Raw genomic sequence first — 57,671 nt, forward strand, 5'->3', positions numbered from 1 at the left:
CTGTCCAAAAATCATATCCCATTTTCTTACCTTCCTTTGTAACAAGCTTTACAGCGTTATGAACAGACCATTGCCTATAAATATGAATTTGATGAAATAGAAAGTGAGCGACTCCCCTTACCATTTTAACTTGTTCTAAAAAGGGTTTCACAATGCTTGTATCAGCTAAACGATCTAAATCCACATCCTGTGTCAAAAAGCTAATTTCCACAACATTATAGAGGCGATTTCTCTGATCAGCCCACGAAATAGGAAAATAAGGGTGACAGGTACCAAAAAGAAAACCTATATTCCCCTTTTTACTTGGACCTCTAGTCTGATCAGATTGTATTCCATATTGCTCACACCATTCAAAAAGTTCCCCCCAACCCTCAAATCTTGTGTAGTGATTTTTATTAGAATAAATAACTGACTTCCCAGTTGTCTTTTTCAACCAGTCTAGTTGTCTAGAAAATTCATCTTTACTCCAGATTCCGTTATCAGATTCCATAGCATTAAAATGAAAAGCAATTTCATGGGCATCTTTCTCAATTTCTTCATAAATTTTATTGGAATAGCCAGGTTCCATCATGCACCAAGTTGATTTAATGTTACATTCTTTCAAGACCCTAAGTGTTATCTCTGCAGAATCATCTAAATTAATATCGCTATCATGTGATATCATTGCAACCTGATTAACTCCTTCAGGCCAATAGTCTATAAGAGGTAAGGTCTTGCCTTTATCAATTGATGCTTTTATCAAATGTGATATCAATATTTCCTTCCAAAGGTCAGCATAAGGATACTTAAAATATTTTTCACCAGTTTCTGTAATAGCTCGATCATATTCCCAATCTAATTCAAAACCATCATCCGCTTTTAGCAAATTGTCATCCAAGTTCGCTGAGCCATCTAATGCTGGATTTCCATCTTCTATTACTGGTTTGGTTCCTTGCTGGAATCCTACAATAGCTCCAATTATATCGATTGACCACCGATGTACCTCTCCGTTTCCTAAAATGAACTTTTGAAAAGCAACCCCTGCTTTTTTACCATGGGGGAAACTGTCACGAAGTGTGCCCATTTCTTCAACAAGTTTTTCACTTTTTAAAAGGGGCTTCCAAGTAACCGCCTTCAAAAAACGAATGGGAATGTCTTCAAAGCCTACTATTTGTTCAGCGTATCCTGGACGAATTGTTTTAGTTTGATATCCAAATTTAGAGGCCATTTTTTCTAATCCACAATAAGAAATTAAAGTGCCTCCTTGATTCACAAATTCTATTAACTTATCATTAACGTGTTGTTCTGTTGGATCAAGGGCAATAACTAAAATGTCAAAGTCAGAAATTTCTTCTATATCCTCGATCCATGCATATGGGATCCCAGTGTAATCCAAGACTTGTCTTATGTAGATGCCAAATGCATTTTCTTTTCTGGTCCATCTTTTCACTGCCTCACCTTGATCAAAGTAAACTGCTACCTTCGCCAGTTTCATAAAAAAGCTCCTTTATAACATTTAGAGTTCTACTTTTTTTTCAGTTTTACGACTTTCATTTGCAGCTTCAATAAACCTTATAATCTCAACTGTTTCTTCTAGATCTATTACTGAAATACCTGTCTTAAACATCTTCATCACCTGTTCTAGTAAACTTGCATAATGTGGTTTAGTCCCTTTTTGGCCATCTGCAAATAAAGTTGTATTTGGCTGATGTATTAAAGTTCCAAACTGGTTGTTTCCTTTTCGGTTTCCCCTTACTGTACCTATTCTGCCATCAGCCCATTCTCCAACAACAAGATCATAATCATTATTCGTTGTAGCCTGTACACTTTTACAACCCTTTCCAAGTGCCGTATACAGCATTTCGACTGCATGGATTCCATACCAGAATAATCCTGGCTGCGATTCCTCTATTTTCATAGGTCCATAGGAATCTGCCCCAATTATGCTATTGCTTGAATTCACAATATTTTGGAGTTCTTCAGCATACCTTAAGGATGAAGAACTCATGAGAGGTATATCATTTTTATTGGCAATTTCCCATATTTGTTTCGCTTTTTCATAGTTAACTGTAAATGGTTTATCGATAAAAACAGGCTTTTTGAAGGAGGCAATTTGATTGAATTGTTCTAAATGAACACGGCCATCTACCGAAGTTATAATAATTGCATCAGCTGATTCTCCGACTTCCTCAATTGATGCTGACATTTTAATACCAAATTCCTCACTTAGTTTATTTGTAATACCCTCCACTCTCGAATAACTCAGTTTAAAGTCTTGAGAACCTCCTGGATAAGCAATTACCACTTCTCCTCCATAGACATGGTTAGGATGATTTTGGTCGTTTAACAATTCAGAGAATGCTATACAATGTGATGTGTCTAATCCTACCATCCCAATTTTTAGATTATTCATAACTTCCTCCTATCATTTAATATTCGGAATATTCATTCTCATTATAAAACTATCACATAATTAAAGACAAGTCTTAAAAAAGTCTTTTATTAAAACCCTATTTTCGTTATAATTGAAAACAAATTAAATAGGATGCATAAGGAGGAAACTTGTTGGAAAAAGAATATACAACATCTGACTTTGAAAACGGAATTGCAATAGGAGTAATTGGACCAAACATCCTTGTTAAAAGGACTGAAGATGCACTAAAAGGATTTCCTTCGTTTACACCTTATTATCACGTTTGTGAAAATGATGGAGCCATCACATCCATACCGAACGAGTTGATGAATAAAGTGGAAGTTCTTCTTTTCCTTGAATACCAAATGTTCCGAAAGGCAAAAGAGCAAATAGAATTTCTTATCCCAATCCATTATGTCCCTTTGATGGGAACTGGATTATACCGCTCCCTTTTCCGTATTAAGACTTTATATGGATTACGAACACTAACGGTAGATTCTGTACCAGATCAATATGTGAGACAGATTCTTAATGAATTGGAAGAAAGGAATACTGATCATGTATTTTATGAAGGCTCAGATCTTGATTCCATAGATGAAATAGTAGAGTTTCATTCTAGATATTTCGATAACCGACCTGGCTCATCTGCTATGACGGGAATTCAAGCCGTATCTGAAAAGCTTGACGCATTAGGGATTCCGAATGAATGGGTAACACCTACTCACCAAGACTTGATTGTTTCACTTGAACGTGCATTGTTGGCTACTAAAACGAGGCGAAATAAGGAATCACAGATCGTGGTAGGCATAATTAATATCGACGATTTTCGAAAGGTTGCCGATAATATACCATCTGAACATGAAGTTCAAAAGTTAAAACTTGATCTTCATAGATTGCTGTTAGATTATGTAAAACTGCTTGATGGTCACTTGATCAGTTTAGGAGGTGGTGAATATCTATTCTTCACAACAAGAGGCATATTTGAACGAGAGACTCGGGGGTATAAATTTCTTCCAATTTTAGATGATGCACATAAATCACTTGGTGTCTCTTTAAGTGTAGGTATCGGATTTGGAAGAACAGCGACTGATGCAGGGAATCACGCTCGATTAGCTTTACGTCAATCTAAGGAGTTCGGCGGTAAAACTTGTTTTATCGTCAGAGAAGACAGAAGTGTAATCGGTCCAGTTGAAATGACAAATCCCATGATTTACGACCTTTCCATTACAGACAGTAAGCTCCTTGAGGAATCTCAAAAAGCTGGAATGTCTGCTGCTTACATGAGTAAGCTTATGGCTCAAGTTGTTCGATATAAAAAAACGAACTATACGGCACAGGAACTCGCCTCTATACTTGGAATTACCATACGAAGTGCACATCGAATTTTAGTCCAATGGATTGATGCAGGGCTAGTGGATGTTGTCGGAGAAGAAAAAATTACATCACGTGGAAGACCAAGGCAAATATATAAACTTTCATTCGTAGCGGAACAACTTGATAAGATTAAGGAAAAAGTGGAATAGAAAAATTCTATTCCACTTTGTATTTCTCTAACTTTTGATGATCAATTAAACAGCCGATCCCATGTAAATCCTTGTTTAAGAATACTTTACCATCTTTAATAGTTGGACCTTCTCCAACAGGATCATCCTCTAAGAACATTGGACCGTTTAAATCAACAGGAGTATTAATCTCCAGATAATTGAAAATGTGCGCACTAGCAGTAAGACCTAGAGTTGACTCTGTTAACCCACCACCAAGTAAGTCCAAATTCGCTTCTTTAGCGATTTCGCCACACATTTTTACTCCTGTAAGACCACCCATTTTCGTAAGCTTCACCACGGCTGTATCACACGCTTCAAGCCTAATCGCCTGGATAAGATCACCAGCAGTCCAGATACTTTCGTCCAGAGCGATCGGTATACTCGTTTTTCTCCTTAGCTCTGCGTGCCCCAATAGATCGTTTGCTTTTAGAGGCTGTTCAAAAACATCTACCCCAAGTTTTTCAAGGCCTTTGGAAACAGTTATAGCTTTTGAAAGTGTATACCCCTGATTTGCATCGACACGGAAGAATAGCTTTGGGGCTATCGCTTTTACTGCTTCAACAAGTTCCAGGTCTTTTTTAAAATCAAATCCAATTTTCAAATCTATCCCTTGATAATTATTTTCTAAAGCATACCTTGCCTTTTGGACTGCTTCCTCAATATTCCTTGTACTTATTAAATACGACAGGTTTATCGAATCCTTAGGTTTTGTAAACCATAGTTCTTCAATCGACTTTCTCATTTGTTTTCCAATTAAATCATGAAGAGCTGTGTCGATAGCAGCTTTGGCAATAGGTTGTCCGATCGTTAATCCATTTTTGATTTCACTATTCATTAATTTGTGTATATTCTTTATATCTTCTGCGTTTTGTCCGAGCAAAACCTGTTTAAAATAATGGTTTATCGTAGTCACAACTGATTCGATTGTTTCGTAGCTCCAGCGGTTACTTGGACGCGATTCTCCCCAACCCTCGGTCCCATCCTCCGCTGTAATCTTTATATATACATGAGGGGCGCCTTTCTGACGATCTCCAACAGACCCTCCTGAGATAGTAAAGTTTTGCTTCATTGGTAGATTCAAAGGAAATACATCAATTTTAACGATTTTCATTTAATTCCCCTCTCCATGACATAGACTTGATAGGTAACTTATATAGCATTAATTTATTATACTTGCAGTTCAGGATTGTACCGTAACAGATTTCCAATAAGCACCATTCCGTAAGTTGCCCCAAATGTATCTTGTTTCCGGTTCAATAGCTGGACTGATATATCCCTGACCTCCTTATTAAACTGGCTAAGAGTTACCCACTCAGAAATTAGCACAGAATAATTTTTGCTCCCGCTCCCATTTACAAACATGCTAACTCTTGGATCGGAATAATCCCCTTGCCAGATAAGTTCTTTGAATGTTGTAGTAAAATTCATCATATCTTCTTCGGTAAACACCTTTTTAATCAGATATAAGTCTACCGCAAAACCTAGTTCAATATTAGCGTGGCTGATATCCTCACTTTTGTATCTAAAGTATCCAAAATCCCATCGTTTTCCTGAGTTATCCCAATAATTCCAAACATATGCACTTCCATTATCCGTTTCTTTTTTGTGTAAACTATTTTTGAAGAAGTTTCCCATTCTTTCAACCTTATTAAGATAGGTCTCCTTGTTAGTCACTCGATAAAGATTTACAAGGGTTCTCCCAGCTGCGGCATATTGATTATGAGGTAGTGTAATTCCTTTAGATGGTTCAAAAAACGGAAAATATTCATTAATTTGAGTCATTCTAGCTGTATCATCGAAAGGAAATTTGTATACTCCGAGTTTCTTTCCCTCTTTCTCCCATTCAACCCAATATTGTTCCCATTTTGGAACGAAATTTTTTTCTAGCACTTTTAGATAATCTTTGGCTTTTTTTTGGTACCTTTTACTTGGATTCTTATCATGATATATGAGGTCTATAAACTCAGAAATAGCAGTTAATGCCATCCCTTCATGAACGATAAATTCACCAAACTGCTGTAAAGAGACCTCATCATAATATGTTGCTGCATTCGGATCATCAGTATTTGCATTAGTTAGGTAAACACGAATTTGAATCCCTGCAGTGTCAGGTGTCTTAAAACCAACAGAGTGAGACTCCCAATCAGTGCTCGAAAATGAAAATTCCTTGATAGCTTCACCAGTATCCTGACGTACAATCATAATTTTCCCAATATTATCAGGATGTTTGTTTTTCGCTTTAAATTTGAAATGATATTGTTTTCCAGCTGTATAGTTAGGGATGATTGTATAGGCACCAACAAAGTCCTCTCCTTCAGAATTTTGTACTAGAGTACTATATTTGCCCTCGGCTTTTTCTGCATCCGTTCTATAAACCGATCCTTTACTACCATACCAGGGATATGGATACCAACCGTCAGTTATGTAAGCACCATGACTGTCTTTATAATAAATGCTATCCTTTTCCATATTCCCATTCATAATTAGATCAATGCTATAAGCTGAAGTCCACCAACTCTCAAACCCATCACCCTGAAAATCCTCTAATTGAGCAAACATTCCATCAACATCTTCTATAAACTTATCTAAATAATCTTTATTTTTTGTTGCCCTATAAACACCAAGATACCCTTTCAACACATAAGATTCATCCCATCCATATATATTTGACGGGGTATATCCCAGACCTGGAATAGGACCAACATATCCCTTTCCACCATTAGCTTCACTTTGAGCAGCATCATAATCATTAAACCGTTTTATCCAATCAGTATCAGTTCCCTTACCGACAGGGCAATTTTTCATCCATTTCCCTCCAAAAAGCATTCTTTATAGAATAGTATAAAAATTTAAACAACAAAAGACAATGTCTTTAATAAGACAAATAACTAATGATTAATAACTAAGCCTCTAGAATCAAGACATCTTTCCTATATATTAAAATTCCATTAATAGACAATTTAAAGACTTGTCTTTTCTAAATCTAGTTAGTTATGATGATTTTAAGTGGAGATATATTTGAATTTTCAGAACAATAAGGGAGGGGGAGTCCTTTATAACTTTTGCAGTAAAATTTAAAAGGAGGATTTGATTTGAATAAGCTAAGTATAATAGTTTTAATTTGCACATTAACTCTCGGTATTTTTGCCAGTGTGCCTTCTCAACAAGTAAACGCATCACCCTATCCAGAGCAGCCTGGAAAAGTACTTGCTGACTATGCCGGGGAAATTCGGGAAGAAACACCAAGAGCTGACGGTATCCATCATATTGATACTCCAGCAATGATTGAAAGATTAAAAGAACTAAATGTTAACACTTACTATTACCTTATCTGGCATGAGAAGACTGACTGGGATGACTTAAGATATGAATTTCTACCTGCTGCTGAAGCAGCAAACATCAATGTAGTGGTCTATCTCGTTCCTCCATCGGAGTCAAAAGGAGAAAGAAAATCTTACCCGTATACTACTGATTATATTACATGGTCTGAAGCAATCGCCAATCTTTCTCTCGACTATCCAAATCTTATTGGTTGGGCCATTGATGATTTCAGTCATAACCTCACTACATATACTCCAGAATATATGGCCCAAATGAAAGAAACTTCTGAAGCGATTAACCCTGACTTGTTTTTCACACCGCAGATGTATACCGAAGCTTTAACTGAGTCATTCCTTGAAACACGCGGGGCATATATAGATGGTGTGATTCTAGCCTTTAGGGATGGCGAATACCGGAATACTCAGGTTCATGAAACTGCACAACAACAAATAGATGATGCATATGCAAAATTAAATAAATACGACCTTCCCCTTTATTGGATGATATATGCGTCCCAGCTTTCAAGAACCCCTGCAAACCCTTCAGCTAATTATGTGAGAGAAGTGGTACAAATCGCACTAGAAAATATGGAACAAGGAAAGATTAGCGGGGTCATCACTTATGTATTAAAAAAGAATTTTGAACCCCAACCAACTGATGATAAGGCATATAATGATAAAGGCTATTTAAACTTCTTTATCGGCTTAGGTGCTCCTAGTTCAGCCGGTGACTATACTGAAGCTACCCAAACAGTTAGGGTAGACAGAAAATCAGAAGATTATTCATTGACCTTTCAAACAATGGACCACGGACCAAATGTTTTTGGATATCATAAAAAACAACTTCTAATTGATGGAGTGGTAGTTTGGGAGCAAGACACGTCTGAAATTGTCTCGGACTTACTCTGGGAACCGGTACATGTCAACCTTACTCCATACCTGTCCGGAAAATCAAAAGTTGATATAACTTTCCGCTTTTATGAGAATAAAGGAGTTAGTAACTTCTGGACATATACTGGTTTCGATGCATTGGAACCTGTAGGTTTTACAGTTGAGAACGGTAACTTTGCAGACAATACGAATTGGGAATTTTCATCAAACACCCGTTCCGTTATCGGTGAAATACTGCAATATGATGAACAGCGAAGCTTAATGGCTTATCATCACACCAAAGTTTCTTACACCACCTATAAATTATATATTTCGATTTACACAGCTGACATTGAACAAGGAATAAAAAACAGTTTACTTGCAAAAGCAGATAAAATTATGGATAATCATTTTGCCGAACAAAACGAAAAAGCAACACAAGGACTAAATAGCTTACAATCGCAGATCAATTCATTAAGGGGAGAGGAAATTCCGGAACAACTTGCAGAAAAATGGACGGTTATGATTCAAGATCTACAACAGTTATATTCAATGAATTAGCTTTAAAAAAATCGCCACCGTTAATTGGAGGCCACTGAAAAACTGTATTGGTTTCCAGCTTTAGAAATAGTTAAATTAAAGAAAACTTGGCTAGCGCCAAACCTTAGCGCAGGTGATCACCGTAGTCCCTAAAGGGATGACCTAAAGGCCCTTGCTTTATACTATAGAAAGTATTTTTATACTTTCTTAACGTGCAAAAAAGACACTCCATCCTGGGTTTTTTACAGGGTGGAATGTTTTTTTTCGATGAAATGAATTCAAAGGTAGACTTTAACTCATGTATATCAACATTCTTTAACATCCACGGTGAGGATGGCAAAAGCCCCTTACATAAACATAATTCAATAATAAATATTAATTAAGGTAGATAATGAATTAGTTATATTTAGGAAGCATATCTCCGTGTACCTCAATTAATTCATTACACAATGAAACGATATCGTCAATTGATAGTTCCGCTGAAGTATGAGGATCTAATAACGCCGCTTGGTAGATATGCTCTTTCTTTTGTGTTATTGCTGCTTCTATGGTCATTAATTGTGTATTAATATTTGTACGGTTTAATGCAGCTAATTGTTCTGGTAACTCACCGACAAAACATGGAGATACACCACTTCGATCAACTAGACAAGGAACTTCAACGCATGATTTTTCCGGTAAATTACTGATTAATCTCCCTGTATTTAGGACATTTCCGCCTATTTTAATTGGTTTATCGGTCTCCATTGCTTCAATTATATATGAAGCATATTCCTCGGTCCTAGTATGTGTTAGCTGTACATTGTTAACAACCTCTTCCCTCATCTTATCCCAGCGATTAACTTTTTCTTCACATCTTCTCAAATACTCATCAAGTGGGATATTAAACTTTTCAATTAGTTCTGGATATTGATTTTTAATGAAATATGGATGATATTCTGCATTATGTTCTGAAGATTCTGTAACGTAATAGCCAAAACGATTCATTAATTCATATCTAACCATATCGGTATGCTTTGTCTTTTGTTTAACTTTTGCTCTTCTTTTAATTTCTGGATACAGGTCCTCGCCATTTCTACTTACTTCTAACAACCATGCCATATGATTTATACCGGCAATTTTTGTTTGTATTTTATCTTTTTCTATGCCTAAAGAATCAAGGAGCATTGGTACACAGACCTGTACGCTGTGACAAAGCCCCACGGTTTTTATTCCTCCATGACGAAGCATGGTTCCAGTTAGAACTGCCATAGGATTTGTATAATTTAATAACCATGCATCTGGACATACTTGTTGAATATCTTTTGCAATACCTAGCATTACAGGTATCGTTCTAAGGCTCCGGAAAATACCTCCAATACCGACAGTATCTCCAATAGTTTGCTGTAAACCGTATTTTTTAGGGATCTCAAAATCAATGACTGTACTTGGTTTGTATCCCCCAACTTGTATCGCATTAACAACATATTTTGCGTCTAGTAAAGCTTCTTTGCGGTCATTATATGCTTTAATAGACACAGATTTCCCAAGTTTTGTTTTTAGATTCTCAAGCATAGTTTTGGATTCATTTAACCGTTCATTATTAATATCGTATAATGCAAACTCAAAATCTTTTAAACTCGGTGTTAACATACAGTCACCTAGAATATTTTTTGCAAAAACCGAACTTCCTGCACCGATAAACGTAATTTTAGACATAATTAATCCTCCATATCTTTTAAATCCTTTTAGTGGTAACCTTTTAAAGATTTGCATTAACATAGAGATGATTTTATGAGAAAAAAATTATAATTAACCTCCCTTTATTTTCATAAGCATGATTTTTCCAACTTACTTTATCAAGTAATGATTTTTAGAACTTAACGCATTATTAATCCTACTGTATGACTAATAACTAAAATACCAACCTTACTTAAAATTGTCAAAATATTTTTAATAAAGTGAATGAAGGCATTCATCTTATGCATGGAAAGTTTTCCTATTTCTTACCTGATCGGATTGTCCTATTTTTTCAGGGAAAATTAATTAAATATTGCGAATACTTTCCAGCTATATTACAATATTCCTGAAGGTTCAAAATGCCTATTATGATGACTGTTTACCTAAAAGTAAGCACCTATCGTAATAACTGCTTTTTTCCTTAGGAGGAGTAGCATGTTTAGCGAGACTACTATTTACATAATTGGAGATGCGAAAACGGCTAACAATAATCCTATTACACAGAAATTCAATGCTTTTTTTATTGGCTTAGTAGTAGATAAAGAAAGTCGATTGATTGTGGATGCCGATTGTTCCTCAACCATTCCACTAACAGCTAGTTTTGTAAAATCAATTTTAATTGGTAAATCGATTGAAGATATTGAAGGTGTTTCCAATGAAATTCAAAATCGTTACTTCGGATCCTCACAACGGGCTTTAATCGTGGCGTTCAAAAACGCACGTATCAAGTATCAACAGATATGTGAGCAATAGTTGCTTCATCTGGTTCCCCAGGTGAAATCCAGCTAATCGGACTTCTTAAAGTCCTGTTAGCTGTTTTTTTTATTTATTGTTACTTTTATTTTAATAATGAAGGGAGATGAAAGGTAATGATTAAGGATGGAATAATGTACGTCAGTGTTTTATTGGCAATTACCGCTATAATCGCCATTGCAGAAAAGAAAAGTCAGTCGAAGTTCTTTAAATATGTGCCTGGTATCGTCTTAATTTATCTGGTTGGTGCACTTCTTCAAACGTTTGGGGCATTTGCAGATTCAGAATCGAACGATGCAGCATATGGGACCGTAAGAGGGTTACTTTTACCAGCGATGTTAATGCTCATGCTGTTGCATTGTGACCTACGTAAAATTGTTCGACTTGGTCCAAAAATGCTTGGGGCGTTCTTTGCTGCTTCGTTTAGTATTATTGCTGGATTTACAATTACATACATCTTGTTGCAAGGGTTCTACGCAACAGGCACATGGAAAGCATTTGCTGCTTTAAGTGCAAGCTGGACAGGCGGTTCGGCAAACATGGTCATCCTTCAAGATATCATAAATGTTCCTGAAAATATTTTCGGATACGCATTAATTATGGATACGGTGAACTATTCGTTTTGGGTGATGTTTATGTTCTGGCTCGTACCATTCGCAGAAGTATTTAATCGATGGACTAAGACAGATACAACCTATATCGATCAAGCGTCAGTGGAAATATCTGCCACTACAGAGGAAAATGAACAACCCGGAATCGGTTTTGTTGAAATGCTTGGACTACTCGCTTTGGCCATCTTCGTCTCGGCAATCGGAACGAAACTTGGGGACAGCTTACCGGAAATTGGGACAGCGATAAATAGTACAACCTGGACAATTATTTTTGCATCTTTAGTCGGTATCGTTCTGGCCATGACAAAAGTTGCGAACGTTCCTGGTTCAATGGAGATCTCGAAAGTGATGTTGTACATCGTCATTGCATTAATCGCTTCACATGCTGACTTTTCTCAGCTCTTCCAAGCACCCGTTTACATCATTTCAGGGTTCATGATTTTGTTCTTCCATGGAATCTTCATGCTCCTCATTGCCAAGATCTTCAAGCTTGATCTCTTTACATTAGGGGTTGCATCACTTGCCAATATTGGCGGAGTCGCATCCGCACCAATCTTAGCAGGAGCCTTTCACCGTTCATTAATTCCAATTGGTATTTTGATGGCTGTCCTTGGCAGCTTGCTTGGTACCTACTTCGGAATTCTAACAGCAAACATTTTATCAGCACTATGATCGGAAATTCGCGACATCCTCAAAAAAATATTTGAAAGGAGATTTCTATGAAACTCATGAAAAAATGGCTTGTTGGATTACTTTCTGTTGGTTTAGTTACTTCGTTATCAGTGAACCCTACGAATGCCGAGAGTCCTAAAGGTAATGAACTGGAAACTGCTTATATCGATGTGGCCGCTTCTACACTTTGGGTCGAACCCAATATATTACGTCCTGTAGATGAGCCATCCGCGACCAACCCAGTAGATTTACGAGAATGGACAAGCAGTATGACTTATGAGGAAAAGCTTTGGCTCGTCGGGAACTTAGAAAGCCAGGCGTTACTAGGTTCCAAGGTTACCATTTTAGAGGAACAAGGGGAATGGGTGAAGGTTGCGGCACATGAACAACCGACTCCACGTAATGAGGTAGGCTACCCTGGTTGGATACCAAAAGATCAATTAACAGACGGAACAGCGTTTTCAATGATAAAGGAACGTTTTCCATTTGCTCTTGTTACATCACCGACTACTTGGTTATACGACGATATGAGAAAATCATCTGAATTTATGGAGATTAGTATGAATACGCGCCTTCCTGTATTAAAAGAAATCGGTAACATGCTCTTGGTTGTGACACCAAGTGACGGGATTAAATGGCTGCCGACAGAAGATGCAAACGTCTATGAATCAAAGGAAGATGTTCCAAATCCGACAGCAGATGATATACTCGATACCGCTGAAAAGTTCCTAGGACTACCTTATTTATGGGCTGGCATGTCGGGCTTTGGATTCGATTGTTCCGGGTTTACACATACGGTTTATAAAACAAACGGGATCACGATTCCACGAGATTCCTCGGTCCAAGCGAAGCATGGAACTCCGGTTGATCGTGAAGATCTTCAAAAAGGAGATTTAATATTCTTTGCATATGATGAAGGAAAAGGACGTGTCCATCACGTTGGTATGTATATTGGAAATGGAAAAATGATTCATTCTCCTAACACTAGCTCGACTGTAAGAGTTGATGATTATGATGCGCCAGGCTATGGTGAAGAATACGCGGGTGCTAGACGTTATCTAGACTCGAACGAATAATCTGAATTTAATCGTAAATCGTAGGATTTGTAGCAATTAACTAGACTATACAGAGATGCTGATTTGAGGGATTCAGATCTTAAGGGAGAGTACATATTAGTCGTGACTAATATGTACTCTCCCTTATTTATTGATAAGAACAAACCCTCATCTTATCAGAATTGTCACTACCGCCTTCTTCCGGTTCTCGATGATTCCGATCGGGACTTGTAATTTCTTCTGTCTTTCGTTGTTTCCGAACCAGTATTACGTCTTTTCCTCGGTTCACGATTTGCAGTTGGCGGAGCTTTCACTTCCACAGCTTTTCGCGTTATTTTGGTATCGATACCTTGTTCAATCAACGCAATGGCACTCTGATCCTTCTGTGCAATAAAAGTGACTGCCACGCCCTCTTCCCCTGCTCTACCTGTTCGACCGATTCGATGAATGTAGCTCTCAACATCTTGAGGTACATCGTAGTTAAAAATATGGGTTACTCCTTCGACGTCCAATCCCCTAGCAGCAACATCCGTCGCGATTAACAAATGAACCTTTGCCTCCCGGAAACGTTGCATTACATCTTCACGCTTTGTTTGTGATAGTCCACCATGCAATTCATCGGTTAGATAGCCTTGTTCCTGCAAATTTTCATTTAATTTACTAACCCGTCGCTTCGTTCTGCAAAAAATGATTGCTAGAAATGGCTGCATTTCTTTGATCGTCTTGCAAAGAGCCTGTTGCTTTTGTCGATCTGTCGTTTCGACAACGAACTGCTGGATTTCACGAACGACCTTTACCTCAGCTTCGACTTGAATGGGATATGGATTGATCATATAGCGGTTTGCCAGTTCTCTAATCTCACTTGACATCGTTGCCGAAAACAGCGCCGTTTGTCGTGAAGATGGTGTTTGGTCAATAATCTCCCCCACCTCTCTTATAAAACCGATGTGCAACATTTGATCCGCTTCATCAAGAACAAGCATTGATACATGGGATAGGTCGATTGTCCCTCTATGAATGTGATCAAGCAGTCTCCCTGGAGTCCCGATCACGATACTAATCTTCCCACTTAATCTGCTTATTTGTTGATCGACATCCTGTCCGCCGTATACCGCAAGCACATTGTCATCATCCGACATTCTAGATAGCTCGGCTGTAATTTGAATCGCTAGCTCTCGCGTTGGCGTAATTATTAGCGTTTGGATATGTTCACTTTCATGGTCTATTTTTTTTAGGATCGGAAGTAAGAAAGCAAGGGTTTTCCCTGATCCTGTCTGCGCCTGTGCAATGATATCTTTTCCTTCTAACAGCAAGGGGATCGACTCTTGCTGTATCTTTGTTGGAGTTTTAATACCTTGTTTATGTAATTTTCCGATATGTTCCGGATTGAAACCTAACGATATAAAATCATTCAATACATTCACCTCTTCTCTATTATAGCCTAGACCTCATCTATCCATAAACAAGCTGTAATATTTAAAGGCGATCCAATTAAGGATCGCCTTTCATTTTACAAGTAAAGAAAGTATAAAAGTTTGCGGCATGGATGTAATGTCCAGCTTCAGCGCCCAACCACTTGGATCACTTCAGGCCTCCTGCGGCGGCAACACACTGAAGTACTTCATGTATATTCCCACGCAGGGCCAAACTCGTTTGGGCCGAGCCTCCTCGTCGGTCTTCCAGTGACCTTCGTGGCTAAGCAGGGCGCTTGCGCTTTTCTTATAATAATACTCTTTATTCGTTCGTTCCTCGCTTAAACGGCCACCAGTTCGCTTGCCCGAAGTTTTTGACCATAACTGGAATAAACAGCGGCAAAATGATAAACGCGTATAAGAGTAAACCGGTTAAAATACAGGAAGCGATTTGTAACAGTGATAACATTCCTGATGGCATCATTGCCGCGAATGTCCCACCTAATATGACAACGGCTGAAATAATAACCGTACCCATCCGTTTCATCGCCATCAACATCGCGTCTGCTACAGATAAATCCTTATATTCATTAAATCGATCCATTAAGAAAATGCTGTAATCGACCCCTAATGCCACAAGGATAACAAATGCAAAGAACGGTACTGCCCAGCTTATCCCTGTATAGCCAAGAATATTTACGAATAAGAACTCATTCATTGACATTGCAGTAAAGTAGGTTAAGATCAGTGAACCAATAATATAGATTGGCATGATGATTGATCGGAATAAGAAGATGAGTATAATCGAAATACCAACGAGCATGAGGACTACAGTTCGAGAATAATCCTGGTTGGACATTGTTTTCAAATCCTCGTTTGTACTCGTAATTCCGCCAATAGCTACTTCTGCGTTTTCGAGTTTCGTATCTTTGGTAACTCTCTCGACCGCTTCTTTAATGTTGTCTACTTGGGCCATTACCTGATTCGAATATGGACTCGCTTCGAAAATAACATCCATTGTCATTACTTTACGATTCTCAGACATGTAAGCATCAATCGCCTGGTCAAACTCTTTACTTTCTAGAACTTCTTTCGGTAAATAAAATCCATCCATGTCATTGGAATCGGAAAGCCCCGACAAATAATTCTGCGCAGAACCAAGGCCTTCAGATACTTGATCCAATCCATTTGCACTTTGGTTAAGTCCTCCAGTCAATTGGTTTAATTGACCACCCAATTGAGAGAAACCATTAAGAAGCTGCTCCTGACCATTATTTATTTCAGCAACCCCACTTGTTAGCTTCGGCATTGAATCAACAATTTGTCCTTGCCCATCCGCTAATTTCTCTAGACCAGCCTGTTGTTTCTCTATTCCTTGAATTAGTTTTTCAAGGCCAGTAACCAAATCTTGTTGGCCAGCTAATGCCTTATCAAAATTCGTATTCGCTTTACCAATACCTTCAGTTACCTTTGATAAGCCACCATTTAGCTTGTTTAACCCTTCTGATAGAGCTGTTGACTGCTTCTCAAGAGCACTAACTGTTCCCTTGATTTTTTTATATTGTGGATCCTCTTGTAAACCTTCATGATTTTCTTCTAATGAGGCAAAATCTCCTTGTAATTGACCAAAGGCTCCGGATAATGCAGTTAACCCATTCTCCACCTTTTTATATTCAGAGTTAAGTGTGTTTAAGGTTGCTCCAGCCTTTTCATATCCGGATAAAAGTTGTTTATAACCTGCTAGTAATTCCTCTGCCCCGGCCTTTGCATCTTCTAAACCTTTTTGTACTTTAGCTGAACCGGCAGATCCTTGACGAATTCCATCTTCAATTTTAGCGAGGTTCGATTGGATTTCAGTTAAACCAGATTGAATTTCATCCGTTCCTGATATTAACCCATCAATTCCATCAACTGCACCGTTTAATTTTGGTTCAGACTGTGCTAATTCATCTCCAGCTTGATGTAAGCCATCGCTTATTTCATTAAGCCCTTGTTTCCCTTCACCAAGACCCTCTTCTAAATTTTCTGCTTGATTTGCTACAAAGAATTCCTTGATTGGTTCTCCGGTTGGTCTTGTAACAGAACGCACAGAATCAACCAACGATACTTTTTCAAGCTCTTGACTAATTTCCTCAGCAAGCTCTATATATTCAGCTGAGTCCATTCGTTCATCATTTTTTAAAACAATTTGTGTTGGCATTGATTCCCCAGGTCCGAAGCTATCTGCAATGGCGTCAAATGCTTCAATCGAAGGAACCTCTCCGCTAATTTCTTCTAATGAGTTAAAAGATAGCTTCCCATCATAGGTTGCGAGAAACGGCACACATATAGCAGCGACAACCAATAATGCAAGAAATGGCCGTGCAAGCGAAAATTTTCCTGCAATACTCCAGAGCTTACTATCCCCGTGCCCAGCATTATTTTTTGAAGGCCAGAATATTTTCCGCCCCAGTATTGCCATGAAAAACGGAACAATTGTAAACAATGCAATTAGAAGCATCGCAACCCCAATGGCTACTGCCACTGCCGATTGGTAAAGTTGGAATTGTGAAAATCCGATTGCTGCGAATCCAATCATAACTGCGATACCGCTGAAAAATACAGTCCGTCCTGCGTTACGGTACGTCTCCACAATCGCTTCTATCAAAGTCTCTTTTTGCGATAATTCTTCTTTAAATCGACTTAGAAGTAAAATACAATAGTCCGTTCCAATCCCGAATAATACAGCGACTAAAAATATTTGTGTATAGTTGGAAATTGGAAAATCAAATTGGTCCACCAACATCGCTACAATCGACTGTGATGCTAAATACGTAAAGCCGACTGTTAAAAGTGGAATGATTGGTGCAACAACCGAACGGAACACAAGAAGCAAAACCACCAAAATAAAAACGACGGTAATCCCTTCTGTCTTTTTCAGACCTTCTTGTGAGCTTTTGGTAAGATCCGCGTTGATCATCCAGTCACTCGTATAATAGTGTTCGACATCTGCATCTTTAATTGTTTGATAGAGTGCTTCGCTAACCTCTTTATCCTCACGATCATTCCAACTTAAACTAATCGATGCAAGGATCGCCTTTCCATCATCTGAAACGAGCTGTTCCTTTAAATTCTTCTCGTTAAAATGTGTCAATATTTCAGTAATACCTAGCTTTTCTTTGTTTTCCTCAAGTGTACGGATTGCCTTTTCAGCTTCTTTAATTTCAGTATCCGTTAGCTTTTTATCATTATGAAAGACAAGTGCAACCTGAGTTACGTCCTTATTACCTTCCTGTTCCTGGACATCCTCCATAATCTCGGATGCGAGTGCCGATGAATATTCATTCGGAACATCTACCTGCCCTTTTTCACGAACCAGATCAGCCATATTTGGAGCTGCTACAAACAAACCAATTACAATAGCAACCCAAGCGATAATGACAAACCATTTCCCCTTAATTATTGCCTTCACTTTCAACCCTCCAGCTTATTTTCTTTCTATTCATACAACATGTGATTTTCATTCATTATTTTTCTGAACATCCAGGAGTACGTCATTCAGCTTTTCATAAGTGTCAATAAACTGTTTGATCTCTTGTTCGTCAAACTTTGTAATGAACGATTCGACTAACTTATGAACGCGCTGCTCTGTTTCTGAGAATAACGTTTGCCCTTTTTCAGTCAGGGTTAAATAAACGACCCGACGATCATTTTCGTCCCTTGTCCGTTTAATCAATCCTTTTTCGAAAAGACGATTAATAATCGCTGTGATTGCGCTTTTTTTGACATCAAAAACTTCTGCAAGTTCTGATGATGTACATGTATCGACTTGATTAATATATCTCAATGTATAGTGCTGATCACTCGTAAGATCACTGCCAATCTGCTTTCTGATCAATGATTCAGCTTGCTTTGTCACAGAAAATGACACTGCAATATATCGGTCTACTAATTCCTTTATGTTCTTTTTGGACAATTGATCTATTCACCTCACACATATTATAGTTCTACTGATTAATTGTTCAACTGTTGAACAATTATCAGCAAAACCAATGATAAAGGAGTTATATCCGAATGTCAATGATGGAGTTTTTCTCGACAGATTTAGACCATGTGTGACAACGACATACTCCTTTTAATCACGACAAAAGAGAGATAAGCTTGAACTCATCTCTCCGCGTAATTTTTACTATTCAATTTCGGTGTTATTTAAGTCGTCACAAGCGCATCATAAATCTTCTTAAGTCCAGGGTTGTTATGTTCAACTTCTAACGATGCTCTCGTTGAAATCGGCGCATCCGGACGAGTTACATATGGAAGGACACGGAAATCAGCCTGTAATTTTTCTGGAGTTACGGTGCACTTAACATACCCGCGTTGATTGTTAAAGAACTTAATATGAGGATTTTCCTCAAGTATTTTATCCGTATTTTTCCTCACATCTGATCCATCCCGACCTGAAGTGATTGATGTAGCAACAAGTTCAACACCGAGCGTCTTCGAGTTCGGGTCATTAAAATCTGATTTTATATCGTTTGCCCAGTTAGAATGAACATCTCCTGTAAGTACGACAAGATTGGGAATATCCTGTTCACTGACAAAGTTCAAAACACGTTCACGTGCTGCAGGATAACCGTCCCATGCATCCATACTTACACGTTTTTCACCAGGATCAAAATCATAATCACGTTGTGCGAAAAACACTTGCTGGCCCAATACGTTCCATCTTGCTTGTGAATTTTTCAAACTGGCAAAAAGCCACCGCTCTTGTTCGTCTCCAAGTAATGTTCGGTTTGGATTGTTCGATTCCTCATTCGGAGCGTCCCAACCATCATTGTTTGCTTGGTCATCACGGTATTGTCGAGTGTCTAAAATGTTGAAGTTAACCAAGTTTCCATACTCAAATTTCCGATACAATTGTATAGATGATCCATTCGGCATCGAGGAACGTCGTAAGGGCATATGCTCATAATAAGCTTGGAATGCATCAGCACGACGTTTAATGAACGGTTCGACCGGCTGACCATTTTGAGGGATTTCGCCCGCCCAGTTGTTCTCAACTTCATGATCATCCAAAACGACAACCCAAGGGAATTTAGCATGTGCTTCTCTTAAATCCCCATCACTTCGATATTGCGCATAGCGATTCCGATAATCATCAAGTGTTGTGATTTCAGGGCCAATGTGACTGCGCACACTTCCTTCTGTTTCGCCATCTTCATAAATATAGTCACCAAGATGAAGGACTAAATCCAAATCCTCTCCGGCCATTCGCTTATATGCTGTGTAGTATCCTGATTCATAATGCTGGCAGGAAGCGACGGCAAAGCTCATTTTTGAAACATCTGCCCCAAACGCTGGTAACGTTTTTGTCCGACCAATGGGACTCATTTCGTTGCCAACTTTGAACCGATAAAAATACCTCTCATTTGGTTGTAATCCGTTTACCTCAACATGAACGGAGTGACCAAGTGCCGCACGAGCAAACTCAACACCGTGCTGAACGACATCGCGGAATCCTTCATCTCGAGCAACTTCCCATCTCACCGGTACATCATGATTCTTCTTCATACCCCCACCATTCAAAGGATCAGGCGCTAATCGAGTCCATAGAACGACCCCATCAGGAAGTGGGTCCCCAGAGGCAATTCCAAGCGTAAATGGATATTCCTTGAACTTCGGAGCCGCGTCAACAGGATTTGCATTTAGTGAACTTGCTATTGTGGCACCCAGTGATAGCATCGCAAACTTGCTAGTAGCAGCAAGAAATTTCTTCCGATTCATTTTACTTGAATAATGCTTTTCCAAGTCAAAGAGTTCTCCCATTTCCTTCGAAAAATGATCTTTTTTCATTGTTCATTCTCCTTTACTTTTCATGATTTTTAAGATACTTGGTTTCCTGTCAGAAAATCTTATATAATGAAAGCTTTTGTAAAACGATGTCTTCAGTATAAAAGTACAGTATTAAAGAAAAGTAATGCTCATATTAAGGATTGTAAAAATGTAGTCCCAGAATAAGATGGATCGGATCAATTTTCTTAATAAAAATTCATAAGTTGAACGTAATTCAGGAGAAAAAACAAAATTATTTGTAAGAGAGTTGTTATTTTGGAGGATTTACTAAGACTTCAGAGCCACTATAATTGTCAACTCATTATTAACTGCAACAATTGAAACACTGAACCCGATATTTCGGTCACGAACTGAAATATATCGGTCAGGGATTCTGTTATTTCGGTCACGAACTGAAATATATCGGTTAGGGATTCTGTTATTTCGGTCACGTATAGTAATAAAGTCCTCCTTACCAGCCACATAATAAGTATTTTTCAAATGTTTTCGAATAGAAAAAGGCGAACCCGACACCTGCTTGTATCGGATCCACCCTTATTCATGCTTGTATCATTAACCTAAATGCCTTTACCCTCTTGTAAGATGACCGTGTCTGCTTTTCTTTGTCTTTTCGATTTTCTAAAATAAAGTAATTCATAGATACACGGAATAACGATAAGGGTTAGTAAGGTAGAAACTGCTAATCCACCAATAACGACGATTGCTAAGCTTTGTGAAACGAGGCTTCCTGTCTCTGCCTCTTTAAATAAGAGTGGAAGCATCGCACAGATTGTTGCGATTGCAGTCATGAGGATCGGACGTAATCTTGTCGCCGACGCTTCGATAATCGCATCCCGGATGATCATTTTCTGTTCATTTTGCTTTACTCGATCTAAAAGGACAATCGCATTTGTCACAACGATACCAATTAGCATCAAGGCGCCTAATAGTGCTGTAACATCAACTGAAATCCCACTAATCACAAGTCCCAACACTGCGCCGATTGCTGCAAACGGTAAGGAGAACAGAATCGCGATAGGTGCCTTGATTGACTTAAACGTGATTACCATGATCAGGAACACAATCCCTATCGAAACCAGCATTGTAAGGAATAAGTCGGAGAAATCATCGGCCTGTTGAGCACTTGCTCCACCGACAAATACCTCTACTCCTTCAGGCAATTCTATTCCTTCATTATCCTTCTTGTCTCCGAATATTTTAATGTTCACTTTACCAGCAACCTCTGACAATTTGGCAGGATTAACGGTTGCTGTTACTCGAAGATAAGGCTCTCCATCCTTATGGAATTGGTTCGTTGAACGGTCTTCACTCTGTAGGGTAGCCACGTCAGAAACCGGGGCCATTCCTGATTCAGTCATGATCGAAATCTTCTTAAGATCGTCCGGTGTCTTTGGATTTAGGACCGGTTCAAGAAATACTGGAGTTTGAGTTCCATTCAGTGTCATTTCTCCAATAGGTGTCTGGTTGAGCATGACACGAAGCTGCTGAGCGATTTGTTCGGAGTTTCCTTTAGTCGGATCAACCACTAAGGAATAAACTGTTTTCTTTTCATCGAGATTCGTGGAAACTTCTTCAACCCCGTCTATCCCTTTGATTTCTTCCTTAATATTGTTCGCGGACTGTTCAAGCTCCGTCAGATCATCCCCAACAACGTCTACAGTGATATTCGTCTTTCCTGAACCCATCATGAACGAGGAAGCTGTCGACTTTAACTTAGCACCACTATAATTGTCCTCTAGTTCCTCAATTTTGTCTAAAAGGGCATCTATATTATCCTTGTCTTTCAATAGGATGCTGAAAGAGGCTTCCGTCGGTGAAGCGACCACCCCATATTGTGCTGCTTCTACTGAGGTTCCTAATTGCAAATAGACATGTTCAACCTCTTCCATTCCCTGAATCGTTTCTTCTAGTTCAATCGCTTTTGACTTCACTTCTTCAAAAGGCTCATCATTCGGATACGTTAATGTAACTCCTACATAGTCAGCAGTAGAATTATCGACGGCTCCTTTAGGCATTGCAAAGTAAACACCAATAGATCCAATAAACAGGAATAAGGCTATCGTCAGTACAACCCATTTATGGTTTAAGGACCAACTGACCATTTTTGTAAAACGCTTAGCTGGCCGATGCTCTGAAACCTTTGTGTTTTTCAACAAACCAGCACTCATTAACGGGACGACTGTCAACGCTACAATTAAAGAAGCTAGTAACGAATAAGTTACTGTTAGGGCAAACGGCAGAAGAAATTCCTGAAGTCCTCCATTCAATAAGCTTACTGGTAAGAAAACAGCCACAGTTGTTAAGGTAGAGGCAGTAATCGCCATGCCCATTTCCTTCGTAGCGTCGATCACCATCGGAACAGAAAACTTCTCCTGCTGCATCTTTCTGAATATATTTTCAATAACAATGATACTATCATCAACAAGACGCCCGATCGCTACAGCTACGCCACCAAGTGTTAAGATATTCAATGTTACTCCGGACAAAGATAACAAGAATACCGTGATGCATAGTGATAATGGTATCGACACGATTGTAATGAAAGTCGAACGGAGGTTCCGCAAGAAAAGCATGATTACAATCGTTGCGAAAAGTGCGCCAAGAAGGACCTCTGTTACCATTGACGACACAGAAGTCTGTACCATCTCAGCAGTGGACAAGTAAATAGTTGACTCCTGATTATCGTACGTTTCGTTGATTTTCTTTGTAACCTTTTCAACTTCTTTGCTTATTGTGACAGCATTGGATTCGCTATCTTTTATAATGCTCAAGTCGATGCTCTCTTTACCATTAAAACGACTGATAATGTTATTGTTCTTTGCTTCTTCAATCTCTGAGATATCACCGAGCGTGACATCAGGGGCGACATTCAACCCCTTTAATTTCTCAATACTCGATAAATCTCCGATGACTTTAATGTTACTTGTCTTCCCATCAATAACCTCTTCCCCGATTGCTTGTGAGGTATTTTGACCTTTAATAACCTGCATAACACTCTGGAATGGAATTTGATGTTGTTCCAGCTTATCATTATTGACTTTAACCGTTACGACTGAATCTGATATTCCGAATGTCTCTACATTAGATACTCCTTCAATATCCTTATACAAGGGCTCTAATTCTTCTTTCACTAAAGATAGGTTGTCAGCGGTTAATCCGTCCTGAAACGTTACAGCAACAAATGAGATCGGAATCATCGAAGTGTTAAGCTGTGTTACAGAAGGTTTTGAGACATTTTGGGGCAATTGTATGTTATCTAGCTCTTCCTGCACATCTTGTTTTGCTTTTTCCATATCATATCCAGGTTCAAAGAACAGATCTACTTTTGTAAAACCGTCTCCTGTAGTGGAGTAGACATCGCTCTTTCCTTTAACACCTGCGACAGCTCTCTCAATCGGATATGTAACTTCATTTTCCATCGTTTTCGAATCAGTACCCTGACCTAAAGCGACAATCGTTACCTGTGGATTATCTGCTGCAGGTAAGAATTCCATCGGTAGTTTAAAATAACTGACTACACCGATAAGTAAAATAAAGATCGTCAGCAATGAAACGGCAGGCTTATTTTTAAAAGACCAGTTAGTAAATAAATACAAAGAAATTACCTCCTTTTTTGGTGAAAATATACTTTTTACACCATTTTGAATATTACCTCAATTATCCAATTTTGAACATCCTTTTTTCATTAAATTCACAAGTTATTAACAATTACCCTCTCCTTTACCCTTCTTAATTTCAATATATCGAGTGAACCTTAATTCCAGATTCAGCAAACCTTAATTATTCCTTAAATTTTTATAATTGTTTAATAATGGAATGCGTTTCCGTAAAAAGAAGCATTGCCTATTTCCAATGCTTCCGACATTTATTTTTCGGTTTAAGTGGGTGTTTAAAAAGGAGGATAAAAAGAGCCGGAATTTCTGAAGTTCAACTAAAACCGTCAAGTCCTGTGACAACTGCAGTACTAGCGCGTCGTTGCACGTGGGAAATTTGACAGCTACATATGAAGTTCGACTAAATACATCACATCCTGAGATAATTTAGGAAGATCAATTAAATACGTTACGTCCTGTAACAACATTGATCTGATTCACTTCCTGTGAACCCAACTGACTCACGTCCTGCGAGCCTCCGGACTTTTTGAACAACCTCTTTAAGTTTTTTCTCGTCTTGGAAAGACAACATAGGATAGGGTAATGATCCCATCAATCAAGAGAACCAACGTCCAAATACCTGTGACCCTCGCTGCAACTGGATCTTCAAATAACCCATGTTCGACCAAGTTTTCAATTGTACCTTCCAGTCCTCCGCTTGATTCCAACAGATAACTCACATCCTTCATTTCAATCGTGAAAGCGAGAATCGTAATGACGATCGTATACAGGAGCAGATGGAGCCCAAATTCTTTAAGTTGTTTGAGCGCATGCTTCATTCCATATAACCTCTCCGGTAAATCTTCCTTCGTTAACGGTTCACCCTTCCACTGTTTTACTTTTCTTTTTATAAAACGGTCGATCTTTTTGAAATCGTTCTTTCCAAATGTCAAAGCATATAAAAGGAATGCTGTAATGATAATTTGGAAGTTATCGAAATTACCAGTCTGTGTATAATCTAGTATGCCAATAAATAAAAGCCAAAGATCACTTGCCAGCCAAATAAAAATCAGGTATTTCCCGAGCCTTTCCAAACCAAATACGTATCGAACGACTAAAAAACCGATAATACTCACCCAAAATATAATTTCACCAGCTATGAAGAAAGCCCATTTATATTCCAAAATGAAGTCTGTCAATTTTCAAAACCTCTTTTCCTGTCATGGATTTCAAATGCCCTATCCAAAAATTCGAGCAGGTCTTCACCTAATGGATACCAACCCATATCCATGGAGAGTTCAGGTGATTTACGAACTTCCCATATACGATTGTGGATTTCTGGATCGTCACCAAAAAGCCCTTCCACTTTCTCTGTCATACGTTCAACAATTGCTTGAACCTCATCTGAGGCAGGATCTTTATGAGTCAGTGTTTGAGCCTTAATAAACAAATCGATCCACTCTTGATTGTCCGAATCAGTCTTGTTTAAGTTAGGCATTTTTTCATCAATTTCATCACTTTTACTTTCAAACCACTTTTTCTCTAGAGTCTTGATCTTTTCGTGATTATTCTGCGTATTCTGAATCAATTTAAAAATGACGTACCAATTAATTTCCCCTTCAATGGTATAGGCATTAATCAAACCTGTAATATCCTTTTCCATCCTTTTCAGCTTTTCTTGTTCCTCTTGAACGTAAGCAAGCTGGTTTTTTTAAATAACTCATTACATCAACCCGATTATTTTCTAACAGACTCTGAATCTCCTTAAGTTGAAATCCCATTTGCTTTAGAAACTGAATTTGCTGCAGCCTTAACACGTCCTCATTCGAATATAATCGATGTCCACCTTCTGTTTTTCCAGATGGTTTAAGTAATTGGATCGAATCGTAATATCTTAAAGTTCTCGTAGTTACCTTCGTTTGCTTAGATAAATGTTGAATCGTAACCATGACTCTCCCCCCAAATCATATGTATGGTCTTAGTATATAAGTTAACGTAACGTCAATTTCAAGTGTTTTTTGTAAAAAATCGGAATGAGCTAAATGTAAGTAGATCACTTTTGATGGAGAAAAATTAAAATAGCAACCAAAAAAGTATTCTTTAGTAAACTCTCTCCACCGTAAGTAAACTACTTATGCTAAATGGAAAGCTCTGCATTCACGCAAAAAAGAACCTTCCTGTAGGAAAGGCTCACTTTTCGTCTAGTTATCAAAAAATAAAGAAAGAGTATAGAAAGTTTGCTGCACGATGTAATAGACAGCTTCAGCGTACAGCTAGATCACTTCATTCTATCTGGATTACAAGTTTAAACAACAGTGTTAGAAGGCGTTGGACTTACATGAACAACCTTACCTCCAGAACGAATCGATTCTGTAGCTGCACACCCTGCTGCTACACTCATTCTTCCAGCTAGAGGAGTCGTTAACGGTTCTTTATCATAGAGAACTAAATTGACGAAATCCTTACAAATATTCGGATCTGCTCCACCGTGTGTTCCTTGTGCTTTCTTTATGTCATAAGTCATGTCTGAATATTCCCGCCATGAATTGGAACGCCTTGTATAAACATGAACTTTTCCATCAAGCTCTGAATTTTCCATTCTACCCTCTGTTCCGATAAAGGTGTAATTCCGTTGATAGTCTGGTGTAAAATGGCATTGTAAATAGGATGCCTTTATACCGCCCTCAAGTTCCATAATGACGACATTATTATCTTCCACGTCAATCTCTTCACGAAATGCACATTCGATTAACGTTCCTGGACTAGCTTCTGTACATGTATCTTTTTCATCACACGTTGGACAAGTGAGGTCGTTCGATTTATCCCCGCCAAAAAAGTCTAGTCCTCCGAATGCGGATACTTTTTTCGTGTATGCTCCTGAAATCCAATGGATGATATCAATGTCATGCGATCCCTTTTGCAGAAGTAAGGAAGTTGTATTTTCAGACTTACCATGCCAGTCATGATAATAATAATAACCCCCGAGTCCAACAAAGTGCCGAACCCAGACCGCTTTTATATCCCCAATTGCTCCTGAATCAACAATTCCTTTCATCGTTCTGTACATATTCATGTAGCGCATATTAAATCCAACCATCAGATGTTTCCCCGACTTTTCTTTTGCTTGTAAAATTCGGTCACACCCCTCAACAGTAATTGCTAAAGGCTTTTCACAATACACATGTTTGCCGGATTTTAGCGCTGCTACCGCATGCTCTTCATGAAGGTAATCAGGGGAAGTAACTGCGATCGCATCAATATCATCTCTTTTTAATAAATCCTTATAATCCTGAGTGACAAATGCATCTTGGTTTATTTTTTCTTTAAACGTTTCTAGGCGCTCTGTTGATATATCCGCTGCTGCAACGACGATAGACTCTCCGTTAGGATCATGCCAGTATTTTGCGATTCCGCTTCTTAATCCTGCACCAATCAAGCCAATGCGTACCTGTTTCATATGTTAAATCTCCTCCTTTAATACTTCTTTATTATAAATATCAGCAACGCATCGGAATCCAGAATTCCCTGTTGAACTATCGATCGTGTTCGAGGAACGCGCAGCAACCCGATAGCGATTACAGTACGATTGATGGCACAAGTAAGATCCGCCTCGAATCACTTTAGCAGAACCATGCGAAGGTCCCCTAGGATTATCGATAGGCGCGTTTAAATGATGACTTAGGCTGAACCAATCTGAGCACCATTCCCACACGTTACCCGACACATTGTATAGACCGTATCCATTGGGAGAATAGGACTTGGCTGGTGCTGTACTCATATATCCATCCGCCCCAGTATTTTCTGTTGGAAACTGTCCCTGCCAAATGTTACATTGATGCTTTCCTTTATATTTCAGCTTATTGCCCCATGGATATTTCCTTTGGGATAAGCCTCCTCGTGCAGCGTACTCCCATTCTGCCTCTGTTGGGAGACGCTTGCCTGACCATTTACAAAAAGCAATCGCATCATTCCACGAAACATGAACGACGGGATGATCCAACTTTTGGTCAATCGTTGAATCAGGGCCTTCAGGATATTTCCAGCTCGCTCCTTTAACAACAAGCCACCACGGCGTCTCCTGTACCCATTGTGTAACTTGATTTTTCACATTTTCAGATAAAAGTGAATGAAAAACAAACGACCATTCAAAACGTTCAGCATCCGTGACATATCCTGTTTCTTTTACAAATTCACTAAATTGCAGGTTGGTTACTGAACACGCATCGATATAAAAAGGTTTCAGTTTCACTTTACGAACAGGACCTTCACCGTCGTCGGGGAAGCCTTCTGCATCATCCGTTCCCATTAGAAACTCTCCACCGGGTAGAGCGATCATGCCCTCATAAAGATGAAGATTTTCTTGGGCTGGTTCAATCGTAGCAGCAGGCTGACCACTCGTTTCAGTTAAAGACCTGTTCGTCGATCTCCTTGGTGTACAACAAGTTTTGTTGGACTGACTCATGATAATAAAATCCCACCCTACTATGTGAATTCCATGATATTAGCGCTCGGACTTTTATGTTTGGCGCTCAAGACCTAATGTTCAGTGCTTTCCCCGCTTTGTCCAGCACAATCCACTTCGCCCGGGCTACTAGACACGCGGGTTCCATCTAGTAGCTCACATCAATTGACTTCATCAAACACGCGATATCCAGCGCCAATTAGCCCGACATCTCCCTTTAATTGACTTAAATATAACCGGTCTAATGCGTCCATCTGTTCAGGAATCAATAAAGTTTGTAATTCTTCTTTTATTGGATCCATCAAGCCTGGATTATGGCTGATAACGCCGCCACCTAGGACAACCTTATGTGGATCTAAAAGACAAATTATTGATTGAACCCCCCTGGAAAGGTTTCGGATAACGCCGTTCATGACTTCAACTGCATATGGATCATTGCTCCAATAATCTTCAATCACCTTTTTCGTTGACATGGATTCTGCAGATTTTCCAGCATCCTTAAGCTTTTCAATCATTCTATTTTTGATTGCGACACCTGACGCTACAGCTTCTAAGCAACCATTATTTTGATAGTTTCCTTGGAGCCCTTCATCCGTTACGACCGAGAGACCGAGTTCACCAGCAAATCCTGCTCCTCTCAAGAATTCACCTTTATGAATGATACTGCAAGAAATTCCTGTACTGATCGTCAAATAGACGAATGTCTCGTTCTTTTCTTTTCCATATTGGGACCACTCACCGAATGCGGCCATATATACATCATTATCCAGAACAACATTATCGATAGAATAATAGCCTTTAACACGTTCTACAATCGGAAAGTTACGCCAAGGGAGATTATTTTGTAAAACGGCAACCCCTTGTTCTTGGTTGATTTTCCCTGGAACACCGAGCCCAATTCCCATCAATTTGTGTACTGATTCGCCTGAAGTCTTCAATACTTGATCAATACTACGAACGACTTGTCGGAACATTCCTTCTTTATCTTCGGTCACACTGGGAAGCTCATTTCGGAAGAGGACGCTTCCATTTTCGCAGATGAGGGCGGCCGCAATTTTAGTACCCCCTATATCAACCCCAAGAGCATAGACCATATAGCACCTTCCTTAACAACTATTAAAATGAGTATCCTCTAAATTGAGATTTTCACAACCTGATTCAAATTGCGTGGTTGGTCTGGATTCAAACCTATACTTAGTGCACGATAGTAAGCGAGCATTTGCATATGAGGCATCATCAATACACCTCTGACCTCATCTGATAACGTTGTATTTAAGTTAATAACCTTATCAGCAAAGTCGGTTTCAGGAAGATCCCCAATTGCGACAGTATACCCTCCATAGCTTTGAATATCCTTTATGAGTGTTCGATCGAATTTTTCAATTTTCTTTGTTGCGAACAACACAACGGCTGTTTTATCATCCACCACTGAAATCGGGCCGTGCCGGAATTCTAGATTCGAGTAGCTCTCACACTCCGTTTGTGTCATCTCCTTTAATTTTAAAGTGGATTCCTTCGCTAGACCATTGTAAATTCCGGTTCCTAAAAATATAAAACGTTTCAAACTCGTTTTATCCGCAAGATCTTTCATTTCATCGACTTGCTCAAGTACCTTAGGCATTACAGAAGGCACTTTACTCAATTCTTCTAAGAGCTTTTCATTACCTGCTACTTTTGCAGCAAAGAGCTGGATGGCGTACAACATATTCGTGAATGATTGCGTCATTACTACACTTTTTTCTTTAATATGGTCTAAATTGATGCTGTAGTTGACGAGCTGTGCCATATCCGAATCTTGGTAGCACGTTACAGCAAACGTACGAATTTTCGTATCATCCTCAATGGATTTAATCGCTTTAATAATTTCGGATGTTGTACCTGAGCGTGAGATTGTAAATAAGTTGTACTTCTTACTTGGAGTGAAAACCTGTTTTTTATTTAAAAAGATTTCAGAGGCCGGGACTGCAATTGCTGTAATTCCTGTTACTTCTTGAAAAAAACGGGCTGCTGAAATTGCGAGGTAGAAAGACGTTCCACATCCAGAAAATACATAGGTTGTATCCTCCGAATCCGTTGGAACTTCCTTATTTAGCACAAGGTTTAACGTTTTGGCTAAGGCGCCTGACTGTGTCGTAATTTCATTGTACGTATGCGTATCTGTCATTTTCACCACTCCATTCAATCTTTCCTTTTAAAGGATGTTCAAAGTGTATCCAAGAGCCCATGTACCTGCGTCTAAAAGTTAATCCTAGGATGTAAGCTTCCTCGGTACAACTCGTAGATTTTATGCAAGTACCGCTCGTTGATAAACGGCGAATTTCTGCGTTACTCGGCTTTTCCGGACTTGCACACGGACCTCAACACAAAAATCTAAAACCATTTTTGTGTCTGCGATGATTATTCAGTGTAGCTTTCCTTATGCTGACTTCGACGTTTTCACAGGACGTGAAGCAGTTAGTCAAAGTTCCATATGTACCTGCGTCTACTAGCTTACCTTTGAAGTTTGCTTCCTCGGTACAACTCGTAGCTTATATGCAAGTACCGCTCGTCGCTCCGGTCCTCAAAGCTGTCGTGCCTTGGGCTCACACGATGTGAGTCAGTTCGACGTTGTTACAGGAAGTAACGTATTTAGTCGAACTTCCTATAAGAAATTCTGATTCGTCTACTTTTTGAACACGTACTTAAATTAACTTCTCCACAGTTACTTGACCCTTCAATTTCTCAAAGTTTTCAAGAGTCATCATTCCTGCTTTACTTTCCAATGCATTCGCAGATCCTGCAGCTGTCGCCAATTTCATCATTTGTACTGGGTCCATTTCTTGATGAATTCCTGCTGTCATACCTGCCACAAACGCATCACCACTTCCAACTGGATTAATTGCCTGAATCGATGGTGGGATAACCTTGTAGCACGTTCCATAATGTGAAAGAATAGCTCCATTACTTCCCATTGAGACAACAACCAACGGGATCCCTTTAGATTCACTCCAGTCTTGGAGAGTATTAACAATCGCTTGTTCCGAGACTGTTTTCATTTGTAAAAGTGCAGCAAATTCTTCGAGATTCGGCTTAACCATATAAGGTTTTGCTCTGATTACATGCTCAAGTGCTTCCCCACTCGTATCGACAATTGCTTTCGCACCCTTCTCTTGAATAATGTCTATGCATTCGACATAAGCATTGCTCTTCATACCTTGTGGCAAACTTCCTGACAATGTGACAACTTTACTTTTCGCAGAAAGCTTAGCGAGTTCCGTTTTAAACGCTGCCCAATCTTCTGGCGAGATGTTTGGTCCTTGCTCTAGGAGCTCTGTCTGACTGTTATTCCTATCGTCTATAATGTTTAAACAGCATCTCGATTCGCCATTGACTGTAATAAAGTGATGCTTTATTGCTATATCATCAAGCATCTTTTTAATAGACAGGCCGTTGTACCCGCCTAGGAATCCAGTTGTCATCAATGGAAGTTGCAATATTTTGACTATTTTTGCTACATTAATACCTTTACCACCTGGGTCCTGAGCCATAGATGCTACCCGATTCACTTTATTCAAGGAAAAAGATGGGATGTAATATGTTTTGTCAATTGCTGCATTCAATGTAACCGTCGTAATCATCATGTTTTCTCCCTAGGCATACGTTTTCTTAATTTGAAGCATTGAAATCTTCTCTTTTACAATTTCCGTTACTGCTTCTCGGGCTGGTACAAAGTATTTACGCGGGTCATCCGTGTTGGGGTTATTAACTAAGTAATCTCGTAATCTTGAAACAAACTCTACTTTTAGCTCCGTTGAGAAGTTCACTTTACTAACTCCGAATTGCAATGATTTTTGCACACTTTCTTCTGGAACCCCAGATGCTCCATGCATAACGATTGGACAACCTATACGTTTTGAAATCGTTTCTATAAGTCTAAAGTTCAACTTCGGTTCACTTTTATAAAGACCATGTGCCGTACCGAAAGCTGGTGCAAACGAATCAATATTCGTTTCTCGAACGAATTCCTCTGCTAAATCCGGGTCTGTTAATTGTGTATCTTTATCCTCAACGGATAGATCATCCTCTACACCACCGATCGTTCCTAATTCAGCTTCCACTGGAACGTTCACTGCATGTGCTGCCTCAACAACCCTTTTGACGAGTACTATGTTTTCATTAAATGGAAGGCGGGAGCCATCAATCATTACAGATGTATACCCAGCACGTAAACACTGCATGACTGTTTCGTAGCTATCGCCATGATCCAAGTGCAAGGCAATCGGTACCTTCGATTTTTCTGCAACCATCGTCGCTAATGCTTGAATATAATCAATTCCTGTATAACGGATCGTCCCTGGAGTTGTTTGAAAGATGACTGGTGCATCTAATGATTCAGCTCCCGCTGCAACGGCTTTCATAACTTCTAAATTATGTACTCCAAAGGCTCCTATTGCGTAATGATTCTTGTAAGCATCTTCTAGAATAACTTTCGTGGAAACAAGCGCCACATTAATCTCTCCCTGCATTAGATTTCAGATACCTTAACAACGGGTTGTTGGGTCAACAAAGTTTAAAATTTTCGCTTATTTTTAATAAAAATAAGCGATTACTAGTCTAATTAAGTAAATAAAAATTAACTTACTATCATTATATCGTTGTTAGGTTGTTGGGTCAACTTTGTTTTATTACTTATATAAGCTCTGTGTAAAAGCGACACCGGTCACCTCGAACAATCGAATGGCAATATTCTACTGGGGTTCCTTTCGTATCATAGGCGACTCTTTCTAACAATAGCGCAGGATATCCTTCTTTAACTTTTAAATATTCGCTTTCATAATCCCGAATTAAGACTGGTTCGAAAACTTCTTTTGCTTTCGTGACAATGACCCCATACTCTTTTTCCATTACGTCATATAATGAGCTTTCTTGAACCTTATCCTGCGACATTTCTGGTACAAGCTTTTCCGGAATGTAGGACGTTTCCAAAATGATCGGCTCATTGTTCGCACACCTTAATCGTTTAAGCTCAAGCACTCGTTCACCATCTTTTACGTGTAACTTTCTTGCGACTCTGGAACTGGCTTCTACAACATTCATATGAAGGATGACGTCCTTTGGATCCATCCCTTTTTCCTGCATTACTTTACTAAAACTATAAAAGCCAGATAACGATTGTTCTAATTTTGGTTTTGAAATAAATGTCCCTTTTCCTTGAATTCGTCTAAGCACACCTTCTTGAACCAAATCTTCAATCGCTTTCTTTGCTGTGTTTCTGCTTATGTTAAACTCAGCGCACAATTCGTTTTCTGAAAGAATTTTATCTCCAGGCTTTAATTCTCCTTTTTCAATCGTTTCCTTTAATATTTCTTTCAATTGATGGTACAGCGGTATAACACTCTCATGATTAAGCTTTCTACCCATTGTAATCATATTAACTCCCTTCTTAAACCTAATTTAAATGTACCACTAAAAGAATGATTTTTGAAATGATACTTCCGTACCATGAGTGCGTGTTCAAAAAGTAGACGAATCAGAGCTTTATGGCTTAGTGACAGGGGGTCTTGCTCTAGACCGCAAAGTAAATGTAGAAAAATAAAATAAATACCTTAATTGTTTAATTCTCCTACTTTCCTCCGATTGATTGCCCTATATAGAGAACCTTGTAATGGACCCCATTTCTTTTATATTTACTGAGAAAAACATAGAAGAATACAAAAGTATCCTGTGTTTTCCGATGGGCGTACAATGGAGGGTATCGATAATCACTTTCCTGGTCACGGTCAATCGAAATGATGGCTGGTATTTTAAAAAAATCAACCACATTAACCTATGAACCAACTTTTGATTAAACGGGTGCTTTTCTCAACAAATTTCTTTACAGTGATTGTCTGGGCTGCGGATGAAGCAAATAAATTAAGCCATAAAATACTAGTTCAGAAATGATTTCAGTATTTTATGGCTTTTTCTTCATTTTATACATGATGTTTCCCCTACTACAAGTGTCAAAATTTGCGAAGGATCCTCTAGCGAGTTGCTTCGAACCGACTAAGCCTCCGCCTCCTGCCTTGTTCACAACATTGATTGGTACTCCAAAATCATCTTCAAAAAATAATTAATTTTTAAAATAATCTATTAATTACAAGTTGTTTACTATATCCAACTATGATAATATAAATTTATGAAATTAATATGATCGCGATCTTTATAAGACCTTGATTTTTTAGCAAACGCTTTCAAACAAGAATTAACATGTACAGATGAATTCATGTTTAGAAAGCGCTAACAATAACTATTTTATTTAAAAAAACAATTCATTATGTTTAATCTTATATAAAATTAAATTACAAATTCAACCTAAATAGGAGGTCAAAAGTTTGTAAAAATATTTTTGTGTTTTCTTGCTTATCTAACATATCGTTTTCATTTTTAATTAATGATCCATAACTAATTATGAAGGGAGGCATTAAACAATAAGTAGTTTTTATACGGTTATTGGTAGGGAATCTGTTTGGTTTTTCGCCGCTTTTATAGGGGTATCCGCCATTTATAAGAGGCAATCTCATGTAAAAAATAAAATAGTACCAGTCTTGAACAAGACTATCATTAATGTCCGGTATGACTGTACCTCTATAAATGTCATTACAATCAAACAGCAAATAGGTTTCCTTACCAAAAGGCATAAGGAATTGCTCATACAAAGGAGTAAACGAAGTGAAATCTAATTTTCATTGCCTCTTAATAAATTTAACTAATTCTAGTTAAGGAGTGAATTTATTTGTTTAAAAATAATAGCGTTTTCATAACATCTGTTTCTTTAACGTTTATCTTTATCATACTTGGTATTTTCTTTACTGATTTGTTAAATGAAGTATTTTCAGCTTCTTTAACTTTTATTCTTAGGTATTTTGGGTGGTTTATTATTTTAGGAAGTTTCTTTTTTCTAGCATTTTGTGTTTATTTGGCATTTTCAAAATTTGGTGCAATTCGATTAGGTGATGATAATGACAAACCATCTTATAGTACAGTATCTTGGCTTGCTATGCTATTTAGTGCAGGTATTGGTGTTGGTTTAATTTTTTATGGTGTAGCAGAGCCAGTGATGCATTTTGTAAATCCACCATTTGCTCAAGAAACCTCTGCACCTGCTGATGTTGCAATGAAATATACGTTTTTACATTGGGGACTTGGCGCATGGTCCCTTTTCGGTTTTGTTGCATTATGCGTAGCATATTTTCAATTTCGAAAAAAGCTTCCTGGCTTAATAAGCTCAACCTTTTATCCTATTTTAGGAGAAAAAATTTATGGACCTATCGGGAAGAGTATTGATAGTTATTCTGCATTTATGACAGCTTTAAATACTTCTGTTGTTTTAGGAATGACGGCTCTACAGGTAACAAGTGGTTTTAACTTTTTATGGGGAATCCCAAATACTCTAACCACTCAAATCATATTAATTGGAATCGTGACTGTATTATTTTTAATCTCAGCCTCTACAGGGTTGGACCGTGGAATTAAATACTTATCAAACTTAAACTTTGCTATTTTTTTCTTGTTAATGGCCTTGGTACTTTTAATTGGTCCAACGATTAAAATTCTTAATATCTTTATAAACACAACAGGAATTTATTTAGCAGATCTTATCCCAATGAGTTTGCACATAGGAACATTTAACAACGAGGCAACAAACTGGATTGAATCATGGACAATCTTTTATTGGGCATGGTGGGTTGCGTGGACTCCTTTTGTTGGAGGATTTATTGCTCGTATTTCTAAAGGAAGAACAATCAAAGAATTTGTTATTGGTGTCTTTATCGCTCCATCTGTTTTAAGCTTTTTATGGTTCTCCATTTTTGGAGGCGGTGCTCTACACATGATTCAGGAATTAAATTATACTGGTTTAGCTGACACCGTTTCTCAAGATATTACGTTATCCATGTATGCATTTTTAGATTATTTACCTGGTGGTTCATTCCTAAGTGTAATAGCAGCTCTTTTACTAGTAACTTTCTTTGTTACATCTGCAGATTCAGCAACTTTTACATTAAGTGTGTATTGTGTAAATGGTGATTTAAATCCTTCTAACAAAATTAAGGTGGTTTGGGGAGTTATAATTGCTATTGGAGCAGTTGCTTTACTTGTAAGTGGAGGGCTTTCCACTGTACAAAACGTTGCTATTGTAACTACTTTCCCGTTTTTCTTCCTTATGGTATTTATGAGCTATGCAATTATTAAAGATATAAGAAAAACTAAACTACCAAATCAATCACTTCAATTCTTGTCGGTTGATCAAAAAGAAAAAAATATGGATATGCGTAAGCAAGCAAAATAAGGATACCCCCTTTTATTCATTAAAATTAAAATGATAAAAATGCTAATCATCTGGATATTAATAATATTCCGAGATGATTAGCATTTTTATCTAGATGTTAGGGTTAAGGGGTGAAAAATGGCCTCTTCCTTATCGCTATCCTATTACATACATGATTGAACGTTTTTACAACATAACTATAGGGTTTTCAACTTGTTTAGTTGTAAGAATTGTGATGAAATATTACTTAAGAGGTTAAAATTTCTACTCTGCATTTGATCATAAAGTGATTTCAATAGAACATGAGCAATTAAAGTTTCGAACAGTTGTTTTTATAAATGGCTTTCTCGGTAAGTCTAGATAATATGTTGTTTGATAAATCGGAATAAAGTTTCGTCCAACGTACCTTATACATGCGGACAAATTTTCTGTTCAAACTAATAGTTGGAACAATATTTTCCAGTGAATTAGGAAGCGTAGTATACTTTTGCATAAGGATATTTCCTTTCGAGGGAAGTTTGCTATACTTATATCCAACAAAAAAGATGTCTTTTTTTGTTGGCTTTGTTGCATCTTATCGGCTAAGCAACACTCGTTTTTGTTAAATGTGTTATATAAAATTCGAATTGATCTTTTACAACTGGGTGGAACAGTCCATTAATGACTGTTGTAGGCGTAAAAAGGGAGGAAATCTTAATGGCGAGAAGTGAAATACAAACTGAACGAATGCTAAATTATTTTATTGATGCAACCGCCAAATTAATAAAAGAAGAAGGAATTAAAAATATCAGTATAAGAAAAATTGCAAAGGAAGCAGGGTACACAAGTTCCACTATCTATAACTATTTTTCGGAAGTTTCCCATCTTATATTTTTTGCAGCAATGCGCTTTGTAGAGCACTATATTGAGGATTTACCTAAATATACTGCAAGAGCGAAAGACCCATTAGAAAAATATTTATTAGGATGGGAATGTTTTTGTGACCATTCATTTAGGGAACCTGAATTATATCACGCAATATTTATTGCAGATTTAGGAGAACATCCAGAAGAACTTTTAAAATATTACTCTTCCCTATATCAATTTGATACCATTCAACTTCCAGAAGAATTAGAAGTAATTCTTACTGAACAAAATTTGAGTAAAAGAAGTAGAAAAGTTTTAGAAAAATTCGCAGAAAAAGGTGTATTTAATAAAGAAGAAATTGAAAAACTTAGTGAAATTACAATCTTGATATGGCAAGGGATGATTACATCTCTTCTTAACAATCGAGCAACTTATACACCTGAAGAAGCCTCAAAAAAAACGATGGAATATATACGAGATATAACATTCAATACGGCAAATCTGTAGATTTATTATAAAGGTATAGTAGCAGAGATGTGTTGATTGTGACTCATTTGTACAAATTCTTGAGGGTTTCCCAATAGTCTATTACCCCCCCTTAAAACACTCAAGGGGGTTTTATTAGTTGCTTAATAAATAATTTGAAAGGAAATAAACACTCTGTTCTCTATCTATTAATCCGTGCGGCAGAGCTTAAAACAATATCCCTTAAAAAGGATCTTTCTCCTTTTTAAGGGATAAATAAAATGATATTATCCTTTTACAAATACTGTTTTAATATTTGTGTAGAATTCAATTGCTGCTTGACCTTGTTCACGTGAAAGAGAACTAGATTTTTTCATACCACCAAATGGAGCCTGCAGCTCTACTCCAGCACTCTCAGCATTGATGCGGACAAGGCCTGCTTCTATTTCATTAATAAACGAAAGCATTTTCTGGATATTTGTTGTAAAAATAGAAGCACTAAGTCCAAATTCTACATCATTCGCTACTTCTAATGCTTCTTCAATTGTATCGACTTTCATTAATGCCAGTACAGGTCCAAAAATTTCTTCTTGAGCAATCGTCATCTTTGAATTTACATTTTCAAAGATAGTCGGTTCAACATAGAAGCCATCCTCCAAACCAATACCTTCACATTTACTTCCACCATATAAAAGCAATGCACCTTCCATTTTTCCTTTTTCAATGTAATCCAATACCGTATTTAATTGATTTTCACTCGCACATGGCCCCATCCAAGTGTCACTATTTAATCCTTGGCCTACTTTTATTTCTTTTACTTTAGCTAGCAGCTTTTCTTTAAATACATCATAAACAGAGCTTTGAATGATAACGCGGCTAGTAGCAGTACATTTCTGGCCTGTTGAACGAAGGCCGCCACTTATGGTTGCTTCCACAGCAAGATCAAGATCAGCATCCTCAGCAACAATTACTGGATTTTTCCCACCCATTTCCAACTGATATTTAGCACCGCGTGAAACCGCTCCTTGACCAACCCGTTTTCCTACACTATCTGAACCAGTAAATGTGATACCATTGATATCAGGATGATCAATAATACCTTGCCCAATAACTGTACCTGAACCTGTAACCATATTAATAACACCTGCTGGTAATCCTGCTTCATCGAAACATTCGATTACTTTTGCCGCTGTAACAGATGTTTCAGTTGCTGGCTTTAATAGAACTGTATTACCATATACAATGGCTGGTGCCATCTTCCAAATTGGAATGGCAACGGGAAAATTCCACGGTGTAATTACTCCTACAACTCCAAGAGGTGCTCTACTTGTAAACATAAATGCTTCACTATCTGTAGAAGGGATAACATCTCCTACTTTACGCATACCCTCTCCGGCGTAATAGCGAAGTATTGCTACACCACGAGCCGTTTCACCTTTCGCTTCCTGTAATGTTTTTCCCATTTCTTTGGTCATTGTTTCTGCCACTTCTTCTAATCGTGCTTCTAATACATTTGCAACTTTATAAAGATACTCTCCTCTTGCAGGAGCTGATAATTTTCTCCAAGCATTTTGTGCATTTTTTGCAGCAATGACCGCATGATTTAAATCTTCTTTCGTTGATTTTGAAACATAACCAATGATTTCATTTTTATGAGATGGATTAATGCTAGCCTGAACTTCATTTGTGGATGAAGATTGCCATTTACCGTGTATATAATTAAAATACGTTTTGATTTCTGCTTTAACTGCCATCAAATCAACCCTTTCCGTCATTTCACTTAAAGTATTTAAAATAATTTACTTCCTAAAAAAACAATAAAAGGCACTGTCAATATGGCAAAAATTGTTGAAAAAACAGTTGCCTTTACCCCAATTTCTTCATCTTGTGCATACCGTGCTAATAATACTGGGGCGATCGTCATCGTAGGCATTGCTGCTTGAATAATAATTACTTGCTTTACCATCATAGAAAGGTTAGTAAACATCACAAGTACTATAGTTAGAATTGGAAAGATAATCAATTTCAATAATATAGGTACTTTCAATCTACTAATTGACATAGCTCCCTTTTCTTTAAGCATCATCCTTATAAGAATTCCAATGTAAAGCATTCCAAGAGGGGTAGCTAAATTGGCTAACATTCCATTTAATTGTTGAATAATTTCTGGCGGTTGAATTTCAGCAATGATAACAACTAAAGCTATAACTATTGAAATAACTGGGGGATTTATTAATTGTTTTAAAGATGCAAGTGAAAACTGATAATTTTCTTGCAATAACGCAATAGCTACTGTAAATAAAATAATACCTACCCCTGTATCAAATGCTGCTGCAAGTAGAGCCCCTTTTGGACCAAATATTGCTGCACATAAAGGAATCCCAATAAAACCTGTATTTCCCAATCCAGCAATAAAAGCCATTTTCCTTGCATTACTAGGAGAATAGTTAAAAATTCTTGCAAAAATCCATCCTAATAGTAACCCAAATAAACTGATTAGTATTGAAAAAATAAAAATAATAATTAGCTGAGAAATTAACTCTTTCCCTACCTTAGTTTTAAAAGCACCATCTAAAATAATGCATGGAATTGCTACATTAAGCATAATGCTTATAAGCAACTGCTTTGATTCATCGGTAATTTCATTGGTTTTTGCAATAATATATCCAATTAAAGAAATAACCGCCATAATAAACATAGGACCTAAAATTGATAGAAATACCAAGTAAAGCTCCCCTCTTACAAAGCAAATTTTTTAAAATTTGATAAAAACTATCTTTAAACTCTAATCATTCTGTGAATGTTACTTTTACTTCTCCTAAGTGCTCAAATACAGCTGTAAATTCATCTCCTGGTACCACATCAATAGTAGTAGCAAGAGCACCAGAAAGAATCACTTCTCCAGCTTGCAATACTACATCAAATTCTGCTAATTTATTAGCTAGCCATGCAACACAAGCAGCAGGGTGCTCCATTGCATTCTTCCCGACCCCTTCTTTCATTAGTTGACCGTTTTGATAGACTTTCATGTTAATATCTGGAAGACTGACTTCATCCACTGAAACAGGTTTGTCACCAAGAACATAAAGACCGGAAGATGCATTATCGGCAACTGTATCCTGCAATTTCAAATTCCAATCTTTTATTCTACTATCAATTATTTCAATAGAAGGAAGAACATAATCTGTTGCTTGAAGAACTTCTTCAACGGTAACATTTGGACCTTTTAAATCTTTTTTTAATACAAAGGCAATTTCAGCTTCGATCTTCGGCTGAATGACATCATCCTTAAAAGATACTTCATGTTTATTTTTAACGTTCATGTTTTCAAATAAATGTCCACAATCCGGCGTATCAATACCATACATGATTTGCATGTCACGCGAAGTTAAACCAATTTTTTTCCCAACAATTCTGATTTCTTCAGATAATTTTTCCTTAACGATTTGCAGTTGAATTTCATATGCTTCATCTAGTGTTAAATCTGACTTTAATTCAGTTAAAGGCTGGATTGGTTTTTGATTTTTCTCAGCATCGATTAAGTAACTTGCAAGCTCTTTCACTTCTTTAGACACTACTTTGTTCAACAGAAAAACCTCCTTAAAGATGGGTAGAATTTTCATTTTGTAATATTACTTTTCCGAATTTTCCAGAGTTCTTAAAGTATTCTTGAGCCTCACGTGCCTTTTCCAAAGGAAAAGTCTTATCGATGAGAGGTTGAATTTTCCCTTCACGAATCGCAGCTAACATTTTATCGAATTCTTTCCGAGTACCTAACGTACACCCTAATATTGAAAGATGTTTTAAATAAATAGTACGAATATCAAGTTGTGTAACCGCTCCACCTACAGCTCCAGATATTGCTAACCTTCCCCCGTTTCTCAGTACATTCAAACATGTTGAAAATAAAGGATCTCCCACGACATCCAATACAACATCAATCTCGCTACCTGCAGCCATTAAGACATCGTCTGGTAAGGTTTTTGATTTATAGGATAAAACTTCACTTGCTCCTAGTTCGATCATTTTTTCTTTAAAAGATAAATCTCTCGCTAAGGCAATGACATTCGCCCCAAATACTTTTGATGCAATTTGAATAGCATAAGAACCTACGCCGCCGGTAGCCCCTGAAATAAGAAGCTTTTCTCCGGGTACAACTTTACTTTTTTCAATCATATGCCATGCAGTAAAACAACTAACAATAAAAGAAGAGCTTTCAACATAACTAGATAGTGGTATCGGTCTGCACAATTCTTTTGGCCATGCAATGTATTCAGCATATCCGCCATCACACTCAGAACTCATTAACGTTATATCTTCCGCCATATGTTCCAAGCCATCGGGTCCTGAAGAAATAAAAGGAAATAATACAACCTTCTCCCCCAAGCATGAAGGATCGATATTTGCACCTACAGCTACGATTTCACCTGCAACATCAGTTCCAGGGATACGCGGAAAAGAAATGGGTTCTCGTTTCCATCCCGCTTTTTCCCCTGTGTTCGCATCAGTGCCATAACGACCTTCACGCATTAAAATATCTGAATTATTTACAGCGCAGGCATATATTTTGACTAAAACCTCGTTTTCATTTGGAAGCGGTACATGTACTTTCCGTTCTTCAAGCTTCTCTAGTCCGCCATAGTCTGTTACGACTACAGCTTTCATTTGTGTTGGAATTAATTCTGATAAACCACTTCGCTCCAAATTTTTCTCTCCTTATCGTTTCTTTACTTGGCTTCTTATTATTTCAAACGGATCGTTACTATTTGGATTTGATTATTAAAAAGTTATAGTACTGTCTAACGCTTTATTAATGCTCTTTATTCCTTTACACTTTGTAAATACTGCCTTGCCCATTGTGTCATTGCTTGAGTCAAGTTTGTTATAATGTAACCGGCTCCCCAATGAATGGCTTGCTTTGTTTGTTCCACATTACTAACATAAATACCAGCTGTTTTCCCTTTTTCTTAATTATTGTCATATATACATAGATTTGAAAGGCTAATTCGTAAAAAGTAGTCTCATAAACGATCAAGCATGCCAGGATATTATTAATAACACTTCCACAAAAAGATCTCGATAACAAAAAGATCGCGATCTCTTTGTGGCAATAAAAAAATTTTATTTTTAATTGTTATGATACAAAGCAAGCATTCGTTTCTATTAGCGAAACTATTTTTGGCTCTTTATTAAGATATAGAACAATTGAATCTCCTTCTTGACGTATATCATAAGTCTTTATTTTACATTTTTCTGCATCAAACAAAGATTCGCCTGTTTTAATATCAAATCCCCATCCATGTAAAGGACAGCGTAAAATCTCATTATGTTTTCCATATTGGTACGTATGAGGATCACTTGGCAACATCGTTCCATCGATCGAACCATATACCATGGATACTCCTTGATGTGGGCACTTATTTCGAACGGCATATAACTGGCCATTAATATTAAAAATAGCAATTTCTGATCCATCAACTTTTACTAACTGTCGTTCCCCCGGTTGTAAATCCTCTGCTGAACAAAGAGTCACACTTTTTAATTCACCCATCTTTTGTTCTCCTTTCTACTACCGGTTAAAGTTATAAGTATTTAAAGCGTTTTCATAGAAAATTTTATTTTTTAAGTCTTTCGGTAAACTATTGAATACACGGTCTGCTTCATCTCCATCCCAGTGAGGATAATCACTACTGTAAAGAAGCATATCCTCAGCTCCAGCCATTTGAATAACTTCTAATAAATCTTTAGAACGGAATGGTTCTTCAATTGGCTGCGTACCTAAACGTACATTTCTTCTAATATATTCGCTTGGTCTATTTTTCAACCATGGAACCTCATCACGCAGCGCCTTCCAATTCTTATCTAGTCTCCACATTAGACCTGGTAGCCAAGCCATTCCATACTCAGCAAAAACGAACTTAAGCTTTGGAAACCTTTCAAATACCCCTTCGCAAACTAAGCTAGCGATATTTCTTTGAGCAATTAACCCTAAGCAAGCATGCCATTCCATATAAGTTGAAGCTGGTCCTACTGCTTGTGCTGGCCCATTTTCTCCCGATGACTCAGAATCTGGGTGCATAAGAATTGGCAGTCCATATGCTTCTGCAATTTCATAAATCGGATAAAAATGCCTTTTACCTAATGGAATACTCGTTGTTTGTAGGTTAATGGCTACAACTCCAGGTTTTTTCCCAATTCTTTCGATTTCCTTTACAGCGGCTACAGGGTCAAGCGGGGTTACAAGCATAGACATTTTATATCTGGCATCTTTTTCAATCCAATTTTCATATTGCCAATTATTATAAACGGAGTTAAATTCATTTGCGATTTCCACGTTGTGAAAAGCTCCCATTGTAGCGTTGGCGGAATTTAATACCCCATACACTGTATTCGAGCGATCGAATAAATCTTTTGCTACAAATTCTGGATCAGCTCCAGGGATAGATCCATTTGGTGAAAATGCATCTAAACGTAAAACTGAACCTGGATTAATATATCGACATTCAGGGAAACGAAATTCTCCTGAAGATACAACTTTTCCATTAAATGATTTTTTCTTAAAAGGACCAATATTCAAACGTTTTTGTAACGATTCGTCACAATAAGGAACAAGCTCTTCAATAGAATTGAAATATGAGTGTACATCAGAATCAATAACTAATTGTTTTGTTTTTGTAGAACCTGCACTATTTTTTTCATTAATTGCATTAACCATTTAAATTACTCCTCTCATAACAAAAATTTTTTAATTCTTAAGATTAATTTTCAATATACGCAATCATTTTCTAAATCGCTGTATTTTGGAATCGTTTTAAAAATCATGATATTTAAATGATCGCGATCTATTAATGACAGTATAATCCCTTTTAGGGTTTTTGTAAATATCAAAAAATTAAGATTTTTTGATATTATTTTTTCCTTTTACTCGATCTAGTTCTTCTACTGCTTCTTTACGAGTAGTTTTCAAAGCTTTGTTTCCCAACTTGTGAGTGATTTCGTCTAGAAGATCAGCTAAAGAGTCGATGATTTCGGGCATGACGATGCCAGAATAAGATAGCCAGTAGGGTGTACCGAATGGCTTTAGGATGTGCATGTAATTCGGTCACTGTCTCAGTAGCTGCACGAAGTCGATATTTTTTTACTAGAAACTGCTTACATAAACCATCAGGGATTTGAAAGTGTTGATGGGCTAACAGTTTTTTGATTTCCATTTCCATTGCACTTACACTTGGTTTGCCTGGAGAGTTTGAACTTCATCTAATCTAAAATATGTTGAAGACAAGCTTTAGGCTTTTGCCCAACAATAAGGTTTAGTCCATCAGAATAACCTTCCTCTCTACCTTCTAACTCTTTAATGAGCTGTTCTCTTCTTACTAGCAGTTTGTCAGCATACTTATCATTTCCTGCTAAATTAAACATCTCCTGAGGATCCCGCTCTAAATCAAACAATTGCTCCTCCCCAGATTGTGAGTACCAAATATATTTATCCTTTCCGTCTGTTATATAGTGAAAAGAATGTTCACCAAACATATGCTCTCCGTGAAGAAAATCACGCCACTCCACGTCTTCCTCTCCGGCCCATAACTGTAAAAGGCTCTTCCCATCAACACTATCCGGAATCTCTACATTAGCAACATCCAATAGTGTTGGCATAATGTCCCTTAGCTCAATTACTTCATTGATAGTCATATTCTTCTTTAGGTTTAAATTGTTTCCTGGGTCGGCAATGATGAACGGTATCTTCGTACTTCCTTCATATGGAAGTGTTTTCCGGTATAAATTGTGGTCTCCCAACAACTCACCGTGGTCGGATACAAAAAGGATAACCGTATCGTTATAAACGCCGTATTCCTGCATCGCATTCAGGAACCTGCCAATTTGATGATCGATGTGTGTTATCAAAGCGTAATAGGCTGCTTGAGCACGCTTGAACCTTTTTTCTGGTACAATTCCTTTGGATGTAACTGGATTTAAACCGCTTCGATCCGGATCTTCTTTCTCTGCCCAATCCCCAACAGGTGGCTTTGGGAGGTCCTCATTAATATACATATCATAAAAAGCTTGCGGTGGATCAAACGGCGGGTGCGGCCTGACATAGGACATTTTCAAGAAAAATGGCTTAGATGGGTCTCTTCTTCTCAGAAAATCAATTGATTGTGTCGTCACCCAATTCGTTGGATGCAGCTCTTCCGCCAGATGCCAAGGTCTTGTTACTGTTGATGCATTACAGTCAAGTCCTAGATCAATCATGTCATTCTTAGATCCTGTTTTCTCCCTGAGCCAATTCAAGTAATCATCTAAATAATCGAAGGACTCCGTTGTTTTGGTATTGTGTTTATAGCGTGAGTAATGCATATAACCATCATGCAAAACAACATTGTGAAAACCACAAAGATTTCTCGTCGGATAGACATGCATTTTACCGACACATTGAGTGTGATAACCGGCTTTTGCAAATTCACCGGGTAAGGTGTGTTCATACTTCCATGGAACTTTATCCATGTAACCTACACGGCCATTCGCTGTTTGCGACATCCCAGTCAATGCCGCCGCTCTTGCCGCAACACAAGATGGAGCAGCGGAATATGCATTTTTAAAAAAGGCACCATTTCGTGCGAGTTGATCTATATTTGGAGTATCTACAATAGGATGATCTAGTAAACTTAAACAATCTCCCCGCATCTGGTCCACCATGATAAGTAGAACGTTTGGTTTCATTAGAATTCTCCTCCAATCCTTATTATGTATAACTTCATTATAATACTAAGCTGACTCCAAGCGAGGATACATCTCTAAAATGTAAAAATGAGAGATCCTCGCGGTTATTAGAGTCAACAGATTACTCCTGATTATCTAACTGGAAGACTATCAAATTGAGATCATTTACTCGACAATTACTTTTGCAGCCCCCCAATCCCCGTGATCACTTCCTACTCCATTTCCGCTATCAGTGACAACTAGTTTCAGATTTTCAACACCTTCAATATTTACATCTACGTTTTTCGCATCGTCTTCAGCAGTCATTAAGCCGCTGTCATAAAGCTTTTTTCCATCGCCCCAAACTTGGAAAACGATACTTGCAGCAGATGAATCTAACATCTCGTCATCGACACCCACTTTTGCCTGAAAGCTTGACGCATTACCGTCTAAGAAATAGACAACTTCAGAGTTCGCGTGAACACCTAGGCCTTTTTCAAACGTTTCTCCGTTAATGGTCAACGTCTGACCATCTCCTGAGCCTTGTCCACCATTACTTATGTCTCGCTCTACAGGTCCCCAGCCGTTCGATGCATTTAACCAATCAAGGTCACTGATGTAAGTTGTTTCTTGTGGTGGATCTGGCAAAATGTTCACAACTTTGGTCGCTGTTGTACCCGTCTCGTATCCTTTAAATTTGAAACTTGCTTTTGCCCCGAGTGTATACGAATCTGCACTTGCTGATTCATTCGGTGTGACAGCCCAAGTCAATGATACCGATTGCCCCGGTTCAACTGATTGGAATTTTGTATCAGAAGTGGCTTTAACTGACCATTCTTCTGGAACCTTCAGTTCAACGTCAACATCGTCTATCGTTTTGCTGCTGTAGTTTGTGAAAGTACCTGTTACTTCCGATGTTTTACCTGCGTTGAAATATTCACTTTCCAGCTTAAGTTCTCCTGTTGGATTCGTCGGACATTCTTCGATTTCCTTTGCAGGTCCTAAGTCGTCCACAACAAGATTGTCGATTGTTAATGCCCCACTGCCACCAGGTGACGTGACTGCGATAAAGTAATCGCCACAACCTGCTCCTCCTGTCGTAATCGTTTGCTCATACGTCTTGTGAGGTGCAGAATACTGCGGAGGTAGACTATCCGTCCATCCTTTAGGTATTTCTAATGTTGTTGGTGGTGCACTGTCTAGTGGTCGGTTAGTTGTTTTCACAAGTGTATCATTAACAATTCTGGTTCCCTCTTTATCAGATTGAACGACGAAATTGTACATTCCTGATGTATCTGCCTGATAATCAAACCCAATCCTGTAAGTGTGATTCGGTTTTAATCGCAGGGTTTGACCAAGTGTACGGATTTGCATGCCTTTACCCGCATCTAAAATTTTCAACGAGTAACGTCCGGAAATGGTATCCCTCGTATATCCTTTGTGTAATTCCGAAAGATGTATTGTTGGGTCCCCGCTGTTTCGTGCGTAAACAAACGGTCCCCATCCCTGATCGACATTTTCAAAGTCTTGATGATAGTAATGTCCTTTCGCCTGTAGATCAGCCCCATTGTTTTCAACGACACGCACATCGGCAAATTGCACCTTAGTACCAGAGCCGCCTTCTGCCGCCTTGAGATAAAGGGTAGCAGAACCGGATTTATAATCTTCAGGAACTGTAAACAAAACCTTCATGCGCTGGAAGTTACTGTGGCGCCGCGGATTGGATGCGGTATATTGTTCGGCAGGTGAAACGTCTGTCCAATTCGTTACTTCGGAACCTCCATAATCTTTCACACCGATTACAGCCTTTCTTTTACCAGTAACTTCGACCCATACTGAAGCAGAGTACGTATTTCCTGGTTCAAGACCTTCAATTCTCTGGCTCACCATGCCGTCACTTGTCCCGGCAAATTGTAAATTTTCATAACCATTTGTTCCATCAACAATTGAAATATCGCTTACATCGCCGGTTGTTGAAAAACGTTTCCACTGTTTGAAACTGTGGCTGAAGAAATGCGGATCATTCACAATACCGCCTGCACCCCAGTCCATTTTCGTATTTTGGTCACCCTTCTTTGTATGTCCGTGTCCCTTTACCGGATGTGGATAAATGACATAAGGTACCTCTTTTTCAGCTTGAATCGTTACCTCGCCGTCTTTTACAGACAACTTTTTAACAAATTGTTTACCTGTGCCGGTTAGCTTGTAGAGAACAACCTTCTTTTCTTTCTCCCAACTGTCTGGTAACGACCAGCTTGTTTCTCCGCCTGCAGGGTTCCAGTGATAAATCTTCGTTTCTTTTTTCGGATTCCAAGCGAGGAATAGATTATCTCCATCCATGATCAACTTATCGTCTTTATACATTTTCAATGTGCCGGATTGATCAGTGACATACACATTGTCTTTAAAATCGATACGATGATCGGACCACTTCATAATCGGGAAATGCTGCATGTACTTTGTCGGCAAGTTCTGTGTAAATACACTCTTTGACCAGTTTAGTATGTTGTTTTGTCCCATCCAGCCCATAAAGCTCAGGTTACTACTGCCTTTAAGCATGGAACCTTTTTTCTTCCATACATCTTTATATTCGTTATAGGTAAATCTCAAGATCTGACTGTTAACACCGAGCTGATCATACTGGTTTGACTGATGGTAATAAAGGGCATTTGGCCACATGTAATCGATCCATTCGGTATGCACACCCCAGCCGGCATCCTGAATTGTACTTGTAACTTCATTCGCATACCATCCTCGATCAAAATATACATCTACGTAAACCCATGAAAGCCCCGGAACATCTTTCTTCAATTCACGGAGACGTTCCTGAAAATACCCTTTTTCAACATCCTCATGTTGATTAATATGATAGGATTGATCCATCCACTGCCAGCCTTTTTCAGCATTCTTCGTTAAGTCCCACCGAAAATTCTTTGCTTCGGGGTACATTTCCTGCTGATTGATGTGGACGCCTAAATTAACGTTGTATTTTTTCGACTTTTCAACGAGATACTTTAAATCTTCTAGACCGCCGGCACCTTTATTGTAGTTATCGCCGTAGTCCGGATGAGCACTGTCATGACCTTGACTTTGATATCCTTTAAGCAGAATGGATTGTCCTAATCCATCTGTGTACAAATAACTTTTCTTAATTTCATCCAATGTCCGTAAAAAAGGATGGGTTGGTTGGCTCGCTATGTTGAATGAGATCTGGTTAATAACGTCATCCTTGATTTCTTCAGATCCCTTTGGTAAAAACATAATGTCACGGAAGGCGATTGCCCCGTCTTGCCAATCGACTTGTCCATCTCTATTCTGGTCAGGCGTTACTGCAACCTTTTGATAAGGGAGTCCAACGACCTCCCCGTTTGCGCCGCGGTAAGTCCATTCACCACTCCACAATCCGGTTTGTTTTTGTTCCCCTTCGTCAGTCGTTTTGTATACTAATCGTTCCTGCTCCGCCAAAGCATTTGTTGAAATAGCTGTAGCAAGACTGTCAGTATTCAGGATTGCCATGGTTACTCCATTAGCCTCATCATCCAAAGGCAATTCCTTTATCGGTTTATACTCATCAATTGATGGATAGTCACCATAACTTGGTTTAAATAGAAGTGTTGCACTCGAAAGCTGTGCTCCCGATTGACTACTTTTTACTGAAACAATACTGTGATCCGGGATAGCTAGTGTCTCGACTTTTGTTTTCCCATTTTCTTCGATCTTTGTCACTTTAAATGATAAAATATTATCGGTGACTTCCAGCTTCACGTCCATTTCTACATCGATTTCCGGGAATTGCATATGATACATGACCGCGTCACCGGCTACTTCCGACTTCACATCGGGCTCATAGTTCTTCCCGTTAATCATGACTTTCGACAGCTGATCGCTTTGGCCATAAAGCACAGCTCCATTACTGTTCCAGGTGTACTGAATGACGCGGGGAAACTGCTTGTCCACCTGGACACTGAGGTCAGAAGACTGGATAGTCACCACATCCTCTTCAGCATTGACTTTGTTTACTGCTAACCCTGATATCACAGAGGAAACCACCAACATCCAGGCAAACACGATACCCAAAACTACCTTTAAACTATGATACTTTTTAACCACTAATTTAAACCCTCCTCTAGTTTCCTGATAGCTTCGTTTCCTCCTCTTCCCTACTGAAATTTAGGCCGATCTATAACAGTGAAAAACGTGACCCATCACCTCCTCTCAGGTGAGACGATTGGATGAAATACAAGTAGCCAATCAGCTAGCACCCTACCCTTGTATTCTATTAAGTTGAAACAAGGCAGAATCAAAGTCGTTTTTTATTTCCCAGATGAAGCCATTCTCCATAAAGTACTGGCCAGATGCTGTCAACTGCAGCGATTCACACATGTATACGGTATCTGGTTCCAAACCCTTTAGTTTTAACTTTACAAATCGGAACCTCCTATCAATTTTTTAATACTTTTTTCCCTTGAGCGAAACACCCCTTATGTACTTCCAACATCAATTTTAAGAAACCATGTATACGACCCATATGGAGGTATGCTTGATGATTTTCCGATTTTTTCTGCAAGATATACATCATCGTAAACACCTGTACAAGGCTCTAGTGCCACATTGTACTCACCTCTATAGCCGCCGCGTGTCTTCCACACCCCGAGGAATGGAACTTTCTCGATTGGGAACCAATAAGTGAGCTTACGACTAATGTCTGGTTGAACAAGCGAACACCAGCCCTCCTGCAAATGCTCATTAAAATAAAATTTTTCAATAGTAGATGTTTCCATTGGTTCAAGCCGTGATAAATCAATTGGTTCACCTGTAGAAACGGAATGCGTTTTTGGGTATGAATGCAAAGTGCCCCATCCCCCTAAATGCTTTGTATTCAGTTCAACATTGATTATTTGACTCAACCCCTTCGGCAAATCTATCAGAGTCTCACTTTTTAATTTCATCAATGCATGCGGTGCCCATATAAACGGAAACGATTCATCACTCGTATTGGTTGCCTCATAGTGAATATCTACACCCGATTCCGTTAACCTCATTGATTTTTTTAACGTGTAAGGGAACGTAGGGCTCTTAACCTCCATTTCAATTCCAACGTCTGTTGGCGTCACGCTCCACGGAAGCGTCCAAACTTCACCATGATCAGGAATCATTTTATACGAATTCGGGTGTGGCCCAGGATCAATTCCTGGAAACATCTCGTCGAATCCGCTTGAATCATATTTCGAAAAATCGGCTCCATATGAAGGAATGGAAAGAAAATCTTGATTAGATTGATATAGCCATTCATATTTAACCTTCTTATCATAAAAGCTGACCATTTTCCCTCCATATGAAGGGAGAATAATGCAACGAATATGATCATTTTCAAGTGTGATAGACTCGATACCTTTATATGTCGATACTGAGAATCCTTTTAAATCGATCATCCCGATTCCCCCGATGGCTTGATTTGTTCAATAAACCTTAAGAAAGCATTTATTCCTTCCTTATTACGCTTAAACACACCTGCATGCTCAAGAACTGTCAAAAATCGGTTTCCAATTTCCTGTTTTAAAATTTCATGAATAGTAGCTTTTGTTTGCGCCGTATAATTAGTTATGATTTCTTGAGCCCAGATGACATGTCCTGAAGTGAATTCATCATTTATTGCTTTCGTATCAAGTTCACCCTGGATAATGTAATCTGCTAGTTGATTCATTTCTTCTATTAATCTACCAGGCAAGACCGCCAAGCCCATTACCTCGATTAAACCGATATTTTCCTTCTTTATATGATGGACTTCCGCATGAGGGTGAAAAATGCCCATCGGGTACTCATTACACGTACGATTATTTCGTAACACTAGATCAAGCTCAAATTCACCACAACGATTACGAGCAATAGGCGTTATGGTGTTATGCTGTTCACCATCGGTTTCAGCCAACAAACCAACCTTTTCATCACTGTAGCTACGCCAAGACTCTAGAATCATACCACCAAGCTCGGATACCCGGTTTCGGTTCGCTCCGATAAGCCGAATGACCGACATCGGCCACTGAACAATTCCTGCATGTATATCCTCAAAACCGTCGATATTGAACATCTCTTGTACAGATGCTTTTGCCATCGGAAATTCATGGCGACCCCCCTGGAAGTGGTCATGGCTCAGAATAGATCCACCTACAATCGGGAGATCCGCATTCGATCCGATAAAATAATGTGGAAACCGCTCGGTGAATTGTAACAACCGATCAAACCCCTCTTTTGAAATCTTCATCGGTCTGTGATCCCCTGAAAAGAGAATCGCATGCTCGTTATAATACACATATGGTGAGTACTGAAGGAACCATTGCTCACCTTCTAGATCAATCGGAATGATGCGATGATTTTCCCTTGCAGGATGATCAAGTCTACCTGCATAGCCTACATTTTCTTTACATAACAAGCACTTCGGATAGGTAGCTGAAGAGTTTGCCTTCGCTGCTGCAATTGCTTTTGGATCCTTTTCTGGCTTTGAAAGATTGATAGTGATTTCAAGGTCCCCGTATTCTGTTTTGCTATACCAATTTTTGTTTTTATTTATTCGATCCGTACGTATGTAATGAGTATCCTTTGATAAACGGTAGAAATAAGTAGTTGCTGCTACCGAACCTTCTACCTCGTATAGACGGAAAAATTCACTGATTACTTCCGATGGGTTAGGGACAAGGCGACCCATGATTTTCGGATCGAATAGATCCCTTTTTGTAATGGTATTGTCTTCAATTAATCCTCTCTGGACAGCATAATCTAGCATGTCTTCAAGGATTGGACCTGGAGTATCTAGTTGCTCCTCGATCATATATCGGGGCTGATCAACACCATCTAGTTTGAATAGAAGAAAGAGTGAATTGCGTATATAATCGATATCCCAAACAGAGATCAGATCCTTTTTCAAGCCATAATTAATCAGTCGATCAATACTATGATGGATTGTCATCCTTTTATCCCCCCGTCACCTTATTTACTGTACCCATGCGGATTGTTTTGGAACCAAGTCCAGGCAGTTTGTATAATTGTCTCAAGATCAGCATATCCAGGTTCCCATCCTAGTTCTCGAACCGCCTTTTTTGATGATGCAACAAGCTTTGCAGGGTCACCAGCTCTCCGTGGGGCTATCTCTGTTGGTATGCTATGATTCGTTACTTTTCTAGCGACATCAATCACTTCTTTTACTGAAAACCCCTTACCGTTCCCAAGATTGTAAACCGCACTTTCTCGACTTTTTTTAAGTTTTTTGATCGCTAATAAATGTGCACCAACCAAGTCATTTACATGGATATAATCGCGAATACAGGTCCCATCATTTGTTGAATAATCATCACCGTAAATCATGACCTTCTCTCGTTTCCCTTGTGCGACTTCTAATACAATAGGAATCAAATGGGTTTCAGGACGGTGATCTTCACCAATCCGACCCAATGGATCCGCCCCTGCAACATTGAAATAGCGAAGTGAAACATAGCGGATCCCATATGCTCGCTCACTCCATTTCAGCATTTTTTCGATCGCAAGCTTTGTTTCACCATAAGGGTTTGTTGGTAATGTCTGAGCATCCTCACTAACCGGTATCTGCTCAGGTTCACCGTATACTGCTGCCGTTGAAGAAAATACAATATCCTTGACATCATACTTGGCCATCGCTCTTAACAGAGAAATCGTACTAGAAATATTGTTGTCGTAATATTTCAACGGATCCATGACACTTTCTCCTACGAGAGAATTACCGGCGAAATGGATGACCGAATCAATTCTATTTTCTTCAAAAACTTGATCAATGAATTGTTGTGAGCGCAGATCCCCATGGTAAAATGACGCTCCAGCTAGAATTGCCTCGTTATAGCCTTTCTCCAGGTTATCAACAACGATAACTTCTTCATTCTCATCAAGTAATTGGACGACAGCATGACTTCCAATATATCCAGCACCTCCACATACGAGTACGGCCATTGCTAAACCCTCCTTAAAGTGTTGTTACTCCATCCCCAATTTCAACAACATAAAAGTCCGCATCAAGGCCTGTTAGCTCACGATAAGCTGAACCTACTCTTTCGATGAAAGAATCCACCCTACCTCGTGCCACGATATTAATTGTACAGCCTCCAAACCCTGCACCTGTCATTCTTGAACCGATTACATCTTCATTCCAGGCGGCCTTCACCAGAACGTCTAACTCCTTGCATGATACTTCATAATCATCACGTAAAGATCGATGTGATTCATTCATTAATCGGCCGAAACCGTTGATATCATTTCGATTCAGCTTCTCAACCGCTTCTATCGTCCGCCTATTTTCATAAACGACATGCTTTGCTCTCTTCTGGATAATGGGGTCTTCAATTAGAAGTCTATGCTTTTCAAAATCATCCTTAGTTAGGTCAGCAAGTGTTTCGATATCCAGCTCTCTCTTTAATGTTTTCAGTGCTTCTTCACATTGCTTTCTTCGTTCATTGTATTTTGAATCAGTCAACCCTCGACGCTTGTTCGTATCTGCAATAATCATGGCGTATTCCTCTAACAAAATAGGACTATATACATATTCCAACGTGTCACAGTTTAATAGAATGGCGTGGTCTTTTTTCCCCATACCAATAGCAAATTGATCCATAATTCCACAGGTTACCCCTACGAATTCATTCTCTGCTTTTTGCGAGAGCTTAATCATATCTAATTTTTCAATATCAAACTCGAATAGCTCTTTTAACACAATAGAAGTTGCTAGTTCTATAGAAGCCGATGATGATAATCCTGCACCATTAGGAATGTTTCCGTAAAAAGCTACTTCGAAGCCGGTGGTTATTGAATAGTTAGATTGCAAGAAGGTCCATACAACCCCGATTGGATAGTTCGCCCAACCGTGCGCATCATCAAATGACAAGTCATTCAAGTCAACTTCGATGACACTTGCCTCAGCATAATTCATCGAATATAACCTGATTTTTCGATCGTTTCGTTTTCTTGCTATTGCATATGTTCCAATACTTAATGCACATGGAAATACATGGCCCCCATTGTAATCTGTATGCTCTCCAATCAAGTTGACACGACCGGGTGCAAAGAAGATTTGCACCTCATTTATTGAACCGAATGTCTCTATGAATGTTTGTTTCAGTTGTTCCAACATGGATCCCCTCAAATCTATGGAAAGAATTAGTGTAAAGAAAACTTGGCTAGCGCCAAGCCTTAGCGCAGGTGGTCGACGTAGTTGCGCTTATACTATAGAAAGTATTTTTATACTTTCTTAACGTGTAAAATAAGAACCCCCTCATTAAATGATCCGAGGGGTTCGATTATTCAACCAAGCTTCGGTTTATCGACAAAATCAACTTCCTTATTCTTACTTTCATGAACCTCAAAAATCTTCAACTCATTTTCACCTTTTTTCAACAATGAAGCCGGAACATAGTATGTTTCTTGAGGACCTTTTTCCCAATACCGACCAATGTTGAAATCATTAATGAAAACCACTCCTTTTTTCCACCCTGGCAGCGCAAGGAATGTATCACATGGTTCATCTACTTGAAAATGTCCTTTAAAAAAAGCCGGACCTTGTGCGAGATCGTTATCAGCAAATAATAAATCAGTAAGGTTGTCGAGCGGTAAAGGATAGATGTCCCAATTATGAAGAAATTGTTGTCCGTGTCGTATACCTTCAGTGATTCCTTTAGGATCTTTTAATTGTGGCCCATAATTGATACGTCCTAAATTCTCGACTAATATATCTAATTGCACACCTTCTTTAGGAACAGAAAACGCTACGGTTGACTCTTCCCACCGATCGATCACTCCTTGATACTTACTATCAAGAAAAATCAGTGCTCGATCTCGTACCTCTTGTAAGTTAAGAATCATGTTATCTCTTGGTCCTTTTAAAAACTTTCTGTACAGTATGAAACCATAATCTTGTCCTACCTTTTCCATCGGTAATGGATCAGGTGAATGTACGGCTTTACTTAATACAGGGAGTGCATCAAATAAGGATATCGATTTGTTGAGTTCTACTTTTCCATAGCTTTTTTTAGGTGATTCTTTAGGAAGTGGTGGCAATTCTTTTTTTGTATGGTTTGCGATAATTTTACGAATAGCATGATATTTCTCCGTATAGTCTCCCGCCTCTGTTAATGGAGCATCATAATCATAGCTCGTAATGGTAGGCTGATAGTGATCTGAGAAATTAGCTCCATTGTAAAATCCGAAATTAGTGCCACCATAGAACATATAAAAGTTAACAGATACGCCAGACTCCAACATATGTTTAAAAGTCTCTGCAGCATCTGTATAATCCCGTGTATGATGCTCTTCTCCCCAATGATCAAACCAACCATTCCAGTATTCCATACAGATTTTAGGTGAATTCGGATAAAACTTCTCTAATTTTTCAAAGGCTTGATCCGATTTAGAACCAAGGTTCACCGTCGCTAACGTCCCATCAATTGTTCCACCTTGCAGCATGAAGTCTATTGGACCATCAGATGTGAATAACAATACATCCATGCCATTATCAATCATGACATCCCTTAAATGCTTCAAATAATTTTGATCAGTTCCATAGCTTCCGTATTCATTTTCTATTTGCA

At 38.5% G+C, this 57,671-nt stretch carries 41 protein-coding genes and 1 pseudogene (2 of these 42 running past the window's edge); 7 read left to right on the forward strand and 35 right to left on the reverse strand.

What is annotated here, in order from left to right; all coding sequences use genetic code 11:
• Together NON16_RS10585 and NON16_RS10590 are read right to left on the reverse strand one after the other, a co-directional pair.
• Nucleotides 1-1,474 carry the 5' portion of a polysaccharide deacetylase family protein gene (locus tag NON16_RS10585; protein ID WP_257348954.1) on the reverse strand. It extends 212 nt beyond the left edge of the window, so the window shows 1,474 of its 1,686 coding nt (coding positions 1-1,474); the start codon lies at nt 1,472-1,474; its stop codon lies beyond the left edge, outside the window.
• Nucleotides 1,475-1,495: 21 nt separating this feature from the next.
• Nucleotides 1,496-2,392 (reverse strand): Gfo/Idh/MocA family protein, encoded by an 897-nt coding sequence (locus tag NON16_RS10590; RefSeq protein WP_257348956.1) that lies wholly within the window; start codon nt 2,390-2,392, stop codon nt 1,496-1,498.
• Between the two features lie 152 nt (nt 2,393-2,544).
• Here NON16_RS10590 and NON16_RS10595 point away from each other — a divergent pair, with 152 nt between their 5' ends.
• Nucleotides 2,545-3,915 (forward strand): GTP cyclohydrolase IIa, encoded by a 1,371-nt coding sequence (locus NON16_RS10595; protein WP_257348957.1) that lies wholly within the window; start codon nt 2,545-2,547, stop codon nt 3,913-3,915.
• A gap of 7 nt (nt 3,916-3,922) precedes the next feature.
• Here the strand turns inward: NON16_RS10595 and NON16_RS10600 are convergent, their stop codons facing one another.
• Together NON16_RS10600 and NON16_RS10605 are read right to left on the reverse strand one after the other, a co-directional pair.
• The gene (locus NON16_RS10600) at nt 3,923-5,047 is read right to left on the reverse strand and encodes a mandelate racemase/muconate lactonizing enzyme family protein (protein ID WP_257348959.1); all 1,125 of its coding nucleotides are present in this window, start codon (nt 5,045-5,047) and stop codon (nt 3,923-3,925) included.
• Between the two features lie 56 nt (nt 5,048-5,103).
• Nucleotides 5,104-6,741, reverse strand: coding sequence for a carbohydrate binding domain-containing protein (locus tag NON16_RS10605; protein ID WP_257348961.1), 1,638 nt, complete (start codon nt 6,739-6,741; stop codon nt 5,104-5,106).
• A gap of 287 nt (nt 6,742-7,028) precedes the next feature.
• Between NON16_RS10605 and NON16_RS10610 the strand changes: the two genes are divergently transcribed.
• The gene (locus NON16_RS10610; RefSeq protein ID WP_257348963.1) at nt 7,029-8,687 is read left to right on the forward strand and encodes a hypothetical protein; all 1,659 of its coding nucleotides are present in this window, start codon (nt 7,029-7,031) and stop codon (nt 8,685-8,687) included.
• Between the two features lie 375 nt (nt 8,688-9,062).
• On the opposite strand, the gene melA is transcribed toward NON16_RS10610, so the two are convergent.
• The gene (gene melA / locus NON16_RS10615; RefSeq protein WP_257348965.1) at nt 9,063-10,364 is read right to left on the reverse strand and encodes an alpha-glucosidase/alpha-galactosidase; all 1,302 of its coding nucleotides are present in this window, start codon (nt 10,362-10,364) and stop codon (nt 9,063-9,065) included.
• 456 nt (nt 10,365-10,820) lie between these two features.
• On the opposite strand from melA, the gene NON16_RS10620 reads away from it, so the two are divergent.
• From NON16_RS10620 to NON16_RS10630, 3 genes are all read left to right on the forward strand, one after another.
• A complete protein-coding gene (locus tag NON16_RS10620) occupies nt 10,821-11,138 on the forward strand; it encodes a DUF3870 domain-containing protein (protein WP_257348966.1) in 318 nt (105 codons plus the stop codon).
• A 116-nt stretch (nt 11,139-11,254) separates the two neighbouring features.
• Nucleotides 11,255-12,421: a DUF819 family protein gene (locus NON16_RS10625; protein WP_257348967.1), complete on the forward strand. Its 1,167-nt coding sequence runs from the start codon at nt 11,255-11,257 to the stop codon at nt 12,419-12,421.
• 47 nt (nt 12,422-12,468) lie between these two features.
• The gene (locus NON16_RS10630) at nt 12,469-13,497 is read left to right on the forward strand and encodes a C40 family peptidase (protein WP_257348968.1); all 1,029 of its coding nucleotides are present in this window, start codon (nt 12,469-12,471) and stop codon (nt 13,495-13,497) included.
• 167 nt (nt 13,498-13,664) lie between these two features.
• On the opposite strand, the gene NON16_RS10635 is transcribed toward NON16_RS10630, so the two are convergent.
• From NON16_RS10635 to NON16_RS10705, 15 genes are all read right to left on the reverse strand, one after another.
• Nucleotides 13,665-14,900 carry a DEAD/DEAH box helicase gene (locus NON16_RS10635; RefSeq protein ID WP_372508787.1) on the reverse strand — a complete coding sequence of 412 codons (1,236 nt, stop codon included), beginning with the start codon at nt 14,898-14,900 and terminating at the stop codon, nt 13,665-13,667.
• A gap of 310 nt (nt 14,901-15,210) precedes the next feature.
• Nucleotides 15,211-18,339 carry an MMPL family transporter gene (locus NON16_RS10640; RefSeq protein ID WP_257348971.1) on the reverse strand — a complete coding sequence of 1,043 codons (3,129 nt, stop codon included), beginning with the start codon at nt 18,337-18,339 and terminating at the stop codon, nt 15,211-15,213.
• Nucleotides 18,340-18,387: 48 nt separating this feature from the next.
• Nucleotides 18,388-18,843, reverse strand: a complete 456-nt coding sequence (locus tag NON16_RS10645; protein ID WP_257348973.1) for a MarR family winged helix-turn-helix transcriptional regulator — start codon at nt 18,841-18,843, stop codon at nt 18,388-18,390.
• Nucleotides 18,844-19,076: 233 nt separating this feature from the next.
• On the reverse strand, nt 19,077-20,720 hold the full coding sequence (locus tag NON16_RS10650; RefSeq protein ID WP_257348975.1) for an alkaline phosphatase D family protein: 1,644 nt from the start codon (nt 20,718-20,720) through the stop codon (nt 19,077-19,079).
• Nucleotides 20,721-21,277: 557 nt separating this feature from the next.
• Nucleotides 21,278-24,316, reverse strand: a complete 3,039-nt coding sequence (locus NON16_RS10655) for an efflux RND transporter permease subunit (RefSeq protein WP_257348976.1) — start codon at nt 24,314-24,316, stop codon at nt 21,278-21,280.
• A gap of 557 nt (nt 24,317-24,873) precedes the next feature.
• Nucleotides 24,874-25,512 (reverse strand): hypothetical protein, encoded by a 639-nt coding sequence (locus NON16_RS10660; protein WP_257348977.1) that lies wholly within the window; start codon nt 25,510-25,512, stop codon nt 24,874-24,876.
• The gene (locus tag NON16_RS10665; protein WP_257348978.1) at nt 25,509-25,976 is read right to left on the reverse strand and encodes a TipAS antibiotic-recognition domain-containing protein; all 468 of its coding nucleotides are present in this window, start codon (nt 25,974-25,976) and stop codon (nt 25,509-25,511) included. Before NON16_RS10665 ends, NON16_RS10660 begins: the two co-directional genes overlap by 4 nt.
• The gene (locus NON16_RS10670; RefSeq protein WP_257348979.1) at nt 25,948-26,262 is read right to left on the reverse strand and encodes a MerR family transcriptional regulator; all 315 of its coding nucleotides are present in this window, start codon (nt 26,260-26,262) and stop codon (nt 25,948-25,950) included. Before NON16_RS10670 ends, NON16_RS10665 begins: the two co-directional genes overlap by 29 nt.
• Nucleotides 26,263-26,618: 356 nt before the next feature.
• The gene (locus NON16_RS10675) at nt 26,619-27,770 is read right to left on the reverse strand and encodes a Gfo/Idh/MocA family protein (protein ID WP_257348980.1); all 1,152 of its coding nucleotides are present in this window, start codon (nt 27,768-27,770) and stop codon (nt 26,619-26,621) included.
• Between the two features lie 3 nt (nt 27,771-27,773).
• Nucleotides 27,774-28,775 (reverse strand): formylglycine-generating enzyme family protein, encoded by a 1,002-nt coding sequence (locus NON16_RS10680; RefSeq protein WP_257348982.1) that lies wholly within the window; start codon nt 28,773-28,775, stop codon nt 27,774-27,776.
• Between the two features lie 161 nt (nt 28,776-28,936).
• On the reverse strand, nt 28,937-29,869 hold the full coding sequence (locus NON16_RS10685) for an ROK family protein (RefSeq protein ID WP_257348984.1): 933 nt from the start codon (nt 29,867-29,869) through the stop codon (nt 28,937-28,939).
• 38 nt (nt 29,870-29,907) lie between these two features.
• On the reverse strand, nt 29,908-30,939 hold the full coding sequence (locus NON16_RS10690) for an SIS domain-containing protein (RefSeq protein ID WP_257348986.1): 1,032 nt from the start codon (nt 30,937-30,939) through the stop codon (nt 29,908-29,910).
• Nucleotides 30,940-31,456: 517 nt separating this feature from the next.
• Nucleotides 31,457-32,392, reverse strand: a complete 936-nt coding sequence (gene pfkB, locus NON16_RS10695) for a 1-phosphofructokinase (protein WP_257348987.1) — start codon at nt 32,390-32,392, stop codon at nt 31,457-31,459.
• Between the two features lie 12 nt (nt 32,393-32,404).
• Complete coding sequence (locus tag NON16_RS10700) at nt 32,405-33,262, reverse strand: class II fructose-bisphosphate aldolase (RefSeq protein WP_257348989.1); 858 nt, start codon at nt 33,260-33,262, stop codon at nt 32,405-32,407.
• A gap of 181 nt (nt 33,263-33,443) precedes the next feature.
• Entirely contained in the window at nt 33,444-34,184 is a 741-nt protein-coding gene (locus tag NON16_RS10705) for a GntR family transcriptional regulator (RefSeq protein WP_257348990.1), read from the reverse strand.
• Between the two features lie 1,345 nt (nt 34,185-35,529).
• Between NON16_RS10705 and NON16_RS10710 the strand changes: the two genes are divergently transcribed.
• On the forward strand, nt 35,530-37,083 hold the full coding sequence (locus tag NON16_RS10710) for a BCCT family transporter (RefSeq protein ID WP_257348992.1): 1,554 nt from the start codon (nt 35,530-35,532) through the stop codon (nt 37,081-37,083).
• Between the two features lie 675 nt (nt 37,084-37,758).
• On the forward strand, nt 37,759-38,415 hold the full coding sequence (locus NON16_RS10715; protein WP_257348994.1) for a TetR/AcrR family transcriptional regulator: 657 nt from the start codon (nt 37,759-37,761) through the stop codon (nt 38,413-38,415).
• Between the two features lie 245 nt (nt 38,416-38,660).
• Here the strand turns inward: NON16_RS10715 and gucD are convergent, their stop codons facing one another.
• From gucD to NON16_RS10785, 15 genes and pseudogenes are all read right to left on the reverse strand, one after another.
• On the reverse strand, nt 38,661-40,127 hold the full coding sequence (gene gucD, locus NON16_RS10720; RefSeq protein ID WP_257348995.1) for an alpha-ketoglutaric semialdehyde dehydrogenase GucD: 1,467 nt from the start codon (nt 40,125-40,127) through the stop codon (nt 38,661-38,663).
• A 35-nt stretch (nt 40,128-40,162) separates the two neighbouring features.
• Nucleotides 40,163-41,098 (reverse strand): AEC family transporter, encoded by a 936-nt coding sequence (locus NON16_RS10725; RefSeq protein WP_257348997.1) that lies wholly within the window; start codon nt 41,096-41,098, stop codon nt 40,163-40,165.
• A 64-nt stretch (nt 41,099-41,162) separates the two neighbouring features.
• Nucleotides 41,163-41,960 (reverse strand): 2-keto-4-pentenoate hydratase, encoded by a 798-nt coding sequence (locus NON16_RS10730; RefSeq protein ID WP_257348999.1) that lies wholly within the window; start codon nt 41,958-41,960, stop codon nt 41,163-41,165.
• A gap of 13 nt (nt 41,961-41,973) precedes the next feature.
• A complete protein-coding gene (locus NON16_RS10735) occupies nt 41,974-43,077 on the reverse strand; it encodes a zinc-binding dehydrogenase (protein WP_308216599.1) in 1,104 nt (367 codons plus the stop codon).
• A 430-nt stretch (nt 43,078-43,507) separates the two neighbouring features.
• Nucleotides 43,508-43,924, reverse strand: a complete 417-nt coding sequence (locus NON16_RS10740) for a Rieske (2Fe-2S) protein (protein WP_257349000.1) — start codon at nt 43,922-43,924, stop codon at nt 43,508-43,510.
• 18 nt (nt 43,925-43,942) lie between these two features.
• Nucleotides 43,943-45,088, reverse strand: a complete 1,146-nt coding sequence (locus tag NON16_RS10745; RefSeq protein ID WP_257349001.1) for an amidohydrolase family protein — start codon at nt 45,086-45,088, stop codon at nt 43,943-43,945.
• A 195-nt stretch (nt 45,089-45,283) separates the two neighbouring features.
• Nucleotides 45,284-45,620: pseudogene (locus NON16_RS25845) on the reverse strand (Tn3 family transposase); the annotation flags it as partial.
• Between the two features lie 10 nt (nt 45,621-45,630).
• On the reverse strand, nt 45,631-47,091 hold the full coding sequence (locus NON16_RS10755) for an arylsulfatase (RefSeq protein WP_257349003.1): 1,461 nt from the start codon (nt 47,089-47,091) through the stop codon (nt 45,631-45,633).
• Nucleotides 47,092-47,256: 165 nt separating this feature from the next.
• Entirely contained in the window at nt 47,257-51,180 is a 3,924-nt protein-coding gene (locus NON16_RS10760; RefSeq protein ID WP_257349004.1) for an endo-alpha-N-acetylgalactosaminidase family protein, read from the reverse strand.
• Nucleotides 51,181-51,333: 153 nt separating this feature from the next.
• Nucleotides 51,334-51,516, reverse strand: coding sequence for a GH36 C-terminal domain-containing protein (locus NON16_RS25655; RefSeq protein WP_372508789.1), 183 nt, complete (start codon nt 51,514-51,516; stop codon nt 51,334-51,336).
• A 35-nt stretch (nt 51,517-51,551) separates the two neighbouring features.
• Nucleotides 51,552-52,502, reverse strand: a complete 951-nt coding sequence (locus NON16_RS10765) for an aldose epimerase family protein (protein WP_257349006.1) — start codon at nt 52,500-52,502, stop codon at nt 51,552-51,554.
• Nucleotides 52,499-54,034, reverse strand: coding sequence for a UDP-glucose--hexose-1-phosphate uridylyltransferase (galT, locus tag NON16_RS10770; protein WP_257349007.1), 1,536 nt, complete (start codon nt 54,032-54,034; stop codon nt 52,499-52,501). The genes NON16_RS10765 and galT overlap by 4 nt, the downstream gene beginning before the upstream one ends.
• Nucleotides 54,035-54,054: 20 nt before the next feature.
• Nucleotides 54,055-55,044, reverse strand: a complete 990-nt coding sequence (gene galE / locus NON16_RS10775; RefSeq protein WP_257349008.1) for a UDP-glucose 4-epimerase GalE — start codon at nt 55,042-55,044, stop codon at nt 54,055-54,057.
• A gap of 13 nt (nt 55,045-55,057) precedes the next feature.
• On the reverse strand, nt 55,058-56,218 hold the full coding sequence (locus NON16_RS10780; RefSeq protein WP_257349009.1) for a galactokinase: 1,161 nt from the start codon (nt 56,216-56,218) through the stop codon (nt 55,058-55,060).
• A gap of 170 nt (nt 56,219-56,388) precedes the next feature.
• Nucleotides 56,389-57,671, reverse strand: partial view of a glycoside hydrolase family 35 protein gene (locus tag NON16_RS10785; protein WP_257349010.1) — the 3' portion only. Its footprint extends 457 nt past the window's final position; the window shows 1,283 of its 1,740 coding nt (coding positions 458-1,740); its start codon lies off the right edge, out of view; it ends in the stop codon at nt 56,389-56,391.

It is taken from the genome of Pseudalkalibacillus decolorationis, assembly GCF_024609785.1.
Classification (GTDB): domain Bacteria; phylum Bacillota; class Bacilli; order Bacillales; family Fictibacillaceae; genus Pseudalkalibacillus; species Pseudalkalibacillus decolorationis.

Coding starts and splice junctions, on each gene's coding strand:
- NON16_RS10590 (WP_257348956.1), bottom strand. CDS start 2,392: ATGAATAATCTAAAAATTGGGATGGTAGGATTAGACACATCACATTGT.
- NON16_RS10600 (WP_257348959.1), bottom strand. CDS start 5,047: ATGAAAATCGTTAAAATTGATGTATTTCCTTTGAATCTACCAATGAAG.
- NON16_RS10605 (WP_257348961.1), bottom strand. CDS start 6,741: ATGAAAAATTGCCCTGTCGGTAAGGGAACTGATACTGATTGGATAAAA.
- melA (WP_257348965.1), bottom strand. CDS start 10,364: ATGTCTAAAATTACGTTTATCGGTGCAGGAAGTTCGGTTTTTGCAAAA.
- NON16_RS10620 (WP_257348966.1), top strand. CDS start 10,821: ATGTTTAGCGAGACTACTATTTACATAATTGGAGATGCGAAAACGGCT.
- NON16_RS10625 (WP_257348967.1), top strand. CDS start 11,255: ATGATTAAGGATGGAATAATGTACGTCAGTGTTTTATTGGCAATTACC.
- NON16_RS10630 (WP_257348968.1), top strand. CDS start 12,469: ATGAAACTCATGAAAAAATGGCTTGTTGGATTACTTTCTGTTGGTTTA.
- NON16_RS10650 (WP_257348975.1), bottom strand. CDS start 20,720: ATGAAAAAAGATCATTTTTCGAAGGAAATGGGAGAACTCTTTGACTTG.
- NON16_RS10665 (WP_257348978.1), bottom strand. CDS start 25,976: ATGGAAAAGGATATTACAGGTTTGATTAATGCCTATACCATTGAAGGG.
- NON16_RS10670 (WP_257348979.1), bottom strand. CDS start 26,262: ATGGTTACGATTCAACATTTATCTAAGCAAACGAAGGTAACTACGAGA.
- NON16_RS10675 (WP_257348980.1), bottom strand. CDS start 27,770: ATGAAACAGGTACGCATTGGCTTGATTGGTGCAGGATTAAGAAGCGGA.
- NON16_RS10680 (WP_257348982.1), bottom strand. CDS start 28,775: ATGAGTCAGTCCAACAAAACTTGTTGTACACCAAGGAGATCGACGAAC.
- NON16_RS10685 (WP_257348984.1), bottom strand. CDS start 29,869: ATGGTCTATGCTCTTGGGGTTGATATAGGGGGTACTAAAATTGCGGCC.
- NON16_RS10690 (WP_257348986.1), bottom strand. CDS start 30,939: ATGACAGATACGCATACGTACAATGAAATTACGACACAGTCAGGCGCC.
- pfkB (WP_257348987.1), bottom strand. CDS start 32,392: ATGATTACGACGGTTACATTGAATGCAGCAATTGACAAAACATATTAC.
- NON16_RS10705 (WP_257348990.1), bottom strand. CDS start 34,184: ATGATTACAATGGGTAGAAAGCTTAATCATGAGAGTGTTATACCGCTG.
- NON16_RS10715 (WP_257348994.1), top strand. CDS start 37,759: ATGGCGAGAAGTGAAATACAAACTGAACGAATGCTAAATTATTTTATT.
- gucD (WP_257348995.1), bottom strand. CDS start 40,127: ATGGCAGTTAAAGCAGAAATCAAAACGTATTTTAATTATATACACGGT.
- NON16_RS10740 (WP_257349000.1), bottom strand. CDS start 43,924: ATGGGTGAATTAAAAAGTGTGACTCTTTGTTCAGCAGAGGATTTACAA.
- NON16_RS10745 (WP_257349001.1), bottom strand. CDS start 45,088: ATGGTTAATGCAATTAATGAAAAAAATAGTGCAGGTTCTACAAAAACA.
- NON16_RS10755 (WP_257349003.1), bottom strand. CDS start 47,091: ATGAAACCAAACGTTCTACTTATCATGGTGGACCAGATGCGGGGAGAT.
- NON16_RS10765 (WP_257349006.1), bottom strand. CDS start 52,502: ATGATCGATTTAAAAGGATTCTCAGTATCGACATATAAAGGTATCGAG.
- galT (WP_257349007.1), bottom strand. CDS start 54,034: ATGACAATCCATCATAGTATTGATCGACTGATTAATTATGGCTTGAAA.
- galE (WP_257349008.1), bottom strand. CDS start 55,044: ATGGCCGTACTCGTATGTGGAGGTGCTGGATATATTGGAAGTCATGCT.
- NON16_RS10780 (WP_257349009.1), bottom strand. CDS start 56,218: ATGTTGGAACAACTGAAACAAACATTCATAGAGACATTCGGTTCAATA.